This window comes from Pelomonas sp. Root405, from assembly GCF_001425165.1.
GTDB lineage: Bacteria > Pseudomonadota > Gammaproteobacteria > Burkholderiales > Burkholderiaceae_C > Pelomonas.
Genome location: NZ_LMDU01000012.1, coordinates 112,763 through 166,794, shown reverse-complemented (window position 1 = coordinate 166,794; position 54,032 = coordinate 112,763). Strand labels below are relative to the sequence as shown.

57 protein-coding genes are annotated in these 54,032 nt (G+C 68.5%); 23 read left to right on the top strand and 34 right to left on the bottom strand.

The features are described from left to right. Positions 1–54: 54 nt before the first annotated feature. The 10 genes from ASC81_RS13620 to ASC81_RS13575 all read right to left on the bottom strand — a co-directional run bounded on the left by ASC81_RS13620 (position 55) and on the right by ASC81_RS13575 (position 7,578). Positions 55–741: a helix-turn-helix transcriptional regulator gene (locus ASC81_RS13620; protein ID WP_056267976.1), complete on the bottom strand. Its 687-nt coding sequence runs from the start codon at positions 739–741 to the stop codon at positions 55–57. Then, on the bottom strand, positions 738–1,061 hold the full coding sequence (locus ASC81_RS13615; RefSeq protein WP_056267974.1) for an antibiotic biosynthesis monooxygenase: 324 nt from the start codon (positions 1,059–1,061) through the stop codon (positions 738–740). Before ASC81_RS13615 ends, ASC81_RS13620 begins: the two co-directional genes overlap by 4 nt. Then, positions 1,058–1,369, bottom strand: a complete 312-nt coding sequence (locus ASC81_RS13610; RefSeq protein WP_056267971.1) for an NIPSNAP family protein — start codon at positions 1,367–1,369, stop codon at positions 1,058–1,060. The genes ASC81_RS13615 and ASC81_RS13610 overlap by 4 nt, the downstream gene beginning before the upstream one ends. 81 nt (positions 1,370–1,450) lie before the next feature. Continuing rightward, positions 1,451–2,059: a GyrI-like domain-containing protein gene (locus tag ASC81_RS13605; RefSeq protein ID WP_056267968.1), complete on the bottom strand. Its 609-nt coding sequence runs from the start codon at positions 2,057–2,059 to the stop codon at positions 1,451–1,453. Between the two features lie 13 nt (positions 2,060–2,072). Next, positions 2,073–2,975 (bottom strand): GyrI-like domain-containing protein, encoded by a 903-nt coding sequence (locus ASC81_RS13600; RefSeq protein ID WP_056267966.1) that lies wholly within the window; start codon positions 2,973–2,975, stop codon positions 2,073–2,075. Continuing rightward, positions 2,972–3,841 (bottom strand): class A beta-lactamase, encoded by an 870-nt coding sequence (gene bla, locus ASC81_RS13595; RefSeq protein WP_056267963.1) that lies wholly within the window; start codon positions 3,839–3,841, stop codon positions 2,972–2,974. Before bla ends, ASC81_RS13600 begins: the two co-directional genes overlap by 4 nt. A 34-nt stretch (positions 3,842–3,875) precedes the next feature. After that, the gene (locus ASC81_RS13590; RefSeq protein WP_056267960.1) at positions 3,876–4,274 is read right to left on the bottom strand and encodes a VOC family protein; all 399 of its coding nucleotides are present in this window, start codon (positions 4,272–4,274) and stop codon (positions 3,876–3,878) included. 47 nt (positions 4,275–4,321) lie between these two features. Then, positions 4,322–5,755: a cytochrome P450 gene (locus ASC81_RS13585; protein ID WP_056267957.1), complete on the bottom strand. Its 1,434-nt coding sequence runs from the start codon at positions 5,753–5,755 to the stop codon at positions 4,322–4,324. Position 5,756: 1 nt separating this feature from the next. Further along, entirely contained in the window at positions 5,757–6,101 is a 345-nt protein-coding gene (locus ASC81_RS13580) for a hypothetical protein (protein WP_156392101.1), read from the bottom strand. Positions 6,102–6,177: 76 nt separating this feature from the next. Beyond that, on the bottom strand, positions 6,178–7,578 hold the full coding sequence (locus ASC81_RS13575; RefSeq protein ID WP_056267951.1) for an FAD-binding oxidoreductase: 1,401 nt from the start codon (positions 7,576–7,578) through the stop codon (positions 6,178–6,180). Between the two features lie 84 nt (positions 7,579–7,662). Here ASC81_RS13575 and ASC81_RS27065 point away from each other — a divergent pair, with 84 nt between their 5' ends. The 3 genes from ASC81_RS27065 to ASC81_RS13565 are packed head-to-tail and all read left to right on the top strand — an operon-like array spanning position 7,663 to position 8,926. Continuing rightward, on the top strand, positions 7,663–7,839 hold the full coding sequence (locus ASC81_RS27065; protein WP_156392099.1) for a hypothetical protein: 177 nt from the start codon (positions 7,663–7,665) through the stop codon (positions 7,837–7,839). Between the two features lie 49 nt (positions 7,840–7,888). Beyond that, positions 7,889–8,473 carry a cob(I)yrinic acid a,c-diamide adenosyltransferase gene (locus ASC81_RS13570; RefSeq protein ID WP_056267948.1) on the top strand — a complete coding sequence of 195 codons (585 nt, stop codon included), beginning with the start codon at positions 7,889–7,891 and terminating at the stop codon, positions 8,471–8,473. Between the two features lie 21 nt (positions 8,474–8,494). Then, a complete protein-coding gene (locus ASC81_RS13565) occupies positions 8,495–8,926 on the top strand; it encodes a GFA family protein (protein WP_056267946.1) in 432 nt (143 codons plus the stop codon). Positions 8,927–8,944: 18 nt separating this feature from the next. On the opposite strand, the gene ASC81_RS13560 is transcribed toward ASC81_RS13565, so the two are convergent. The 4 genes from ASC81_RS13560 to ASC81_RS13545 form a co-directional block, all read right to left on the bottom strand. Then, entirely contained in the window at positions 8,945–9,250 is a 306-nt protein-coding gene (locus tag ASC81_RS13560; RefSeq protein ID WP_056267943.1) for a hypothetical protein, read from the bottom strand. Further along, complete coding sequence (locus ASC81_RS13555) at positions 9,247–9,633, bottom strand: phage holin family protein (RefSeq protein WP_056267940.1); 387 nt, start codon at positions 9,631–9,633, stop codon at positions 9,247–9,249. The genes ASC81_RS13560 and ASC81_RS13555 overlap by 4 nt, the downstream gene beginning before the upstream one ends. A gap of 13 nt (positions 9,634–9,646) precedes the next feature. Then, on the bottom strand, positions 9,647–9,955 hold the full coding sequence (locus ASC81_RS13550) for a YqjD family protein (RefSeq protein WP_056269009.1): 309 nt from the start codon (positions 9,953–9,955) through the stop codon (positions 9,647–9,649). An 88-nt stretch (positions 9,956–10,043) separates the two neighbouring features. Then, positions 10,044–11,021: a YafY family protein gene (locus ASC81_RS13545; RefSeq protein ID WP_056267938.1), complete on the bottom strand. Its 978-nt coding sequence runs from the start codon at positions 11,019–11,021 to the stop codon at positions 10,044–10,046. 126 nt (positions 11,022–11,147) lie between these two features. Between ASC81_RS13545 and ASC81_RS13540 the strand changes: the two genes are divergently transcribed. Together ASC81_RS13540 and ASC81_RS13535 are read left to right on the top strand one after the other, a co-directional pair. After that, positions 11,148–12,191, top strand: a complete 1,044-nt coding sequence (locus ASC81_RS13540) for a hypothetical protein (RefSeq protein ID WP_056267935.1) — start codon at positions 11,148–11,150, stop codon at positions 12,189–12,191. A 109-nt stretch (positions 12,192–12,300) separates the two neighbouring features. Further along, positions 12,301–13,056 carry a PEP-CTERM sorting domain-containing protein gene (locus ASC81_RS13535; RefSeq protein WP_056267933.1) on the top strand — a complete coding sequence of 252 codons (756 nt, stop codon included), beginning with the start codon at positions 12,301–12,303 and terminating at the stop codon, positions 13,054–13,056. Between the two features lie 58 nt (positions 13,057–13,114). Here ASC81_RS13535 and ASC81_RS13530 read toward each other — a convergent pair whose 3' ends face one another. From ASC81_RS13530 to ASC81_RS13520, 3 genes are all read right to left on the bottom strand, one after another. Next, positions 13,115–13,633, bottom strand: coding sequence for a GNAT family N-acetyltransferase (locus ASC81_RS13530; protein WP_056267930.1), 519 nt, complete (start codon positions 13,631–13,633; stop codon positions 13,115–13,117). Positions 13,634–13,716: 83 nt separating this feature from the next. Further along, positions 13,717–14,469 carry a PolC-type DNA polymerase III gene (locus tag ASC81_RS13525; protein WP_082536507.1) on the bottom strand — a complete coding sequence of 251 codons (753 nt, stop codon included), beginning with the start codon at positions 14,467–14,469 and terminating at the stop codon, positions 13,717–13,719. Next, the gene (locus ASC81_RS13520; protein ID WP_056267927.1) at positions 14,469–14,798 is read right to left on the bottom strand and encodes a nucleotide pyrophosphohydrolase; all 330 of its coding nucleotides are present in this window, start codon (positions 14,796–14,798) and stop codon (positions 14,469–14,471) included. Before ASC81_RS13520 ends, ASC81_RS13525 begins: the two co-directional genes overlap by 1 nt. Positions 14,799–15,169: 371 nt before the next feature. On the opposite strand from ASC81_RS13520, the gene ASC81_RS13515 reads away from it, so the two are divergent. The 4 genes from ASC81_RS13515 (at position 15,170) to ASC81_RS13500 (ending at position 18,229) form a co-directional block, all read left to right on the top strand. Continuing rightward, positions 15,170–16,261 (top strand): SGNH/GDSL hydrolase family protein, encoded by a 1,092-nt coding sequence (locus ASC81_RS13515; protein ID WP_082536506.1) that lies wholly within the window; start codon positions 15,170–15,172, stop codon positions 16,259–16,261. A gap of 28 nt (positions 16,262–16,289) precedes the next feature. Beyond that, the gene (locus ASC81_RS13510; RefSeq protein WP_056267920.1) at positions 16,290–16,955 is read left to right on the top strand and encodes an OmpW family protein; all 666 of its coding nucleotides are present in this window, start codon (positions 16,290–16,292) and stop codon (positions 16,953–16,955) included. Between the two features lie 169 nt (positions 16,956–17,124). Further along, the gene (locus ASC81_RS13505; RefSeq protein WP_156392095.1) at positions 17,125–17,517 is read left to right on the top strand and encodes a hypothetical protein; all 393 of its coding nucleotides are present in this window, start codon (positions 17,125–17,127) and stop codon (positions 17,515–17,517) included. Positions 17,518–17,617: 100 nt separating this feature from the next. Further along, the gene (locus ASC81_RS13500; RefSeq protein ID WP_056267919.1) at positions 17,618–18,229 is read left to right on the top strand and encodes a PH domain-containing protein; all 612 of its coding nucleotides are present in this window, start codon (positions 17,618–17,620) and stop codon (positions 18,227–18,229) included. A 19-nt stretch (positions 18,230–18,248) separates the two neighbouring features. Here the strand turns inward: ASC81_RS13500 and ASC81_RS13495 are convergent, their stop codons facing one another. Genes ASC81_RS13495 through ASC81_RS13480 form a run of 4 tightly spaced genes read right to left on the bottom strand, consistent with a single transcriptional unit; the run spans position 18,249 to position 21,570 of the window. After that, entirely contained in the window at positions 18,249–18,536 is a 288-nt protein-coding gene (locus ASC81_RS13495; RefSeq protein WP_056267917.1) for a zf-TFIIB domain-containing protein, read from the bottom strand. 46 nt (positions 18,537–18,582) lie between these two features. Further along, entirely contained in the window at positions 18,583–19,239 is a 657-nt protein-coding gene (queE, locus tag ASC81_RS13490; RefSeq protein ID WP_056267914.1) for a 7-carboxy-7-deazaguanine synthase, read from the bottom strand. Further along, complete coding sequence (locus ASC81_RS13485) at positions 19,236–20,336, bottom strand: 6-carboxytetrahydropterin synthase (protein ID WP_056267912.1); 1,101 nt, start codon at positions 20,334–20,336, stop codon at positions 19,236–19,238. Before ASC81_RS13485 ends, queE begins: the two co-directional genes overlap by 4 nt. A gap of 46 nt (positions 20,337–20,382) precedes the next feature. Continuing rightward, positions 20,383–21,570 (bottom strand): hypothetical protein, encoded by a 1,188-nt coding sequence (locus tag ASC81_RS13480; RefSeq protein ID WP_056267909.1) that lies wholly within the window; start codon positions 21,568–21,570, stop codon positions 20,383–20,385. A 124-nt stretch (positions 21,571–21,694) separates the two neighbouring features. Between ASC81_RS13480 and ASC81_RS13475 the strand changes: the two genes are divergently transcribed. Beyond that, positions 21,695–23,056: an MFS transporter gene (locus ASC81_RS13475; RefSeq protein ID WP_056267906.1), complete on the top strand. Its 1,362-nt coding sequence runs from the start codon at positions 21,695–21,697 to the stop codon at positions 23,054–23,056. A 53-nt stretch (positions 23,057–23,109) separates the two neighbouring features. On the opposite strand, the gene ASC81_RS13470 is transcribed toward ASC81_RS13475, so the two are convergent. Beyond that, the gene (locus ASC81_RS13470) at positions 23,110–23,679 is read right to left on the bottom strand and encodes a GAF domain-containing protein (RefSeq protein WP_056267903.1); all 570 of its coding nucleotides are present in this window, start codon (positions 23,677–23,679) and stop codon (positions 23,110–23,112) included. A gap of 229 nt (positions 23,680–23,908) precedes the next feature. Here ASC81_RS13470 and ASC81_RS13465 point away from each other — a divergent pair, with 229 nt between their 5' ends. Further along, positions 23,909–24,931, top strand: a complete 1,023-nt coding sequence (locus ASC81_RS13465; protein WP_156392093.1) for a hypothetical protein — start codon at positions 23,909–23,911, stop codon at positions 24,929–24,931. Between the two features lie 6 nt (positions 24,932–24,937). Here ASC81_RS13465 and ASC81_RS13460 read toward each other — a convergent pair whose 3' ends face one another. The 3 genes from ASC81_RS13460 to ASC81_RS13450 form a co-directional block, all read right to left on the bottom strand. Then, entirely contained in the window at positions 24,938–25,657 is a 720-nt protein-coding gene (locus ASC81_RS13460; protein WP_056267898.1) for a PleD family two-component system response regulator, read from the bottom strand. A 123-nt stretch (positions 25,658–25,780) separates the two neighbouring features. After that, on the bottom strand, positions 25,781–26,950 hold the full coding sequence (locus tag ASC81_RS13455) for a PAS domain-containing sensor histidine kinase (RefSeq protein WP_082536505.1): 1,170 nt from the start codon (positions 26,948–26,950) through the stop codon (positions 25,781–25,783). Further along, a complete protein-coding gene (locus ASC81_RS13450; protein ID WP_056267891.1) occupies positions 26,940–28,229 on the bottom strand; it encodes a sigma-54 dependent transcriptional regulator in 1,290 nt (429 codons plus the stop codon). The genes ASC81_RS13455 and ASC81_RS13450 overlap by 11 nt, the downstream gene beginning before the upstream one ends. A gap of 153 nt (positions 28,230–28,382) precedes the next feature. On the opposite strand from ASC81_RS13450, the gene ASC81_RS13445 reads away from it, so the two are divergent. Genes ASC81_RS13445 through ASC81_RS13435 form a run of 3 tightly spaced genes read left to right on the top strand, consistent with a single transcriptional unit; the run spans position 28,383 to position 32,813 of the window. Next, the gene (locus ASC81_RS13445; RefSeq protein ID WP_056267889.1) at positions 28,383–30,845 is read left to right on the top strand and encodes an FtsX-like permease family protein; all 2,463 of its coding nucleotides are present in this window, start codon (positions 28,383–28,385) and stop codon (positions 30,843–30,845) included. A 15-nt stretch (positions 30,846–30,860) separates the two neighbouring features. Next, on the top strand, positions 30,861–32,126 hold the full coding sequence (locus ASC81_RS13440; protein WP_162245901.1) for an efflux RND transporter periplasmic adaptor subunit: 1,266 nt from the start codon (positions 30,861–30,863) through the stop codon (positions 32,124–32,126). Positions 32,127–32,129: 3 nt separating this feature from the next. Continuing rightward, positions 32,130–32,813, top strand: coding sequence for an ABC transporter ATP-binding protein (locus ASC81_RS13435; protein WP_056267885.1), 684 nt, complete (start codon positions 32,130–32,132; stop codon positions 32,811–32,813). Positions 32,814–32,955: 142 nt separating this feature from the next. Here ASC81_RS13435 and ASC81_RS13430 read toward each other — a convergent pair whose 3' ends face one another. Continuing rightward, complete coding sequence (locus ASC81_RS13430) at positions 32,956–34,131, bottom strand: acyltransferase (protein ID WP_056267883.1); 1,176 nt, start codon at positions 34,129–34,131, stop codon at positions 32,956–32,958. 319 nt (positions 34,132–34,450) lie between these two features. On the opposite strand from ASC81_RS13430, the gene ASC81_RS13425 reads away from it, so the two are divergent. Then, complete coding sequence (locus tag ASC81_RS13425) at positions 34,451–37,495, top strand: ligand-binding sensor domain-containing diguanylate cyclase (protein WP_162245900.1); 3,045 nt, start codon at positions 34,451–34,453, stop codon at positions 37,493–37,495. On the opposite strand, the gene ASC81_RS13420 is transcribed toward ASC81_RS13425, so the two are convergent. Then, the gene (locus ASC81_RS13420; protein WP_056267877.1) at positions 37,482–38,306 is read right to left on the bottom strand and encodes an alpha/beta hydrolase; all 825 of its coding nucleotides are present in this window, start codon (positions 38,304–38,306) and stop codon (positions 37,482–37,484) included. The genes ASC81_RS13425 and ASC81_RS13420 overlap by 14 nt on opposite strands. Positions 38,307–38,442: 136 nt before the next feature. On the opposite strand from ASC81_RS13420, the gene ASC81_RS13415 reads away from it, so the two are divergent. The 4 genes from ASC81_RS13415 (at position 38,443) to ASC81_RS13400 (ending at position 43,424) form a co-directional block, all read left to right on the top strand. After that, a complete protein-coding gene (locus tag ASC81_RS13415) occupies positions 38,443–41,265 on the top strand; it encodes a xanthine dehydrogenase family protein molybdopterin-binding subunit (protein ID WP_056267875.1) in 2,823 nt (940 codons plus the stop codon). A 67-nt stretch (positions 41,266–41,332) separates the two neighbouring features. Then, on the top strand, positions 41,333–41,857 hold the full coding sequence (locus ASC81_RS13410; protein ID WP_056267871.1) for a (2Fe-2S)-binding protein: 525 nt from the start codon (positions 41,333–41,335) through the stop codon (positions 41,855–41,857). Then, positions 41,854–42,825 (top strand): hypothetical protein, encoded by a 972-nt coding sequence (locus tag ASC81_RS13405; RefSeq protein ID WP_056267869.1) that lies wholly within the window; start codon positions 41,854–41,856, stop codon positions 42,823–42,825. The genes ASC81_RS13410 and ASC81_RS13405 overlap by 4 nt, the downstream gene beginning before the upstream one ends. A gap of 20 nt (positions 42,826–42,845) precedes the next feature. Next, a complete protein-coding gene (locus ASC81_RS13400; protein ID WP_056267866.1) occupies positions 42,846–43,424 on the top strand; it encodes a cold shock domain-containing protein in 579 nt (192 codons plus the stop codon). On the opposite strand, the gene ASC81_RS13395 is transcribed toward ASC81_RS13400, so the two are convergent. Both ASC81_RS13395 and ASC81_RS13390 read right to left on the bottom strand, forming a co-directional pair. After that, positions 43,421–44,098, bottom strand: a complete 678-nt coding sequence (locus ASC81_RS13395) for a methyltransferase (RefSeq protein WP_056267862.1) — start codon at positions 44,096–44,098, stop codon at positions 43,421–43,423. The two genes, ASC81_RS13400 and ASC81_RS13395, sit on opposite strands and share 4 nt — an antisense overlap. 178 nt (positions 44,099–44,276) lie before the next feature. Beyond that, positions 44,277–44,942: a glutathione S-transferase family protein gene (locus ASC81_RS13390; RefSeq protein WP_056267860.1), complete on the bottom strand. Its 666-nt coding sequence runs from the start codon at positions 44,940–44,942 to the stop codon at positions 44,277–44,279. An 81-nt stretch (positions 44,943–45,023) separates the two neighbouring features. Here ASC81_RS13390 and ASC81_RS13385 point away from each other — a divergent pair, with 81 nt between their 5' ends. Beyond that, the gene (locus tag ASC81_RS13385; protein ID WP_056267857.1) at positions 45,024–45,602 is read left to right on the top strand and encodes a hypothetical protein; all 579 of its coding nucleotides are present in this window, start codon (positions 45,024–45,026) and stop codon (positions 45,600–45,602) included. A 6-nt stretch (positions 45,603–45,608) separates the two neighbouring features. Here ASC81_RS13385 and ASC81_RS13380 read toward each other — a convergent pair whose 3' ends face one another. Beyond that, a complete protein-coding gene (locus ASC81_RS13380) occupies positions 45,609–47,033 on the bottom strand; it encodes a peptide MFS transporter (protein WP_200946844.1) in 1,425 nt (474 codons plus the stop codon). 130 nt (positions 47,034–47,163) lie between these two features. Here ASC81_RS13380 and ASC81_RS13375 point away from each other — a divergent pair, with 130 nt between their 5' ends. Further along, the gene (locus ASC81_RS13375) at positions 47,164–48,378 is read left to right on the top strand and encodes a hypothetical protein (RefSeq protein ID WP_056267851.1); all 1,215 of its coding nucleotides are present in this window, start codon (positions 47,164–47,166) and stop codon (positions 48,376–48,378) included. Positions 48,379–48,419: 41 nt separating this feature from the next. Further along, positions 48,420–49,457, top strand: coding sequence for an NAD-dependent epimerase/dehydratase family protein (locus ASC81_RS13370; protein ID WP_056269006.1), 1,038 nt, complete (start codon positions 48,420–48,422; stop codon positions 49,455–49,457). Between the two features lie 8 nt (positions 49,458–49,465). Here the strand turns inward: ASC81_RS13370 and ASC81_RS27060 are convergent, their stop codons facing one another. After that, the gene (locus tag ASC81_RS27060; RefSeq protein WP_156392088.1) at positions 49,466–49,933 is read right to left on the bottom strand and encodes a hypothetical protein; all 468 of its coding nucleotides are present in this window, start codon (positions 49,931–49,933) and stop codon (positions 49,466–49,468) included. A 7-nt stretch (positions 49,934–49,940) separates the two neighbouring features. After that, the gene (locus ASC81_RS13365) at positions 49,941–52,193 is read right to left on the bottom strand and encodes a helicase-related protein (RefSeq protein ID WP_235533658.1); all 2,253 of its coding nucleotides are present in this window, start codon (positions 52,191–52,193) and stop codon (positions 49,941–49,943) included. Between the two features lie 115 nt (positions 52,194–52,308). Here ASC81_RS13365 and ASC81_RS27055 point away from each other — a divergent pair, with 115 nt between their 5' ends. Beyond that, the gene (locus tag ASC81_RS27055; protein WP_056267848.1) at positions 52,309–52,719 is read left to right on the top strand and encodes an SRPBCC family protein; all 411 of its coding nucleotides are present in this window, start codon (positions 52,309–52,311) and stop codon (positions 52,717–52,719) included. Between the two features lie 19 nt (positions 52,720–52,738). Here the strand turns inward: ASC81_RS27055 and ASC81_RS13355 are convergent, their stop codons facing one another. After that, positions 52,739–53,554, bottom strand: a complete 816-nt coding sequence (locus ASC81_RS13355) for a trypsin-like peptidase domain-containing protein (RefSeq protein ID WP_056267847.1) — start codon at positions 53,552–53,554, stop codon at positions 52,739–52,741. Positions 53,555–53,569: 15 nt separating this feature from the next. After that, on the bottom strand, positions 53,570–53,815 hold the full coding sequence (locus ASC81_RS13350) for a hypothetical protein (RefSeq protein ID WP_056267844.1): 246 nt from the start codon (positions 53,813–53,815) through the stop codon (positions 53,570–53,572). Between the last annotated feature and the right edge of the window lie 217 nt (positions 53,816–54,032).

Sequence of the window (54,032 nt, the reverse complement as noted above, 5' to 3'; positions counted from 1 at the left end):
CGTGCATCGAGAGTGAGGGTGGCTGGCATTCTGCCGCCGCCGTCCAGGCAGAGTTCACGTCCGCAACAAGCCTGCCTCCAGCGCCAGCTTCCCCATCGGCGTGAGCGTCAGTTCACGAGATTGCGCGTCGCGCCGCAGCCAGCCCTTGTCCACCATCGCATTTAGCCATGTCACCGCCAACGCCCCGGCGAAATGGTCGCGGCGCTCCGACCAGTCGACGCAGTCGTAAAGCTCTCGGCCGGTCATGGCCTCGGCGGGCATCAGTTCGGCCAGCGCCTCGCGGCCCGGCTCGCTCACCTCGTAGCGGCCATCCGGCGCAGCCTGCACCCAGCCCTTGGCCAGCAGCGCCTCACGCCAGCGCACGCCCAGTTCACCGGCCAGATGCCCGTAGCAGCTGCGCGCGTGCCGCAGCCCATGCATCTCGGGCCTGTGCCAGCGGCGCGCATCAGCAGCCGGCTCGGTATCGCGTTGGTCAGCCACACGCAGCAGCGCTTCTAGCGCATGCGCCACGTCGCCATCGGCCAGGCCGAAGTAGCGATGCCGGCCCTGCTGACGAACCCGTGCCAGGCCTTCGTCGACGAGGAGCTTCAAGTGGGCGGACATTGTCGGCGCGGTCACTCCCGCATGCGTGGCCAGCTCGCCCGCCGTGTGCAGCCGGCCATCCAGCAGCCGCGACAGCACGCGCGCCCGCGTCGGGTCGGCGATCGCGGCGGCGACGCGGGCCAGGCGAGGTTCGTTCATCGGGGAACTTCGGCCCGATCATTGAGCCCATAGTCACGCACGACGTGGGCGACCCGCAGCCGGTAGTCGGCAAACAAGCCACCCCGCCCCGCCGCCTGCGCTTGGCGGTGCCGCTCCGTCTCGCGCCAGCCGCGCACGGCGTCTTCATCGCGCCAGAAGGACAGCGACAAGAGCTTGTCCGGGTTGTGAAGACTCTGGAAGCGCTCCACGGAGATGAACCCCTCCATCTGCTCCAGCAGCGGCTTGAGCGCGGCGGCGTGGTCGAGGTAGGCCTGTCGCCCATCGGCCGTGGGCTGCACTTCGAAGATGACGGCGATCATGGATGCACATCCTCGCAAAAACGGCGCTCCTCGCGGAGGATGAATCGCTCCCGCTGCGCGAACTCGAAGTTGGCCCGGGCCTCCGGGTCGGCCTTCAACCGGGCGCGATACGCCTCGTATTCGGCCAGCGAGTCAAATCCCACCAGCCCCCAGGCCTCGTAGTTCGTCCCTTCCCACGGCAGCCAGTAGCCCAGCAGCCGGCCGCCCAGGCGCGGAATGATCCGACCCCAGGCCTGCGCATACGCGCGGAAGGCCTCGCGCTGCGGCGGGTCGATGTCATAGCGGATGAAGCAGGTAATGGCTGGCATGGCGGCGTTCCTTCGTGGCATGAGCCGCACTGTGCGCCGCCATCTCACGATGATGCTTAGGCGCACAGCGAAGCGTCGCCATCACTTCATCGGCTGACGAATGATGGTCTTCCAGTTCGCCGGTGATGCCCGCCGGATGTCCGAGAGGTAGATCTCATGATGCTTTCCTCGCAAAGCGCCCTTGGCGGCGATGAACTCGTGCAGCCGCTGGATGTCCGGGCCTTCCTCTGAGAACGGACCGACATGCAACAGCTGGGCGCACTGGCCTTCCTCGAATGCAGCGATGCGCAACTTCGCAATCCAGGGCAGTTGCTTCTTGCGGTGCACGGCCTGGATGGCCTGCGCAAGCAGCTCGCCCGTCACGACGGGAGGCTGCATGACCATCATGGTCCATCGCCAGCCACGCCGGTCGTTGCTGATGAAGTCGGACAGGTCGTCCGCCCACCACAGGCCTTCCAACGGCATGACGGCGTAGTCGACGCCCTGCGGCCCGTTCCTGGCCATGAACTTCGCGGTGTACGAGACGGAGAACAGCGCCTCGACCGCCTGCGCGTACTCGCTCGACGTGTTGGGGTCGCCGCTGCCATCGACCATCAGATAGGTCATCTCAGGCACGTCGATCACGTCGATGCGCGTGGCCGACGCGTGATAGAGCTGCTTCAGCGCCTTCTTGAAGTCGATCTTTTGCACGACGGTGCTGGCGTCACAACGGTGCGACCGGGATGCAGAGCTCGCAGTCGAACACGCCCGTCTTCAAGTCGAAGCGCGAGCCCGGGCCGTAGTGCTCGATGCAGGGCCGGGCATCGAGTTGCAGGCCGCTGCTGGGCAACCAGCGGCCCATCAGTGCCGCCCAGGCCGCGCCGATCTCGGCGCCGGTGCCCTCGAAGTCCAGCGCCGCATAGCGGCCGCCCGGCAGCTCGGTGACGAGGGCACCGCCGTTGGGTACCCAGTCGGCAGGCACAGCCACGCCGGCGTCGTAGCGGCATTGCTCGGGCAGCGTGAGGCTGGGGTCGTCATGGCCGATGCCCAAGCGCGACACGGCGCCGAGGTTCTGCATGGCCAGCCAGGGGTCGAAGGTTTCGGCCCAGAAGCGGCTGAGGGCGGGGCCGTAGGCACCCTGGTAGCGCAGATAGCCCATGCGCACGGGCGGGCGGTCGATGAGGCGGACATTCACGCGGTCTCTCGCTTCGAAGTTGGCGGAGAAGCCATGCTCGCCGGCCTGCCAAGCGCCGCCCTGATCCAGATTGCTGTCGGCCTGATCGAGATTGCGCCATTGCGTCGGCGATTGGCCGAAGCGCGCCTTGAAGGCCCGCGCGAACGCTTCGGCCGAGCCATAGCCCACGCTCAGCGCGATGCCCAGCACCGTCGAGTCCGGCTGGCCACGCAAGCGCTGGGCGGCCTTTTCCAGGCGCCGGCGCGCCAAGTAGTCGCCCAGCGTCTGGCCTGTCCAGGCCAGGAACAGGCGGTGGAAGTGGTAGGGCGAGAAATGCGCGACTGCAGCCAGGGCCTGCAAGTCCAGCGGCGCCTCCAGGTGCTGGTCGATGTAGGCCTGCACGCGGTGCATGCGCGCCTCGTACTGGCGGCGGCTGGCATTCGCGCCGCTCACGCCCAGGCCTTCACCAGCTGGCGCATCGCCTCGGCATGCACGGCGGACAGATCGTCAGTCGGCTCCGTTGAATCCGACTGCAGCGCCACCACCACCCAGGGCGAGCGTCCATTCGGTGGGAACACCAGCGCCACATCGTTGACCGAGCCGCGATAGCCCGTGCCGGTCTTGTCGATGACGCGCCAGCCCGCGTCGGGCACACCGGCGCGCAGCCGCTTCAAGCCGGTACGGGACGCCTGCAGGTCGGCCCACAACCGCGCCTGACTTGCTCGTGACAGACCGCTGCCCAGAAGCAGGTGCTGCAGCGTCCTGGCAAACGCGCGAGGGGTGCTGGTGTCGCGCGGGTCGCCGGGCGCGTTCTCGTTGAGCGCCAGCTCCCAGCGGTCCAGGCGCGTCACCGCGTCGCCCTGCTGGCGCAGCCACGCCGTCAGCCCGGCGGGTGTGTCGCAGCAATGCCGCAGCAGCACGTTGGCGCAAGGGTTGTCGCTTTCCACGACGATGCCCTGCACCAGTTCGGCCAGCGTCGCGCTGCCCCGCGGCAGCAGGCGGTCAAAGGCCGGCGAATGCGGCACGCGCTCGTCCTCACGCAACGGCACCGCGTCGTTCCAACCCCAGCGCCCGGCCTGAACACCTTCGGCCACCAGCGCGGCCAGCAGAATCTTGAAGGTCGACGCCATCGCCATGCGCTCGTCGGCGCGGTGGCCCAGCGTGCGGCCGCTGCCGGTGTCGATGGCGAAGAAACCCAGGCGGCCCTGCACGCGACGCTCCAGCGCGGCGAAGCCCGCCGAGGTGGCCGATACGGGCGATGCGATGGCGGGCAGGGCGGGTACAGCGACCAGTTGGCCGAGCAGTGTGCGGCGTTTCATTCGCCGCATTCTCGTGCGCTCGTGCGAGCCCCGGTCAGGCTGCCTTCACGCGATGGATGGCGCAAATCTTGTTGCCATCCGGGTCGCGCACATAGGCCAGGTGCATCGCACCCAGCGCACCTTCGCGCAGGCCCGGTGGCTCTTCGATGGACTGGCCGCCATGGGCCACCGCCGCATCGTGCAGGGCCTTGACCTGCTCGGCCGACTCGCACTTGAAGCCAATGGTGCCGCCATTGGCGTGGCAGGCCGGCTCGCCGTTGATGGGCTGGCTGATGCCGAAGCTGTTACCCGCATGGCGCCAGAACACTCGCTGGTGGCCCGATCCCGCCTGGTTGCGAACGCCTTCGGGCGCGCCGAGCACCCCAAGCACGGCGTCGTAGAAGCGCTTGCTGCGCTCGATGTCGTTGGTGCCGACCATCACGTGGTTGAACATGCCTGTCTCCTGAGCAAAGAACGCGAAGCGCCGGATTGTGGCGAAGCTCAGGCGCGCAAGCGCAGACGCATCGACAGACCCACCGGCCCCATCGCCAGCTGCAGCAGTTCGCGCGGCGCCTGGCCGTCAGGGGTGTCGACTGCGGCGATGTCGAAATGGCGCAGCAGCGCAGCCATGCCCAGCTTGATCTCCATCAGCGCCAGGTAGCGCCCCGGGCAGATGCGGGGCCCGGCGCCGAAGGGCATCGACAGACGCTTGGCCGCGCCCGCCTGCTTGCCTTCCGCGAGCCAGCGCGCGGGGTCGAAGGCGGCGGCGTTGGGCAGGTGGCGCTCGCTCGTGGCGTCGCGCCGCATGACCCCCATGACGATCATGCCGGCGGGCACCTGCACATCGCCCAACTGCGTGTCATGCAGGGCCTGCATCGTGTTGATGGGCGCCACCGGGCGCAGCCGCATCGTCTCGTGCGCACAGGCTTCGACGAAATCAAGTTCGCCCAGCTGCGCCTGCGTCGGCAGTGCCGTGTCTGCGCAGACGCGGTCCACCTCGGACTGCGCGCGGGCCAGCGCCTCGGGGTGCTGCCACAGCAGCCAGACCATCCAGGCCAGCGTGTTGGCCGTCGTGTCCTCGCCGGCCAGCAGCATCGTCAGCACATTGCCGGCCACCTGTTCGTCGTCGATGCCGCTGTCGGGCGCGTCGGCGGCCACCAACATCGCCTCCAGCAGATTGCCGGGCTCCTCGCGCAGCGCGGGATTAGCGGCCATGCGAGCCCGCGCCTGGGTGATGAAGCCTTGCACCGCCACGTTCACCTCGGACACGCTGTGCGCCAGCGCCTTGTCTGCCGCCGACGGCCACCAGCGCCAAAGCGGCAACGGCGAAAAGATGCGCTTGAACAGCATCGGGAAGATACGGTTCAGGTGCTGCTGGATGACGTCCTCATCGGACTGCAGCGTGTTGACGTCTTCGCCAAAGGCCAGGCCGGCGACGGCATCGACCGTGAACCGCATCAGGTCAGCCTGCAGCTCGATGCGGCAGTCCTCGCGCGCGGCCACCTGCCAGCGGTCGACGAGGCGCCCGGCCACGCGCAACAGGAACGGGTAGTAGCGCTTCACGTGCACCGGGTCGAAGCCGGCCATGACCATGCGGCGCTGCCGCTTCCAGACCTCGCCATTGGCAGCGAACAGACCGGCGCTCAAACCCATCTCGCGGCCGATGTCTTCCAGCCGCTGCGTGCGCCGGAAGCCATCGGGCCGGTCGCGCATGGCGGCGCTGATGAGCGCATGGTCGCCCACCACGACCAGGCGCCGCTTGCCCAGGCGCAGCTTGAAGATCGGCCCGAACTCCTCGCACCAGGCCTCGACCTGCTGATGCACCCGTGTCGAGTCGATCTGCAGCAGGTTGCCGAACACGGGCACGCCGCGCGGGCCGGGCAGGTCATCAAACTGGCGCAGCGCGCCGGCGGGAGGCGCAGCGGTGGGCTCCACGTCAAGTCGTCAGCAGCGTCCAACGCCACGTCTTGACGCTCCCACTGGCGTCGCTGGATCTTTCTCCGGTGAGTCGAAACGGCTTCCCGAAGGGCACAACGATGGCATCGTCGTAAACGCGGGTTCCGTCGTCACGAACAAAGTCGATTTCTGCCGTCGGCTTGCTGCGCTCCTTCACGACGATGGCAATCTGAGCGGGGTTCGACACGTTTCCGGCGTTGTCCGTCACCACCAGCTGAAACACGTGTCTTCCCGCCGCCAGCGAGCGCGCCGCGGATGCCTGGACATCAAGGCTCGACTCTTCTGATTGAACCGATGTATCAACCCCTGGAACGAAAGCAGCCATGGCGTTCTCCGTTGACCATTGCGTGACGACAGCTCGCCTGCGCAACCAAGCTAGCCACGATAGCCGGTTGCTTCAATCAAAAGATCTTTCCTGGGTTCAAGATGCCCAGTGGGTCCAATCCCTGCTTGACGGCCCGCATCAATGCCACGGCCTCTTCGCCCGTCTCATCCAGCAGAAAGCCCTGCTTGTGCAGACCGATCCCATGTTCACCGGTGCAGGTGCCTTCCAGCGCAATAGCCCGCGCCACCATCTGCGCGCTCAGCCGCTCGGCAGTCGCCAGCTCTTGCGGGTCGACCGGGTCCAGCAGATAGGCCATGTGGAAGTTGCCGTCGCCGACGTGGCCGACGATGAAGTAGGGCAGGCCGGCCGCCTCGACCTCGACGACGCTGGCGTTGATGTTCTCGGCCAGGCGCGAGATGGGCACGCAGGTGTCGGTGGTCACTGCGCGGCAGCCGGGGCGCATCTGCAGGCCGGACAGATACGCGTGGTGGCGAGCGGTCCACAGCCGTGTGCGCGCCTCGGGCGTCGTCGCCCACTCGAACGCCTCGCCGCCATGGTCGGCCGCCACGTCCTGCACCGTCGCCGCCTGCTCGGCCACGCCGGCTTCGCTGCCATGAAACTCCATCAGCAGCATGGGTGCTTCCTTCAGCCCCAGCCTGTCATGCGCGTTGACCGCCTTGATCGCGTTTGCGTCCAGCAGTTCGCAGCGCGCGATCGGCACGCCGATCTGAATGACCTGCATCGCCGTGCGCACGGCCGCGTCGATGCTGGGGAAGAAGCAGACCGCGGCCGACACGGCCTCAGGCAGCGGATGGACCTTGACAGTCAGCTCGGTGATGACGCCCAGCGTGCCTTCGCTGCCAATGACCAGACGCGTCAGGTCGTAGCCCGCGCTGCTCTTCCTGGCGCGCGATCCCGTGCGGATGACTTCACCGCTGGCCGCCACGAAGCGCAACGCCAGCACGTTTTCGCGCATCGTGCCGTAGCGCACCGCGTTCGTGCCGCTGGCACGCGTGGCGGCCATGCCGCCGAGGCTCGCATCGGCGCCCGGGTCGATGGGGAAGAACAGACCCTCATGCTTGAGCGCTTCGTTCAGCGCCTTGCGCGTGACGCCGGGCTGCACGGTGACTGTCAGGTCCTCGGCGTCAATGCGCAGGATGCGGTTCATGCGCGACACATCCAGGCTGATGCCGCCCTTTACTGCCAGCAGATGGCCCTCCAGCGACGAGCCCGCACCATAAGGAATGACGGGCACACGATGGGCTGCGCAAAGCGCCACGACGCGCGCCACCTCGGCCTCGCTTTCGGCAAAGACGACGGCCTGCGGCGGCGGCACGTCGAACACCGATTCATCCCGGCCATGCTGCTCACGCACGGCCAGCGCCGTGGAGCAGCGCTCGGCAAATTCGGCCTTGAGCGCGTCCAGCAATACTGCCGGCAAGGGCGCAGCAGCGGGGAAGTGGTCGGGCGCGTTCATGGTCGGCTCCAGAGCAAAACAAGATTGTGTTGCAGTGGCCGCGCCATAGTGACAGCATGGGCGCACGGTTTTTGGGAGACCCGCATGGAGCCCACCCTGACCTGGCTGTTGCTGATCGTCGCCGCGATCCTGATCGTGCTCGCCGCGGTGCCCCTGGACATGATCGTCGCCCGATGGCGCGAACTGTTCATCGGCACACCCGGGCCCGATCAGCCGCCGCCGCTGAAGATGGCGGCGCATGACCCGACCAACGAGCTCTGAGGCGGCGCTTGAGCACAATGCCGGCTCCACAGCCTGGCATTGAGAACTCATGGGCAACCGCCTTTCACAGATCGCCACCCGCACCGGCGACGACGGCACCACCGGCCTGTCCGACGGCAACCGCGTGCCCAAGGACCACCTGCGCGTGCAGGCCATGGGCGACGTCGACGAGCTGAATTCCAACCTCGGCCTGCTGCTGGCCGAGCCGCTGCCCGACGATGTCCGCGACCTCATCGTCACCATCCAGCATGAGCTGTTCAACCTCGGCGGCGAGTTGTCGTGGCCCGGCGGAGAACTGCTGAAGGAGGCCGCCGTGCTGCGCCTGGACGAAGCACTGGCGCACCACAACGAGCATCTGCCGCGGCTCAAGGAGTTCATCCTGCCGGCCGGCACGCGCAGCGCCGCGATGGCCCACGTCTGCCGCACGATTGCCCGGCGTGCCGAACGCACGGTCATCACGCTCGCCGCCACCGAACAGATCCGCGCCGCGCCGCGCCAGTATCTGAACCGGCTGTCAGACCTGCTCTTCGTGCTGGCCCGCGTGCTCAACCGCGCCAACCTCGACGGGCTGGGGGGCGACGACGTCTACTGGCAGAGCGAGCGCATGAAGCGGCTCGACGCCGCCGCCGACTGACAAATCACTCAGGAAAAGCTCATGCAAATCACCGGCCAGTGCCACTGCGGCACGATTCATTTCACGGCGACGGCCGACCCTGCCAAGGTGGTGATCTGCCACTGCGCGGACTGCCAGGTCATCTCGGGCGGCCCGTTCCGCGCCGTCCTGCCCGTGCCCATCGAGCAGGTCCAACTGCATGGCTCGCCGAAGCAGTACGTGAAGGTGGCCGCCAGCGGCAATCGTCGTGCTCAGGCCTTCTGCGGCGACTGTGGCACCCAGCTCTTCGCCACCGAGGCAGACGAACCGAAGACGCTCAACTTCCGGCTGGGCTGCATCAACGAACGCGCCGAGCTCAAGCCGGCTGTGCAGGTCTGGCAGCAGTCGGCCATGCCGTGGCTTGCCGAGCTCGACGGCATTCCCGCGCACACGCGTGGCCGCGACAGCCCGCTGGCCGCGAGCGCGGCCGACTGAGACGCGCGAGCTCGCCGTTCAGCGCTTTCTGCCGCCCCAGAGCCGCCAGGCCAGCCAAGCCCAACGCATCCCACGCCAGAGCCGGCCGCGCCGGCCTTTTCCAGCCGTGGCGAAGAAGGTCGCCGCGCCGCCCGCTGCGGTCAGCACGATCGGGTGGGACAGCACCTTGCGCCAGGCCCGCACGCGCAGCACCCAGCCGTCGGCACGCCCGCCCAGGTCATCGACGGCCAGCGCCGCCTGGCCGCGCAGCAGTTGCGACGCGAGCAGCAGGTCGGCCTTGCGCCGGGAGCGCAGCGCCGGGTCGGTCGGGATGCGGGTGATCATGGCCCGGGCTGGCGCCGCAACGCGTCGGCGTCCTGCCGCAGTTCGCCAATGCTGCTTTGGAAAAGGCTGGCGGGCTGGTCGATCAGACGGCTGACCTTGAGCACCGCAAACACTGCCGCAGCCATCAGCGCGACGGTGCCGCCACCGAGCGCAAGCAGGCGGTGGCTGTCCCACAACGCCACGGTGACCAGCAGCACGAGCAGCAACAGGCCAAAGCCGGCCAGCAGGGCCGCGAACACGGCCCACAGCAGCAGGCCGGCAATGCGCTCCTTCTCCTCCTGCGCCTCGATGGCGAACAACTCGAGCCGGATGCGGCCCAGCGTCAGCAGCGAAGCACCGAGCCGCCGCAGCGGCGCGGAGACGGGTTCCTGGGCGTCGCTCAAATGACCCGCCGCATCAACGGCGGCCGATCAGCACACCCAGCGCCAGCCCGATGGCCGCGGCAGCGCCGATGGCCTGCCAGGGCTTGGCGTGCACGTAGTCGTCGGTCGCAATCGCTGCGTCCTTGGCGCGCTGCACGGCCTCGTGCTGGGCATCCAGCAGCTTTTCCTTGGCGCCGGACAAACGCTCCTCGATGCGGGCTCGCAAGGCCTTGACCTCGCCATCCGCCTTGTTGGTGGTGGCCGTCATCAGCGCATCGATGTCGGTCATCACCGCGCGGAAATCCGACGCCAGCTTTTCCTTGGCCTGGGTGGTGTCGCTCATCATTCACTCCTTGGTTGAATCAGACGCGGTTGAGCCTAACGCGATTGACCGCCGTCTGAAATGGCGCGAGTCAAATGACGCGCTTGTCCTACAAGGCCGCCACGGCCTGCCGCAGCCGCTGCGCATACGCCTCGCGCAGGGCCGGCGGTCCAAGGACCTCGACCTGGCCAGCGTGGCGCAGCAAGTCCATCAGCAGCTCGGTGTCATCGACATAAGGCAGGCGCAGGCGCCAGCGGCCGTCGGGCTGGAACTCGCTTTGTTGCGCCGGGTGCCACTCCTCGCGCGACACCCAGGCGGCCGCCTCGGCACTGAAGACGAGTTCGGCCTGGCGCGGCGTGCCGCCGGCAAAGATGCCATAGCCTTGGTCCAGCTCGGCCTCCAGCTCGGCCAGCGACACCGGCTTGGCTGCGGCATCCAGCAGCGTCGCGGCCTCGATGCCGTCCAGCGCAAAGCGCCGGTAGGCGTCGCTGGCATGGCACCAGGCGTCCAAATACCAGGCATGGCGGTGGTGCACGAGGCGTTGCGGCGAAACCTCGCGATCGCTGCCCGCGACATCGCGCTTCTTGCGGTAGCGGATGGCCAGCCGCTTGCGTTTGACGACGGCGCTGCCAACGGTCTCGAAGCTGTCGCTGGCCATGCGCCGGCGCGCCGTGCCGATGAGCTTCACGCGGCGCCTCAGCTCATCGGCCTCGGCCATGTCCACACCCAGCATGCCGGTGATCTTGTCGAACATGGGTTGCAGATGGCGGCCGACGACCCCATTCGCGCCCTGCTCATCCAGCCCCGCCAGCATCTGCTGCATGGTCAGCAAGGCATGCAGCTCGGCCTCGTTGAACCAGACGCCCGGCAGCTCATGCCGGCCGCCACGCGACTGCTGGCCGAAGCGGTAGCCGTTGTCGCTCGCGTCGTACTCGATGGGCGCATCCAGCCGCTCGCGCAAGTAGGCCAGGTCGCGCTTGAGCGTGGCGGGTGATACCTCCAACGCCTCGATCAGCTCGGCAAAGGACACGCAACCGCGGGAGCGGATCAGGTGCTCGATCTTGTAGAAGCGTTCGGTGCGGTCCATGGCAGTGTGCGGAGCTGAAAATATTCACAGTGTTTTTCGCGCTGGATCATCTCATGAGCCACCTGGCTCAGAGACTGCTTGCAAGGCCCGCAACCACGGCGTGCCTCTCACTCCCAGGAGCTCGACATGCAAGCCGTTCTCAATACCCAGATCGCCACCCGCCCCGCCCTGGTCCAGTTCGACCTGGGACTGATCGACGCCCCCGCCGCCATCAGCGCGCATGAGCGCACCGGCCTGGCCCTGGGCCGTGACTACGCACTGCATGGCCTGACCCCGCCCATCGCCCACCTCTACCCGCAATCGCCGCTGCAGCGCGGCTGGCTGGCTGCCCGCGGGCGCCCGGTGCGTACGCCCGCCAGCACGCAGGTCGAACAATGGCTGGCGCTGCGCACCCATGCCTGGGCACGAGGCCGCAGCTTCGAGGACATCCAGCTGACGCCGCATCACCTGGCCCAGCTCGACACCACGCACTGCCCCATCACCCGCGACCTGTTGGACGACAGCAGCCGCAGCGTCGACCGCGTGCGTGATGACGCCGGCTATGCGGCCGGCAACCTGGCGGTCATGAGCCAGCGCGCCAACCGGGCCAAGGGTCAGCGGGGTCACCAAGCCCTGGCCGACATGGCTGCCAGCTGCGCTGCCGGTCCCATCACGCGCATCGGCGGCCTGACCGAGGCCGACTGGGAGCGCCTGGCCGTGCTCAGCAGCTTCGTCACGCCGCTCAGCCACGAAGACGCGGCGCAGATTCCGCTGCGCGTGCTGCCGCCCAACCGGCTGCGTCTTTTCAACCCCGTCCAGGCCCTGCAAGCCCTCATCACCCGCCAGCTGGCCACGCCTGGGTGGAGCGCCCGCCTGAGCCGCCTCGAAGCCCTGTTGCCGACCGATGCCCTGCGCACCGACTTCAACCGCTTCCTGCTCGCGCTGGCGCCGCGCGTGCTGGCTGCCAACGAGCTGCAGGAGCCGCACCAGATCCGCTGGGCACTCGAAGACGCCTGGGCCCTGCCGCTGGTGCTCAAGCGCTGGACGCGCTTTGCGCTCCAGCTGACGCCCGAGCAGGCCGAGAGCCTGGTCGAACGCGCGGCGGCCAAGAAGCTCTGCCCCGTGCATATCCAGCGCCACGACGACGCAACCGACGGCTGGGCGCTGGCCACAGCGGGATACGCGGCCTGAGCACCCGCGATCACGGGGGGATGGCGCCGGCGATGACCCGGATTCATGGGGCAGTCATCGAGGCCGGCCAGAGTGCACCTCGCTCCGTCATTCCACTGGAACCAAGCCCATGACCAAAAACCTGCTCGCGCTGGCCATCGCTGCGCTCACCCTGCCCTCCCACGCCGCGCTCACCTCGGCCGGCGACCTGATGTTCACGTCCTTCAACGCCGACGAAGACGGCTTCGCGATGGTGGCCCTTGCCGATATCGACGCCAACACCAAGGTCTGGTTCACCGACAACGAGTGGACAGGCTCGGCCTTGAACACCGGCGAGAGCTATTCGTCCTGGCTGTCCGGCGCGGGCACCATCGCTGCCGGCACCGTGATCCGCTTCAGCAAGGTCGACAGCGCCACGCTCTTGGCGGCCTCCGTCGGCACCTTCAGCCGTGCGAGCGTGTCCGGCAGCAGCAACTGGGGCATCAGCACCTCGGAAGACACTGTCTATGCGTACCTGGGCACCAGCGCTGCGGCGCCCACGCTGTTTTTGAGCGCTGTCACCACGGGCAGCTTCGGCACCGCGTCTGCCGGCTTCCTGACCGGCACGGGCCTCAACGCCAGCAATGGCGCCATCACGCTGAGCGTTGGCTCAGACTATGCCGAATACAACGGCGTCCGCACGGGCCAGACCTCGTTCGACGGCTACAAGAGCCTGGTCAGCAATGCCGCCAACTGGAACGACCTCGGCACCAGCGCCGTCGGCGCCAACCTCGCGCCGAACACGACGGGCTTCGCCGTCAGCGCCGTGCCCGAGCCGCAGACCTACGCGCTGATGCTGAGCGGCCTGCTGGCCGTCGGCTTCATGGCGCGTCGCCGTCGCGGTTGATCACGTCGCCAAGAAACAAAGCGCCCCGAGGGGCGCTTTTTTGCTGGCCGCGGATCGTTCAGACCAACGAGCGATGCAGGCGGATTTCTTCGACGCGCGCACCACCGACTTCCGTCGTGCGCGCACTGCCCAGCTCGCGCTTGAAGCCGGCCAGCTCGAAGAAGCGCAGCGCGCGCTCGTTGCGCAGATAGCACCACAGCGTGGCCTTGGTGCAACCCTCTTCCTGCAGACCGTCGCGCGTGGCGTCCCACAGAGCCAGGCCGACGCCCTTGTCCCAGTGAACCGGGTCCGCGAACATGGCCCAGACCTCGCCGGTGGTGGCGGGCGTGCCCTTGTCGCGGGAGCGGTCGAAGCCGGCGAAGCCCATGATCTTGTTGTCCAAATGGGCAACGATGACCTGGGGCTCGCAGAGGTCGATCGCTTCACGCCAGAAGGCCTGGCGCTTCTGCACGGACATCGCGTCCAGCGCTGCCACAGGCAGCAGGGCCTTGTAGGCGTCCTGGCTGGATGCGACGTGAATCTCGGCGATGGCCTTGGCATCGCGCAGGGTGGCGGGGCGAACCTGGATCACGGACATGGAACTCTTGAGCAATGGCACGGGGGCGAAAGGGCGCGATTGTCCTGGCCCAAGGCCATGAGCTGGGGCCTTGACAGAATTTTTTATGGGCTTCCTGCACACGAACCCGCGATGCGGTGGATGTTGTCCGTGCCATCCCGTTCCAGCTCTGTAACCAACACGCATGGTGTCTGTTCCAACGCGCCGGCCATTCGGGCCGTCATGCCTCGCGTCTTGAGGTGATCGACGAGGCCGCGCCTGAGCCAGCGCAGCGGTGTGCGTTGCAAGTGCGAGAGCAAGCCGTGGTCAACCACCGCATCGCCCAGGTCGAGCGAAAAGCGCCGGCCGATCTCGGCCTGCACCTTGAGCAGCAACTCGGCCGTCACGCGCGCATCCGCCATCGCGCGGTGGGCACGGCCGTTGAAGCGCAAGTCGTGGAATTGCGTCATGGCGCCCAGGCCATGACTCCTGGCCTCGGGCCAGAGCCGGCGCGACAAAAGCACGGTGCAGGCGAACTGATGTGCCGGGTCGGGGACCAGGCCGGCGTGCTGCATCTCGGCCTGCCAGAACCCCCGGTCGAATGCCGCGTTATGCGCCACCAACGGGCAGCCTTGGGTGAAGCGTGCCAGCTCGCGCATGACGCTTGCCGAGTCAGGCGCATCGGTCAGCATCTGGTTGCTGATGCCGGTCAAGGCCTGGATATGTGGCGGCACCCAGGCGCCGCTGTTCATCAAGCTCGCCCAGGCGTCGACGATGACTCCTGCGCGCACCAGCACGGCGGCAATCTCGGTCGCCCTGCCGCCGCTGGTCGGGCCCAGGCCCGTCGTCTCGAAGTCGATGACGGCAATGGTTTCCATCAAGACTTCGGACTCAAGACGTTCTTTGGGGGGTGCTTGATGGCATTCATCGCCAGTTTCCGCTCGACGGCCGCATCCAGGTCCACGCCGCCATGGTCGGCAATCTGTATCAGGTAGAGCAACACGTCCGACAGTTCCTCGCCGAGGTGGCGGCGCTGGTCGTCGCTCAGGGCCAGTGATTGCTCAGGCGTGAGCCACTGGAAGATTTCCAGCAACTCCGCTGCCTCCACCGTCATGGCCATCGCGAGGTTCTTGGGGGTTTGATAGGGCTGCCAATCTCGGTCGGCGGCGAACTGGCGCAGGCGGCTCTGCAGGGTGGAAATGTCCATAGGGAAGTGTCTTATGTATTCCAAACAATCTTCAAGATCTCAAGGTAGTCGTTGTAGTAGAGCGCGGCGCTGGCTGTGGACAAGTTCAAAAACTTCAAGCGGCTCAAGCGCTTGCCTGAGGCACAAGCCTGTGCGCCAGACCCCTGCGCTTGCAGATGCGTTTTGGGTACAACTTGGCCGACGCGCCTCGGCCTGTGGATATCCGCCCGGTTGTCCCGAAACCATCCACAGACTTGCACGCGGCTTTCCACCATGTGTCTTTACGCGCAATGGGGGCAAAAACGAACGACCGTACTAAAAAGCAGCAGCTAGAGTGGCCCTCCCGAATTTGAACGCGTGGCCGCACGACGGCGACGCCCTGGAGACAAGCAATGAACCCCTTATTCACCCGGATCGCCGCCGCCTCGGCGGCGTTGTTGGCCAGCCTGCTGGTGGCGGGTTGCGGCGGTGGTGGTGCCACGGCGGACACGACGCCCAAGTACACCCCCAGCAGCGTGGTGTCCTTCGGCGACAGCTTGAGCGACCAGGGCACGTACAAGGTCGGCACCGTGGTGGCATTGGGCGGTGGTCAGTACACCGTCAATGGCGTCGGTCCGCATTGGCTGGAGCGCATCGCCACGCTCTACGGTCTGCCCAAGCCCTGCCCGGCCCAGCAAGGCCTCGATGGCCTCGCTGCCCAGGGTTTCAGCGTGCCGGTCAAGAACAACGCGGGCTGCCTTGCCTATGGCCAGGGCGGTGCGCGTGTGACCAACCCGGTGGGTCCGGGCAACAAGCTGCTGGGTGGCTCCAATGCCGTGCTGGGCCAGCTCACGGTGCCGGTCGTGACGCAGATGCAGAACCACCTCGCGGCGGCGGGCGGCAGCTACAAGGGCACTGAGCTCGTCTTCGTCTATGCCGGTGGCAACGACGTGTTCATCAACCTCGCCACGCTGCAGGGCACCATCGCCGCCGGCGGCGACCCGACAGCCGCCGCCACCAAGGCCGTGACCGAAATGGGCAAGGCTGGCGCCGAGCTGGCCGGCTACGTGAAGGCGCTGGTCGTGGGCAAGGGCGCCAAGAACGTCGTCGTCATCAACCTGCCCGACGTCAGCCTCACACCGTTTGGCAAGAGCCTGCCCGCAGCCACGCAGGGCCTGATCCTGCAGATGGTCAACACCTTCAACGACCAGCTCAAGACCGGCCTGGCTGGTACCGAACTGGGCTGGGTCGATGCCGCGCAGGGGGTGCGTGACCAGATCGCCGACCCGGCCAAGTTCAGCCTGGCCAATGTCAGCACGCCGGCCTGCGACCTCAGCGCGGCCAAGAACCCGCTCGGCTCCTCGCTGGTCTGCAGCACCAACAACGTCGTTGCCGGCGATGTCAGCCATTACCTGTTCGCCGACAGCGTCCACCCCACCCCCTACGGAAATCAACTGCTGTCGCAGGCGGTGTCCCTTGAACTGGCTCGCAAAGGCTGGCTCTGAGTCTGTGTGACCTTTTCAGGAGAACAACATGAATCTCAAATCCCTGCTCGCAGCCTCACTGCTTCTCGGTACCAGCCTCGTGCACGCGCAGTCGGCCGGCAGCATCGTGGTCTACGGTGGCGCCGCCCAGATCAACCCGCAGGTCGAAAGCGGTGATCTCAGCGCACCCAGCCTGGCCGGCACCAAGATCGACGTGAAGAAAGCCAGCTCCTTCGTCGGTGGCGTCACCTACTACTGGACCGACAACATCAGCATCGACCTGCCCATCGCCGTGCCGTTCAAGCATGACGTCATGGGCGCGGGCGCCATCGAGGGCGTGGGCAAGCTCGGCACCGTCAAGGCCCTGCCCATCACGCTGCTGGCCCAGTACCGATTCGGCGACGCCAACAGCAGCCTGCGTCCCTTCGTCGGCGCGGGTGTGACCTACGGTCGCCTCTTCAAGCCGCGCGCCACGCCGGTGTTGTCGGGACTCACCGGCGGCTCGCCCGCCACCCCCACCACACTGTCCATGAAGAGCCGCATCGGCACGACGATGGAAGTGGGCGCCGCGTACAACGTGACCAAGGACTGGTCTGCCAGCCTGTCGGTCACCAAGACCTTCATCAAGACGACCGGCAGCCTGTCGACGGGGCAGACCATCGAGACCACGCTGGACCCGGTGTCGATCAAGTTCGGGATCGGCTATCGGTTCTGACCTCCATTGGCGCGGGGACCGCACATGAAAAGGGGCGCCTCGGCGCCCTTTTCCATTGATGCTGAGAAGCAGCTGCACACGGTCGATATCTGACGGACGAGTCCTCCTCCGACACGGCATACCGTGGCCTTCAAACAGACTTGTGCATTCTTTCTGCAACCCTCAAGCCATGCGACTCCGCAACCTCGTTCCGCTGACGATCAGCACGCTTGCCCTCAGCGCCTGCAGCCCGTCTGACCCGCCGGTCGAGGCTGCTACCGCACCGCCAGCCAGCGCATCCCAACCCGTCCTGCCGATGGACTGGGGCGGCCGCTGGCTGGGGCCCGAAGGCACCTATCTCGAGGTAAGCGGTGGGCCAGGCACTTACAGCATCACCGTGCGCAACCTCGATGGCCCACGCAGCTTCGACGCCAAGGCTGGCAGCGGCACCCTCGTCTTCGTGCGCGACGGCACGGTCGAAACCATCCGCAGAGGCAACGGCACCGACACCGGCATGAAGTGGCTGGCCGACAAGCGCGATTGCCTCATCGTCAAAGCCGGCGAGGGCTACTGCAGAGGCTGAGCCGCGCGTCCTGCGCGCGGTGTTCATATTCCCCAGCCGGGACGGTGACCGTCGCGGGCGCCGCGGCAAACTCGCGCCTCCTCTTCAATGGAGTTGAGCGATGTTCAAGAGACTGGCCTCCGAGGCGTTGGGCCTCAGCGATATCGGCGTCATCGTGCCCGCCGCCGATTTCAACAAGGTCGATGCCGACGACTACCTGTTCAGCGAGGACGGCGAGAAGATCTTCTTCCTCATCAAGTCCAAGAAGGACGAGTACTGCTTCACCAACCTGGCGCTGGTGCATGTCGACGGCGAATCGGCCGTCTCGTCCAAGCGCGTTATCCGGCGCTATGACTATCTGAGCCACCGCATCAGCGGCGTCACGCTGGAAACCGCCGGCACCATCGACATGGACGTCGAGCTGAAGTTCCGCATCGGCGACAGCCAGGTGTTCAGCATCGACGTGCGCAAGAACTTCATCGAGCAGGTGAAGGACATCTACAAGGCGTTGCACAGCATCGGCAAGCTGCAGGAGCGCGACGACCAGGCGCGCCAGATCGCGATGCAATGCCTCGGCGTGACCGGCCAGATGTTCAAGCTCGGCCAGGAAGTCAACGAAGAGGCGGTCAGCCGCCACTACGTGTCGCTGCTCAACACGGTGAACAACGTCGTGCTCGACAAGCTCAGCCGCAAGGACTACAGCGGCGTGTTCGAGCGCTACATCCAGAACTAACCTGGCCGGCGGGGCGCCATCAATCGAAGATGTCGCTCAGCCAGGACTTCTTGCGGTACTGGCCGCCCTGCCGCTTGCCGAAATCCGAATCGTCGAAGTCGCGGCGGTAGTTGCCCGGGGCAGGCTGAGGCTGCTGTTGCGGCGCGGTGGCCGGGGCGGCAACCGGCTGGTTGCCCGACAGCTGGATCAGCTTGTCGAGTTCGCCCCTGTCGAGCCAGACGCCGCGGCAGCTGGGGCAGTAGTCGATTTCCACGCCTTGCCGGTCGGACATCAGCAGTGTGGATTCGGGGCAGACAGGGCATTTCATGAAGGCACTCCGGACAACTGAGTGGTGCGAGTCTATGCCGCTGAACTCAAGCGATCCCCACCACCTTGTGCATCTGTACCGACAGCCGCCATTGGGGGTGCGCCATGCAGTAGGCCACCGCCGCCCTGGTGTGCTCGCGTTGCAGCACCGAGTCCATCGGCTGCAGGAAGAAGTTCTGGAAGTCCAGGCCGGCGAAGCGTTCTGGCCGGGCCAGCGGCTGAGGGTAGACCAGCTTGAGTTCGTGCCCTGAGGTCAGCACCAGCGGCGCGTCTGCCTTGGGGCTGACGCAGATCCAGTCCAGCCCGGGCGGTGCCGGCTGAGTGCCATTGGTCTCGACCGCGACCTCGAAGCCGCGCGCATGCAGGGCGTCGATCAGCGGCGTGTCGAGCTGCAGCAGCGGTTCGCCGCCGGTGCAGACGACGTAGGGCACCCCGCGGTCATTGGAAGCGGCACCGTCGGCGCCGCGTGGCCAGGCACTGGCAATCGCACCCGCCAGCGCATCGGCCGTCGCGAACTTGCCGCCGCCCTCGCCGTCCGTGCCGACGAAATCCGTGTCGCAGAAGGTGCAGACCGCCGTGGCGCGGTCCTGCTCGCGGCCGGTCCAGAGGTTGCAGCCGGCAAAGCGGCAGAACACGGCCGCGCGGCCCGCCTGGGCGCCTTCACCCTGCAAGGTGTAGAACAGTTCTTTAACGCTGTACGTCATACGGGAATCAGTTCTTCAGAGTCGGCCCGGCTGACGATGGCCCCCGAGCCGCGCGTCTCATACAAGTCCACGCGGTCGATCTGCGGCAAAACGCTGCCGCCCTCGTGCAACACCCACGCCGCGATGCTCGCCGCATCGCCGTCCGGCAGCCCCGCGATCTCATACAGGGGGTGATGGTCCAGCCGCTTGAAGAGCGGGTTGAACAGCGCCTTCACGTCGCCGAAGTCCACCGTCCAGCCCATCACCTGGTCCAGCGGCGCTGCCAGGTGCAGGCGCAGCGTGAACGTGTGGCCGTGAATGCCTGCGAGCGGGTGCCCGTCAGGCGCCTGCCGCAGCCTGACGGCGCTGTCCAGCGTCATCTCCTTCCAGATGCGGTAGGCCTGCCCGTTGAAGTTGGCGCCGCTGGAGCCGGTCTCATAGACCGTCACCCAGCTCAGCTCCGGCAGCACAGGCTTGAGCCGGTCCCACAACCACGCCGAGATGCGCTCGCTGGTCGGGTTGTGCAGGCCGGCGATGTCGTTCAGACAGCGGTAGTTCAGCTCGAAGTGCAGCGGCGCCCAGACCTCGTCGAGGTGGTCGTAGTCCAGGGCCAAGTCACGCTCGCCCAGGTCCGCGTTGGCATGCAGGATGACCTCGAAGCCATGTCCATGCATGCGCCCGCATTGGTGGCCCGGCGGCACATTGGGCAGCTGGTGTGCCGCCTGGAAGCGGTAGCGGCGCCACACATGCGCGTGGCCCGCGCCGTCGAGGTCGACACCGCAGTGCTGCGTGCTCTGCACGCCGACCTGCACGATGCCGGGCACGTCCACCGCCAGCCGGCTGCGAACCCAGCGCGCCAGGTTCTCATCGGTGGGTTCGGGAAGGAAGTCGTTCAGCAGCGCGTGGTCCAGCGGCGCCACCGTGCCGATCATGCGGGCGCGTAGCGCCTCCACCTCGCCGCCGGGGAAGGCCGCCCAGCCGCCCGGCAGCGCCGTGCGCACGGTGGCGAAATAGCTGTGGCCATGCAGGCCATGGCTGCGGTGTGAGGCGGGCAGGGCGGGGATGCGGCAGGCCGACTCGAAGCCGGCCGAGGCGCAATGCAGAACGGAAACAGACATGCACGGATTGTCGCGCCGCAGGCCGACAGGAATGCCGTGCGCCTGCTCACATCTTGGCGATCATCTTGCTGACCGCCGCCGCCTTGATGTCCATCTGCTTGACCGTGCTGTCGATGTGCTTGTGCCCGGCCAGGATCTCCTTGAGCTTGTCGGCAATGGCTTTGTCCTTCACGTAGTCGCGCGTCTCCTGTGCCACCTGCCGCACGATGTTGCCGAGGTTGGTCAGGCCGGCATCGATCATCAGCCGCTCGTCGTCCACCGCGCGCGCCTTGGCGCTGAGCTTGCGCTTGTCTTCCTCGCTGAGCTTGGCGACGTCGAGCGCGATGAACTGGTTGAGCTGCTTGGTGACGTCGGCGATGCTTGCCGCCAGGTTGGTCGCGCCCTGGGGACCGTCCCAAAACATCACCAGCTTGTTCTCCATCGAATCGAGCACCTGCTGGCGGGTCTTGACGGCTTTGGTGACCAGCTTGTCCGCCTCCTGGATGGCGGTCGACAGCGCGGTGTAGTGGTCGCGCAGGCCGCCTTCGGCGCGGCCGGCGCGCACGATCGCCTCGCGCATCGCCCGCATCTCCTTGTCGTATTTGCGGGTCTTGAGCTTGGCTTCCAGGTTGACGATGGGGTCGGCGAGGCGCGTGATCTGCGGTGCCTCGCGGTTCACGAACTTCTCCAGGCCCTCGAAGTTCTTCTTCAGCTCCTCCAGCGCCTGGGCCAGGTCGTCGCGGCCGCCTGGCGAGCCCATCTGGTTGCGCGCCTTGGCGCGTTCCACCAGGTACTTGGCGGTTTCCCCCAACTCGGCAATCTCCTTGATGGCCGCCTCGATGCGCTCGCCCATCTTGGTCAGCAGCCCGATGACCTTGGGCTTGGCCGCCTGGATCTCCTTCCAGGTCTCGGCATCGGCAATCGGGTCGGCCTCGGCGGCCACCAGCTTCTTGCGGTAGACCTCGATGGCCGCCAGGTATTTGTCGCAAGCCAGCTTCGACTCCTTGGCCAGTGAGCCACAGCTCTGCTTGGCCCGGGTCATGGCAGCGGTCAGGCGCTCGCAGGTGTCCTTGGCCACCTCCAGCTCGACCACGTCCTCCATCGCGTCGGGATCCTTGGGGCAATAGCGCACCCAGTCCTCAAGCGCCTTGCCGACGCCCGAGTCCTTCATCGTGATGCCGCGGTGCGCGCCCCACCACTTCTTGGTGAAGGCCGGACTGCCCGGCTTGATCGCGTCGATGTCCTTCTTGTCCATGAGCCGCCTTTCAGTGTCGCGTGGCGCGCGCCAGAGCTTGGTGGACATCTCGCCGCTGCTGGTTCCCGAAAAATTTAGGGGGGCATGTTGACTTGAAGTGGGCTTGAGCTTTTAGGCTGGCGCCATGAACCTTTCCGATCCCGTCGAAGCGCCCGCTGAAGCCGCGCCCACCGACCTCTTCGCGCCCGGCCGCCGCGCCGCCTGCCTGGGCGCCATCGCGCTGATCTCCATGCTGGCCTTCGAGTCCATCGCCGTCGCCACCGCGATGCCGGCCGTGGCCGAGGCGCTGAACGGCCTGCCCTACTACGCGCTGGCCTTCGGTGCGACGCTGGCGACCTCGGTGCTCGGCATGACGGCCGCCGGCCAGCTCTGCGACAAACGCGGGCCCTACCGCGCGGCGCTGGCGGGCCTCGCGGCGTTCATGGCCGGGCTGCTGCTGGCGGGCTTCGCCACGGCCATGCCGGCCCTCGTGCTGGGCCGCGCACTGCAGGGCCTTGGAACCGGCATGCTGGGCGTCACGCTGTACGTCGGTGTCGGCCGGGTCGTGCCGCAGGCGCTGCACCCCAAGATGTTCGCGATGTTCGCGGGCGCCTGGGTGGTGCCCGGGCTGGTGGGCCCGGCGCTGGCGGCCTTCCTCGTGCAGGCGCTGGGCTGGCGTTCGGTCTTTCTCGCCGTGGCGCTGGCCGTTCCGGTGGCGGCGTTGATGATCCTGCCGGCGCTCAGGCGCGTCGGCGCGGGCAGCGGCGAGGAGCTGCGCTGGGGCGCCATGCGCTGGGCGTTGCTGGCGAGCGCCGGCGCACTGACCCTGCACGGCGCCAGCCAGCTGACCGGGGTGCGCGCGGCGCTGCTGTTTGCGGCGGGCTTCGTGGCCGCGGGCTTCGCTGCCCGCGTGCTTCTGCCGGTGGGCACGCTGAGGGCAGCGCACGGGCTGCCGACGGTCATCCTGCTGCGCGGCCTCATCGCCGCCACGTTCGCCAGCGCCGAGGCCTTCCTGCCGCTGCTGCTGACCCAGCACTTCGACTGGAGCCTGACCCAGGCCGGCATCGCGCTCAGCGCCGGCGCCGTAACCTGGAGCATTGGCAGCGCGCTGCAGGCGCGTGTGCAAAGCCCGGCGTCCCGGCGGCGCCTGCTGCCTGGCGGCTTCGGGCTGACGGCGGCGGGCCTGCTGGTCGTCATCGCGCCACTGTTGTTCGCATGGCCCGCGCTGGTCGTCTTCATCGGCTGGTCGGTCGTCGGCCTGGGCATCGGCCTGTCGTTCCCGATGCTGTCAGTGCTGCTGCTCAAGCTGTCGCCTCCCGCCAGCCAAGGCAGCAACACCTCCTCGCTGCAGCTCAGCGACGCGCTGACCAGCAGCGCCGCACTCGCGCTCGCCGGCTTGCTCTTCAATCCCGCCACGCGCCAAGTTTTGCCCGTGCTGCTGATGGCATTGGCGCTGGTGACGGCGGCTGCGCTGCTCGCCCCGCGGGCGCAGGCCGGCGAGTCCTGAGAACAGGCACCACTGCGCCGCCTCGTTGGAGAGCGGCAGGCGGTGCGGCGCCGCTACTTCGTGATCTCGGGGAACGGGGCCGGCTCGGTTGCCTGCCATTCCGGCTCGCTGGGCGCGGAATCGACCTTGCGCGCCACCAGCCGCGCACATTGGCGCAGGCAGGCCAGCGCACTTTGCTGCAGGTCGGGTCGCGACGATTCGCTGAAGCAGCAGACCGTGCCGTAGATGCGGCCGTCCGGCAACACGACCGGGGTGCTCAGGTGCGTGCCGACCAGGAACTTCAGATGCGGCAAGTCGCCGCTCGCGGTGTAGGGCGCGGTGTCGTTGACCAGCTCGGGCAGGCGGCCTTCGACGACGCGCTGGCAGTAGCTCTCCTCCAGCGGCGCCACGTCGCCCGTCTGCGGCCCCCGGGGCACCGAGCCGTCCACAAAGCGAAAGACGCGCTCGCGGCCAATGAACTCGGACACGAACACCACATCCATGCGCAGTTGCTTGCGCAGCAGCAGCAGCACGTCGGTGATGCGGCGGTCCAGCTCGTGGTCATAGCTGTCGGCGGTGGCCACCAGCAGCTCGGAAATCTGGACCTCCAGCGCCTGCTGATCCAGCGGGTCGACATAAGACATGCGGCAACTCTCCCTGATGGTGCGTCACCGCATCATCGACGCGAGGTGTGGCCGGCGTCGAGTAACCGACGGTGAGGCCGTGACTTCAGCGCACGGGCAGTAGGCGCCCGCGCAGAGCCATGCAGGAGCCACGGCCGCTGTCATGGATGCTGGCTCTTCGCGGGCGATGCGCCGCCGTCGCGTCCGCCCGACGATGCCGGCCAGTCCACCCCTTCTGCCGGAGCCCAGCATGTCTTCACGTTCCAACGCCCGCCTCGCGCCGACAGTGCTGCTCGCCCTGGCCGCCTTCTGGCTGCTGGCCGACACCCCACGGGCCCAGGGCCTGCAGCAGCGCCGCCTCGTGCTCGACGTCGAGCTGCAACGCCAGGGCCCCGTGCAGGCCGGTGCCGACCGCGGCGAACAGACGCTCAGTCAGCGCTGGCAGCTCAGCGCGCTGCTGCAGAGCGACGGCACGCCCATCCCTTACAACCCGCTGGACCCCGACGACCAGCGGCGCCAGCTGCAGGCCACGCAATCTGCCCAGCGCATGGCCAGCGAGGTGCCAGTGGCGCCGCCGCCCGGCGTAGCCGCCATGCAGGCCAGGGCCCAGGCATTGATGGCCCGCTGCGGCCAGGACAGCGCCTGCCTGATGCGCGAGGCGTCAGCGTTGACGGCCGCCACGATGCCAACGTCCACACAGGGCCGGCTACAGGCCTATGGCAATGCTGCCGCGGCCTGCGAACGCCAGCCCGCCGGCAAGCCGCGCAAGGCCTGCCGCGCCGATGCCCGCCGCGCGGCCGGTGGCGGTGTCGATGCGCCGCAGGACAGCGGCGCGGCGACGCCCTATCTCCTCTTCACCGGCCCCATGTCATGCGGCCTGCAGCTGACTGCGAAGCTCGACGAGCGCGTGCGCGGCAGCTTCAACGACGTGCAGGGCGTCGTGACCTACACGGAGAGCGCGCAGGGCAGCGAGACCCGCCGCGACGATCTGCCCTGCCCGACGTTGCAGGCCGTGCTCGATACGCGCAATGGTCGGGTCTGGACGGCGCTGGCCCTGGTACCGCAGGACGTGCTGGGCGTGCGCACCCGCGAGGAGGCCAACCGGCGCCCACAGCGCCACGAGGGCCGCATCGGCCTGCAATGGCGTGAAGCGCAGCCATGGTTGCTGCAGCGCCTCGTGCAGCTCAGTGCCGAAGGCCAGGACCAGGCGCGCCTGCCGGTGGGCACCGGCCAAGCGGAGATCAAGCTGAAGTGGAGCTTCCGGCCGTCCTGAAAGCCGTCAAACGTTCGGCGGCAGCCTCAAGTCGCTGACACGGCGGCCGCGCTTGCTGGCAGCGCTGCGCAGGTGCACCAGCGACTCCACGCGCTTGAGCAGCTCGCGGTCGTTCCAGGGCTTCTTGAAGATGCCGTAGACGCCCTCGATCTGGCCGACCCGGCCATGCAGTTCGTCGTGGCCGGTGATGGCGATGACGGGCAGGTCTTCGGTGGCCAGGCTGCCGTGCACGTCGGCGATGAGCTCGAAGCCATCCTTGTTGGGCATTTCGAGGTCCGTGATCAGCACGGCGATCTCGGGCTTCTCCTCCAGCTGCGCCATCGCCTCGTTGCCGTCGTTGACCTGCACGACGACGAAGCCGGCGCCTTCCAGCAGCCGCTTGAGCTTGGTGCGCACGACTGCCGAGTCGTCGGCGATCAGCACGGTGGGAGGGCCTTCCGGGATGACAGGCGCGGGCGCGGCGGGCGGCTGCATCGGCGTGGGTGCCGTGACGAAGGCGCTGGCCATCGAGGGGCCGGCACCGGCCGAGCCGGGCAGCGGCGGCAGCACGACCGGCGCGGTGGCGCGCGGCAGGCCGCGCGGTGGCAGGGGCGGCGGCGTGTACTCCCGCGTCGGCCGGTAGTCGTCACGCTTGAAGGCGGCGATGAGCACGATGATGGCCAGCGGTATCGCGATCAGCACCGGCATCAAGTAGGCGCCCAGCAACTCCTGCAACTCGTGAAACATCTCTCCATCCCCGGGGTATCTGACCGGTCAGCCTACCACCCGGCACAGCGGCCGGCCATCAAGGAAAAGCCGGCGTTTGTCACGGATACGCCCCGGATGAAGCACTTTTGAGCGCCACGGATGTCAAAAGGTCAGCACGAAGCAGGCGCCGCCGCCAGGTCTCCTGGCGTGGCGCACAGTGCCGCCCAATCCATGCACCAGCTGGCGAACGACGGCCAGGCCGACGCCGCTGCCGCCGTCGCGCGTGGTGAAGAAGGGCGTGAAGATGCGCTGCTCCAGCCCCGGCGTCACACCCGGGCCGTTGTCGCTGACCGTCAGCCGCAGCCGCGCACCTCGGCTCAGCGTGGCTTCGATGCGCAGCTGCGGTGGTGGCGATTGCGGCCGGCCGGTGCAGGCCTGCAACGCGTTCTGTGCCAGGTTGATCAGCACCTGTTCCAGCTGCGCAGCGTCAGTGCGCAGGGCGAGGTTGGCGGGTTCGACCGTGACACCGACCTCGCCATCGGCGGCTTCCCAGGCGGGGGCGACCAGGCGCTGCACGGCCTGCAGCAGTGGCAGCAGCGCCGTGTCCGCCAGCGTCGGTGCCGGCGGCTGGCTGACGCTGCGGTAGCGCTCGACAAAGGCCTGCAGATGCGCCGCCCGCCGTGCCAGCGTCGCCAGGGCGGCTTGCAGCTCGTCGGCCTCACCCGCTTCCAGCAGCGCCGGCGCGCTGGCGGCCAGCGAGGCGATGGGCGTCATCGAATTCATGATCTCGTGCGTCAGCACCTGCACGAGCTGGCGCCAGGCGACGAGCGTCTCGGTCTCCAGCTCCGACTCGATGGGCGCCAGCGCCGCCAGCCGCCAGGCCTGGCCCTGAACGGTCAGCGCGGACACGGCCAGCACGGCGCGCTCCTGGCCATGCTCGGTGGGCAGCGTGACGACACGCCGTCCGGGCTCGGCATCCAGCAGCGCGAGCAGCGCCGTGGGCTCTGCCGCCCGGCCGGGGGCGATGAGGCGGCGGGCGGCGGCGTTCAACGCCAGTGGCGGGTTGCCGGCCACCAGGCGCCAAAGCGCCAGCGGCGCGTGTTCCAGCGCGGCGTCGAGATCAGGCCGGGGTGTCGGCGGCGGGTCGGGAGGCGGCGGCTTGGGCTGGTGGGCCAGGCGAGTCAACGCGGCCCAGCCGAAAGCGGCGGCGAGCAGGCCGGCCAACGCGCAGCCGACGAGGACACGGGGCGAATCCAGCGCCGCGACGGCACCTGCCGAACTCGCGGCCAGCACCAGCGAGGCAGCCACGACACGAGCGCGATCAAAGCCCATGCTTGTCCAGCTTGCGGTACAGCGCCGCGCGGCTTACGCCCAGCAGCTTGGCGGCGTGGCTGATGTTGCCGTCGGCCTGAGCGAGGGCCGCCTGCACCGCCTCGCGCTCGCGCTGGGCCAGATCCAGTCCGGGCTCGGCGGGCGCGGGCGCGAACGAGTCGGGCAGGCCGAAGTCGGCGAACGTGAACACCGGCCCGCGCGTCAGCAGCGACGCGCGCTCGCAGGCTTGGCGCAGCTCACGCACATTGCCCGGCCAGCGGTAGGCGGTGAGCCTTGGCAGCGCATCCGGCTCAAGCTCGACAGGCCGCGTCTTTGCAAACTGCGCCAGGTAGTAGCGCAGCAGCAGCGCGATGTCGCCCGTGCCGCGCTCGCGCAACGGCGGTACGCGCAGCACCACGGTGTTGAGGCGATACAGCAGGTCGGGCCGGAAGCGCCGCGCGTCGAACAGCTCGGCCTCGGCCACGTTGGTCGCGGCCAGCACGCGTACGTCTACCGGCACGGGCCTGTCGCTGCCCAACGGCGTGACCTCTCGGCGCTCCAGCGCGGCCAACAGTTTGGCCTGCTGGGGCAGCGGCAGGTTGCCGATCTCGTCGAGAAACAGCGTGCCTCCCGCCGCAGCGACGAAACGGCCGGGCCGCGATTCGCGTGCGTCGGTGAAGCTGCCGCGCTTGTGGCCGAACAGCTCGCTTTCCACCAGCGCCTCGGGCAGCGCGCCCATGTCGACGGCCAGCAGCGGCCCGGCGGCGCGTGGCGAGGCACGGTGCAGCGCGCGGGCCACCAGCTCCTTGCCCACGCCGTTCTCGCCGAGGATCAGCACGCTGGCTTCGCTTGCGCCCACCTGCGCGATCTGCGCGCGCAGCGACTGCATCGCGGGGGAATCGCCCAGCAGCTCTCCGGCAGCGGGTGCCGGTGCGCGCCGCGCCAGCGCGGCTTGCACGCAGGCCACCAGCCGCTCGTTGGGCCAGGGCTTGGTGATGAAGTCCACCGCGCCGGCCTTCAGCGCCTGCACCGCCAGTTCCACCTCGGCATAGGCCGTCATGACGACGACGGCCGGCGCGTCACGGCGCGCGACGACTTCGCGCAGCAGCGCCAGCCCCGTTGCGCCATCGCTGGCGCCGGGCGTGAAGTTCATGTCCAGCAGCAGCACGTCCGGCCGTGTCTCGTCCAGCGCGGTCGTCAGCTCGGCGGGGGAGTGGCGCACGGCGACAGTCGACAGCCTGCGCAGCGCCAGCCGCGCGGCCAGCGCCACGTCGGGGTCGTCGTCGAGGATGAGGATCATGGGAGGGCGCGACTCTAAGGGGCGCGACGGGGCCGGGCAAGGCGGTGTCCGGAAGCGGACAGTGCCGGTGTCCGCAAGTGGACATTCATCGCGCGTTCCGGCCCGTCTCTCCTGGGAAAGCCGCCTGGCCCGCCTCTTGCAAAAAGAGCTGCCATGAACCTGCTTTCCCCCATCCCCTGGCGCGGGGCCTGGCGCCAGTTGCGTGCCGAGCCCGGCCCGGCCGCCCTCGTCATCGCCGGCCTCGCGCTGGGCCTGGCCCTCACGCTGCTGACGGTCGGCTTCCTGCGTGACGTGCTGCGGCCGCACGCAAACCTGCCCGAGGCAGACCGTGTCATCGCCTTCGAATGGAAAACCCGTTCACCCGGCGGCGGCCAGAGCGATTGGAGGAACGAGATCCCCAACACGCCGCTGAGCCGGGCGCTGCGCGACACCGGCGCGCCGGTCGGCGCGATGAGCCGCTTCATCTCCGTGCCGCTGCTGTGTCGCGCCATCGACGCCCAGGGCGCCACCCACCATGCGCGGCTGGCAACGGCGCTGGTCGATCCCGACTTCGAAGCCCTCTTCGGCGTGCGGCCTCTGGCAGGTGACCTGAAGGCCGCTCTGACAGCGCCTGAAGGGATTGCGCTGACTGAGGCTGGCGCCAACAAGCTGTTCGGCAGCACCCAGGTCGTCGGCCGACCAGTCGGCGCGCTGATAACCGTGGACGGCGACGACGGTCAGCCTCAGTCGGTCGAGCTGACGCTGACCGTCATGGCCGTGCTTCCCTCGCCCAGCCTGAATTCTTCCGTCATCTACGAGGCGCTGGCCGGCTTCAATGCGCCGCCCGCCAAGGCCTTTGTGGAGCGGGCAAGCATGTGGAGCTGGGGCAACGGCCACCTCTATGCCCGCCTGCAGCCCGGCGCCACAGCTGGCCAAGTCGGAGCATTGGCAGACCGCCTGCTGCAGCAGCAGCCGCTGCCGCCGGGGCTGCCGGCCGACTTTCTGAAGGGCGGCGGTAGCTTTGCAACCTTGCGCGCGCTGCCTGTGCTCGACCTTGGACTGCATGGCGCCGGCAGCAAACAGCGCCGCCTGCAACTCGGCAGCCTGGGGGCAGCGGCGGGGGGCGTGCTGGCGCTCGCCGTCATCAACTTCATCAACCTGTGGAGCGTGCGCACGCTCAAACGTCAACGGGAGATCGGACTGCGCAAATCCATGGGCGCCGGAGCGCCAGCGCTGGCGGCGCTGTTCTTCGTCGAGGCGCTGGCCGTGGCAGGACTGGCCGGGGCTCTCGGCCTGCTGCTGGCCTGGTGGGGCACGCCTGCGGTGTCGGTGTTGATGCAGCACAGCTTTGACGCGCCCGTGCTGGCGCCAAGCATGGTTGCGTTGACTGGACTGCTGTGCGTGGCCATCGCGGCGCTGAGCGCGCTGCCGCTGACGCAGATCGCGCTGCGGGTTCGGCCCGCCGAATCACTGGCCGGGCGAAGTCACAGCGAGGGCGCGGCCAGCCGCTGGCTGCGCCGGCTGATGACCACCGTGCAGTTCGGCGCCGCGGCGCTGTTCACGGCCGTGGCGCTGACGGTGGCCTGGCAAAGCCGGCATGTCGCCGACATGCCGCGCGGCTTCGACGTGCAGGATCGCATCGCTGTCGACCTGCCCTGGGAGACCCGGCCTGCGCAGACGACGGCGCTGCTGGCGCGCATCCACAGCTGGCCCGAGGTTGTCGCTGCAGCGGCCTCCGAGGATGTACCCGGTCGCGAGTTCGGCGAGTGGTACATCGACTACACCGGCCCGGGCGGCCAGGCAATCCCCGTGCGCTCCGGCGTGAGCTTCACACCGGGCTATCTAAAAGTTTTCGGCATGCGCGTGCTGGCTGGGCGGCTGTCAGCCGACCACCGGGCCGAGGTGGCGCAGAACGGCGCCGTGCTGGACCGCAGCGCCGTGCGCGCGCTGGGATTTGCCAGTCCCGAGGTGGCCATTGGACAAAGCGTATTCGATGAAGGTAAGCCGGTCCGGGTGGTGGCAGTCATTGACGACATTCGCATTGAAGGCCCCCGCAGCCGGACCATGCCGCACATCCTGACCCCGGTGGTCGAGCGCGGCTTCGGCGTCATCAGCGTGCACAGCCGCAACCCGGCCGAGACGCGCCGCAAGCTGACCGCTCTCGTCAATGACAGCCTGCCCGACGCCCAGGCACAGGTGCTGTCGGTGCGCGAGCAGCAGGCGCGCGCAATGGCCGAGGACGTGCGCATCGGCCGCCTCATCGCCATCACCAGCGCGCTGGCGCTGCTGCTGGCGGCTGTGGGCATCTACGCGCTGGCCGCCTACACGCTGCGCCGCCGCGAGCGCGAGATCGTGCTGCGCAAGCTGCACGGCGCCGGGGCGGGTGCGGTGGCGGGGCTGCTGGTGAAGGAGTTCGCGGGCGTGCTGGCCGCGGCCTGCGTCGTCGCGCTGCCGGTGGCGGCCTGGGTCACGCAGTTCTACCTGAGCGGCTTTGTCGAGCGCGCGCCGGTGGGACCGGGCTCGCTGTGGGTGCTGCTGGCGGCTGTGGCGCTGCTGGCGTTGGTGACGGCGGTGGCCGTGGCGCGGCATCTGCATGCGGCGCTCGCGCTGCGGCCGCTGCAGGCGCTGAGAGGTTGAGCGGCGATGGGTGACATGGCCAATCACGCGCATATCTCCGGCGCCGCGATGGACCGCCGCGTGGCCGTGCCCCGTCGCTATGGGCTGATCGCGCTGGCCATCGTGGCATTGCTGGCCTGCGTCCTGCTGCTCGCCTGGTACTGGCCGCGGGGCGTGCCGGTGTCGCGCGCCGATGTCGAGATCGCAGCAGCGAAGAACGGCCCTTTCCGCGACGTCGTCGTCGGCCGCGCGACCGCGCAGCCGCTGCAGTCCGTGCTGCTGGACGCGACCGAGGACGGCCGTGTCGAGCAGGTGCTGGTGAAGGACGGCGAGCGCGTTGAGGCCGGCCAGTTGCTCGTCGTGCTGAGCAGCACGCAGCGCGCGCAGGAGCTGATGGCCCGCTCCAGTGAAGCCGCGCAGCAGCTCGCCAACTTCTCGACGCTGCGCGCCGCGTGGATGCAGGCCCAGGCGGCGCAGCGCCGCACGCTGACCGAAAGCCAGTTCGAGCTGGAGCGCGTGCGCCGCCTGCACCTGCGCAACAAGGAGCTGGCGGCCACCGGCTTCCTGTCGCCGTCGGCGCTGGAGGATTCGGCCGACAAGCTGTCGATGGCCGAGCGGCTGTTCGCCCAGCAGCAGGCCGATGGCCGCGAGGAACTGGCCGTGCGCGAGCAATCCGTGCGGGCCATGCAGCGTGCGGTGGCCGACCTCAACAAGCGGCTGGACGCGATGCGCACCGCCAGCGAAGGGCTGGCCGTGCGCGCGCCGGTGGCGGGCCGCGTGACGGGCCTGGCGCTGCAGGTCGGCGAGAGCGTGCGCATCGGCACGCGGATCGCGCGGCTCGACAGCCTGGGCCGCTTCAAGCTGGACCTGCGGCTCGACGAATTTCACCTGGGCCGAGTGCGCGATGGTCTTGCCGCCACGCTGACGCACGGCGGGCGGGACTACCCGTTGCGCGTCGCGCGCATCGACCCGCAGGTCAAGGACGGCCGCTTCAGCGCCGAGCTCACCTTCGACGCCGAGCCGCCCGCGCTGCAGGTGGGCCAGGGCTTGGACGTGCACCTCACGCTGGGCAACACCCAGCAGGCGCTGCTGTTGCCGGACGCCGGCTTCTACGCCGACACCGGTGGCGCCTGGGCCTTCGTGCTCGACGCAAACGGCCGCCATGCGCCGCGCCGCGAACTCAAGCTCGGCCGCCGCGCCGATGGCGTCATCGAAGTGCTGGGCGGCCTGCAGCCCGGCGAGCAGGTGGTCGTCTCCCCTTACCGCGCCTTTGCTGCAGCCCCTTCACTCCAGATCGACTGAACCATGTTCCAACTCAAGCACCTCTCCAAGACCTTCCACACTGGTGACATCGAGACCACCGCGCTGGACCGCATCGACCTCGACATCGAGGCCGGTGAATACCTCGCCATCACCGGCCCCTCGGGCTGCGGCAAGTCCACGCTGCTGGGCATCCTCGGCCTGCTGGATGCACCCAGCAGCGGCGAGTACTGGTTTGATGGCCACAACGTGGCGGGTTGGACGGAGAAGCAGCTCAACACGCTGCGCCGTGGCCGCATCGGCTTCGTGTTCCAGAGCTTCAATCTCATCGACGACCTCAGCGTGGCGGAGAACATCGCGCTGGCGCTGGAATACGGCGAGCTGCCCTCGCGCGAGCGGCGTGCGCGTGTTGCCGAAGTGATGGAGCGCCTGGGCCTGAGTCACCGCGCCGGTCATCGGCCCAGCCAGCTCAGCGGCGGCCAGCAGCAGCGCGTCGCCATCGCCCGCGCCATCGCAGCCCGCCCGGCGCTGCTGTTGGCCGACGAGCCCACCGGCAACCTCGACAGCGCCCACGGCGCGGAAGTCATGCGCCTGCTGCGCGAGCTGAACGCCGACGGCACGACGCTGGTGATGGTGACCCACTCGCTGGAGCATGCGGCGCAGGCGTCGCGCACGCTGCGGCTGCTGGACGGGCGGGTGGTGGTGGATGCGGTGAGTGCGCTGGCTTGATCATGCGGCATTAATGAATCGAGCAGTCGCCAAGCCGATTTGGAAGGCATCCACGCCGGCGAGCGGCAACGTTGGCGAGCGGGACTAACACGCTGAGGGTCGGACCGACACCTATTGTTCGCACGAGTGCCGCGGTGCCGGGCTACTCGGCGGATGTGCGAACAAATGCCCGAATCGAACGTCTCGAGGATGCTAGCGCTTGGTTGGGGTCTGGGTCGGCGACGCTTAGACCCTGTGCGACTTCGGCGCAATCAGCACGCCGTTGTTTCAGCCGCAAGCATGGCCGCTCAATCAAAAACCAGCTGGCAGCGGCCAACCCAGCGGCCATCACGTAAACGGCTGGCAGCATTAGCCACACATTTGCCTGAGGCCAGTAAGCACTGGCCAAGTTCTGAATCGGCCAGCCGTACAAATAGATGCCGTAGGACAAATCGGGCCCGTTGTTGAGTCTAGCCAACAGCGGCAAATGCCAATGAGCAAGCGCAAATAGCAAATAGCCGCCGAACCAGATCAGCGCCGGCTCGGCAGCATGCGGCCAAAACATGCACGCCGACAATATCGTCAGCGCCAACAAGACGCTGCGTCGGGTGGGCGCGATATGGTCTCTGTAGAGATAAAAGCAGCCACCAGCGAAAAAACATGACATCAGGCGCCAGAGCGGGTGCTCCCAGTAGGTGTACGGCAAATGTGGTTCCAGCCCATGCACAAGGCGCTCAGCCACCCAGACGCTAAAGACGACCACCGTCGTCATCGTCCAGACAAACTTAAAACGAGCACCAGCGACGACGCCCGTGGCCAGCACCGCGACGTAACAAAAGAACTCCCATCGGATCGTCCACATTGCACCGTTGAGTTCAGGATGGGGTCTGCCAGAAAACACGGGTGGTGTAGCCGGTGGGAATAAGGTGACCAAGCTTTTGACGAAACGCAGTACCGAGAACTCGCTCCAATAGGCGGATGTGCTTGCAAGCGCCAGCGGGCCCACGATCAGGGCGCACACCATGCTCGCCACTGCAAAAGCGGGAAAGATCCGCAGCACCCGATTTCTCAAGTAGGCGAGCACTTGAGGTTGGCGTTGCCAACTCTGCGTAATGAGGTAGCCGCTCAATAGAAAAAAGCAGTCCACGGCGAGTTCGCCAAAGCTGAGCGTGCCAAAGACGCGCGTCAACAGTTCGCGATGCCGGTCACCATCATGCAATTCCGGCGCATGCGACACGATGACCAGCGACGCCAAAGCAAGCCGCAAGACATTGAAGTTATTGGTCCGGTGTTCGGACATATCTACGAGCGCTCCCTGCCCCGTCAGTTGTTCGTGCATTGTTCATGCCGTTGAAATCGAATCCAGCGGTCAGTTGCATCAATTTGTGCGTTAGGGATTTGCAGCGGAGCGGCGGTCGAGACCATCGAGAAGTTCAATGTCAAAGCCCAACGGATAAGGCTGCTTCTGCCTTGTCCGCATCGGTCGTGAAGCGGCGCACGTGAACGTTGGCTTGCCGCGCGCTTACCTAAGCGGTTCGACGGCTTAGGCCCCGTTCGGCTCCCGAACGGGCTGCGCTGTCAATGGCGCGCTTAGGATGCCGGCTATGCACCCCCTAGTTCGTGGCCTAGCTGGCCTTGTGTTCTGCTGCGGGCTCGGCTTGGCCCGCGCAGACGCTGGCGTCGGCCCGCTGGAGGTGCAATTCCGCAGCGTGACGGTGCCGCAGAACTCGGTGCCGGCGATCTCGCAGGACCGGGCCGGGTTCATGTGGATCGCGACGAACAAGGGCTTGACGCGCTACGACGGCTACCGGCTGCGGCCCATCGAGTTGGCCGGCGACACGACGGCCAAGCGCAGCCTGGGCTGGGTGCGCGCAATGGCGCCCGCGGCGGACGGCCGCATGTGGATTGGCACGGAGTTCCAGGGCCTGGTGGCCTACGACCCCGACCAGGACCGCGTCGAGGCGCACGGCAGCGCCCAGGGAGGTACGGGCCCGCAGCCGCCCATCCGCGCACTGGCCACCGGCCGCGACGGCGCCGTCTGGGTGGGCACCGTGGGCCGCGGCCTGTACCGCTACGACCCCGCCGCCAATCGCTATGAAACCCATGAGCTGACCTGGCGCGGCCAGCCCGAGGCGCGCGTGCTGGCGCTGCGCGTCGGTTCCGATGGCGTCGTCTGGGCCGGCCACTGGCGCGGGCTGGCGCGCTTTGTCAACGGGGCGTGGGAGAACCTGGCGCTGCCGGACCTGCCTGAACTTCAGAACGGCATGCCCGTGCAGGCGCTGGCGGAGGACCGCGCCGGCCGCATCTGGCTGGGCACGCAGGGCGGGCACCTGGGCGTCGTCGAGCAGGGCCAGGTGCGCTGGGTGCAGGCGCTGGGCATGCCGATCAATGCACTGGCCGAAGACGCCGACGGGCGGATGTGGGTGGGCGGCAAGGTCGGCTTGTTCTGGATCAATCCGGCCAGCGGCGCAGTCGAGGCGCGGTTGCGCCAGGACCCGCGCCGCGCGATGGGCCTGGCCGGCAACGACATCAGTGGCCTGCTGCGTGACAAGAGCGGCGCCATGTGGGTCAGCGGCTATGGCCTGGGCGTGCAGCGCCATCTCAACCACCCGGCCCTGGCCGTGCGCGGCCCCGATGCCGACCTGGCCAGCCCGCTGGCCGAGGCCGATGTGCGCGCCGTGCTGGCGCTGAAGAACGGCGAGGTGCTGGCCCCGACGCAGACCGGCCACATCGCCCGCCTGGACGGCCGACCGGGCCGCGAGCTGGCGACGCTGGGCCCGTGGCCGCGCGAGCGCCGCAGCGTCGTCGAGATCATGGCCGAGGCGGCCGACGGCAGCATTTGGATGGCGGCAGCCGGGCGGCTTGAACATCGCGCCGCCGACGGCCGCCTGCTGCGCGACTGGCCGCTGGACGGCGGCCGCGCCCAACAGCTGCTGCTGCGCCCGGACGGCAGCGTCTGGTTGGGCATGCAGGAGGGCCTGTACCGCCTGCCCGGCGTCACGGCGGCGGCGCTGGAGCGCGTGCATCCGCTGGGCGGCGCGCTGCACGGCGGCGTCTATGTGGTGCGCCAGGCGCCCGACGGCAAGCTCTGGGTGGGCGGCCAGCAGGGCCTGTTCCGCGAACGCGCGGCTGGTGACGGCGGCCTGCAGGTCGTGCCTCAGGCGCCCGCGCAGGCGCTGGCCAGCCCCATCGTCATGGGCCTGCTGTGGGGGCGCGACGGGCGCCTGTGGGTGGACACGCCGGTCAGTGGCCTGCACCGGCTGAGCGGCTGGGACGCCGAGGGTCAGGCGCGCTTCGAACGCATCAGCGAGCGCCACGGCGCGGAGGGTGTGTTCGGCGGCAACCTGCACGAGGACGATCAGGGCCGCATCTGGAGCCAGCTCTATGTCTACGACCCGGCGGCCGATCGGCTCGACAGCTTCGGCAGCGCCGAGGGCGCCAACTTCGGCAGCTTCTGGTTCTTTGCCAGCACCGAGCTGCCCGGCGGCGGCCTGCTGTTCGGCGGCAGCCGCGGACTGCTGCGCGTGCTGCCGCATGCCTGGCGTGCGCTGCCTTCCAACCCGCCGCTGGTGCTCTCGGGCCTGCGCGTCAACGGCCAGCCTTACGAGCAACCGCGCAGGCCACGCGACGGCCTGCGGCTGCCGCCGGCCAAGCGCAGCTTGTCGGTGGAGTTCGCCGCGCTGGACTATGCCGACCCGGCGCGGCTGCGCTACGAATACCGGCTGGAAGGCCTGAACAGCGACTGGACGCGCGTGGACGCCAGCGGCCGCAACCCCAGCTTCGGCCCGCTCAAACCTGGCCAGTACATGCTGCAAGTGCGCGCCACTGCCCACCATTCGCTGTGGGGCACCGAGCAGCTGCAGCTGCCCATCACGCTGGAGCCGGCCTGGTGGGAGACCACGTCGGCGCATGTGGGCGGCGTTCTGGCCGGCCTGATGGTCATCTGGGGCTGGATGCGCTGGCGCACCCGCTCGTTGCGCCGCCGCGAGGTGGCCCTGCAGGCCCTCGTCGACGAGCGCACGGCCGAGCTGCGCGAGCTCAGCCTGACCGACACCCTGACCGGCTTGCGCAACCGCCGCTACCTGGACCTGCGCCTGGACGACGACCTGCGCCTGTGCCTGCGCCGCTTCGAGACACCCGGCTATGAAGGCGTGGGCGATGGCCCTGGCCCCGACGCCGACCTGCTGCTGCTGCTGCTGGACCTGGACCACTTCAAACGCATCAATGACGTGCACGGCCATGCGGCCGGCGACGCCGTGCTGGTGCAACTGGCCGAGCGGCTGCGCCAGGTCTTCCGCGAGACCGATTCGCTGGTGCGCTGGGGTGGCGAGGAGGTGCTGGCCCTGGCCCGCGAGACCGAGCGGCGCGACGCCGCCGAGCTGGCCGCGCGCGTCTGCGCCGCCGTGCGCGACAAGCCTTTCGAGATCGGCCCGGGCGAGACCGTGCAGGTCACGGTGTCCATCGGGTTCTGCGCCTTCCCGCTGGACCCGCGTCACCCGCGGCTGTGGGACTGGCGCGCCAGCCTGGCGTTGGCGGACTCGGCGCTGTACGCGGCCAAGGCGCAGGGGCGCGACGGCTATGTGGGCGCCACCCGCGCCAATGGCCTGTCGCCCCGCGAAGCGCCCGAGGGCCTGGAAGCCTGGCGCAGCGAGAAGCGCCTGCAGACGGCCAGCAGCGCCGCCGCCACCGTCAACCCAGCTTGAACAGGCGCTGAAGCGCTGCCGGCAGCTCGGCCCGCCAGGCCGCCTCGTTATGGTTGGCCTCGGCGGCAATGTTCAGGCTGACTTGCTCGGGCGGCAGCAGGCGCACCAGCCGTCTGTGCATATGACGCGTCTGCCCGGCCATGCTGCCGCCCTCCCGCCCACCGCAATAGAGATGGATGCGCGTGTCGGCGGGCAGCGAGGCCTGCGCCGTCACGTCGAAGAGCTGGGGCGCCGCCCAATACGACGGGCTGAACAGCCCGTAACGGCCAAACACATTGCCATGGCTGAGCAGGGCCGCATGGCTGATGAGGCCGCCCAGCGAGCTGCCGATCAGCGCCGTGTCCTGGCGCTCCGGCCGAGTGCGCCAGCCGGCGTCGATGAAGGGCTTGGCGGTCCGGGCGATGAAGTCGAGATAGGACGGCCCCTCGGCCTTGCCCAGGCGGTCGTGGTCGTAGGGCGCCATCTCGGTGTTGCGCTTGTCGCCGCCGTTGTCGATGCCGACGACGATGGCTTCGAAGCCGGTCTGCGCGGCCAGCTGCGCCATGGTTTCGTCCACACCCCATTCGCCGGCATAGCTGGTGGCGGCGTCGAACAGGTTCTGGCCGTCGTGCATGTAGATGACGGGGTAGCGCTTGGCTGGCTCGCTGGCGTAGCTGGCTGGCAGGCAAAGGCGCAGCGTGCGGCTGCGATCAAGCCCCGGCATGGCCAGCGGCGTGGGCAGAATCTGCACGCTTGGCAGCGCCGTGGACTCGGCGGCCCGCAGCGGTAGTGCGGACAGCAGAGGCAGGGCGAGGAGGAGGCGGCGTTGCATGAATGCAGGCTAACCGACGCCACGAAATCTGCCGCTCGTCATGGATCGAATTGCGGCGTGAATCGGGTCTGATCCCCTGACCGTTCGCGCCCGGCCGGTGACACACTCGCCCCCCATCGCATGGGAGGAGACTGGCGTGTCGAAGAACACAAACGGGCCATTCAGGCTGACTCGCCGGCGCGTCATCGGCAGCGGCAGCGCGGCGGTGACGCTGCTGGTGCATGACCTCGCACTGGCCTTCAAGCCGCCCGGCGTGAAGACTCCCGGGGTGCGCCCGCAGCCGCTGGACACGCCCGTGCAACCGCGCGTGCCGCCGGGGGCGCCCGACTGGTCCGGCGCCCCCGGCAAGGCACGCTTTCGCATCGACGGCCTGGCCAAGGTGACGGGCCAGAAGATCTATGCGCGCGACTTCCGCGCCATCGACATGCCGGGCTGGCCGCAGGCCGAGCGCATGGCCATGATCCTGCGCGCGACGCAGCCCGGTCTTGCCTTTGCCGGCCTGGAGCTCGGCCGGCTGGCCGACGCCCAGGCGCTGCCTCTGCTGACCATCACGCAGGCTCCGCTGGCCGGATTTCCCTGGCCGCAGAGCGACCTCGCGTCGCTGAACCTGCAGCTGCCTTTTTCTACCCAGGGCGCCGATGGCGTCTATCAGCTGCTGGTGCCGGTCGGCACGGCGCCGCAGTTCTATGGCCAGCCGGTGGCCATCCTTGTGTTTGCGGACAGCAACATATACCGCCGCGCCAAGCGCGCGCTGCAGTTCCAGCCCGGTGTCGTGCTGACCGGCGCCGCGCCTCCCCCGCCTGCCACGCCGCCTGCCACGGCCTACAACCCGGTCAACTACTTGACGCGTTATGAGGCGCCGGGCGTGGCGCCTTTCTCGCAGGTGCAGGTCGGCTACGCCTCCGACCCCTTTGCACCCGACAGCAGCAGCCAGCCCTACAACACCACGGCCAAGGCGCTGCGCGTGCGCATCGACGCCGTGCTGCAGGCGCCCAGCCCGGCTGTGCTGCAGTTGGGGGGCACCTACAGCACCCAGGTGCTGGACCCGATGTTCATGGAGCCCGAGGCCGGCCTTGCCTGGTTGGACCGCAACAAGCCCGGCACCCTGCACCTGGTGCTGGGTACGCAGGCCACCAATGGCGATGCGGGGGACAGTCTGGCGATGTTCAGCAAGAGCCCCAAGGTCGCGGTCAAGACTGTGGTGCTGAACTCCTGCTACCCCGGTGGCGGCTTTGGCGGGCGCGACGTGTCGACCTTCCCGGCGCTGCTGGCCGTCACCGCGGCGCTGGCCGACGGCCCGGTCCGCATTGCCCAGGACCGCTACGAGCAGTTCCAGGGCGGGTTGAAGCAGCTGGCGTCCAACATCACGCAGCGCATCGCGGTGGATGCGAAGACGGGTGAGTTCCTCGCCTTCGGCAGCCAGCAGGTGCTGCCCGCCGGTGGGCAGAACAACTACAGCCAGTTCGTCGCCATGCTGGCCGCCTACTGCGGCCTGAGCGGCTACGACATCAAGCAGGCCTACGTGGACGCCATCGCTCAGCCCAGCACTGGCGTCGTCGCCGGCTCCATGCGCGGCTTCGGCGGGCCGCAGGCCAGCTTTGCCGTCGAGACGCTCGTGGACGAGGTGGCCGTGGCGCTCAAGCGAGACGCTATCGAGCTGCGCGAGATCAATGCGTTGCGCCAGTTCGACCGCACCATCACCGGCGCGCCGTTGACGCAGGCGATGTCGCTGCGCGACATCTGCCGCCGCGCGCGCGCGCACCCGCTGTGGCGCGAGCGCGAAGCAGTGAAGCTGCGCAAGGCCCGCGAAGGCGTGCGCTACGGCGTCGGCTTCGCGCTGGCCAACCAGGCTTATGGCACCGGCAAGGATGGCGTCATGGCCGAAGTGGCCCTTGCACGGGACGGGCGCCTGATGGTGCGCACCAATTGCGTCGACATGGGCAATGGCTCGGCCACGACGCTCGCCATCAGCACGGCCTCCTGGCTGGGCTGCAATGCGGATGACATCGTCATGGGCGATGTCGGCAGCTTCCACGCACTGCAACTGGACAACACGCCCGGCGGCAACTGGAGCGACCCGCACTGGACGGCCAGCTTCAGCATGTCGAGCAGCGCCTGCCTGACGGCCTTCCACCAGGTTCATGTGACGGAGCAAGCCAGCCGCGTGCTGTTCGAGGCCGGCCTGTTGCCGGCCGCCGCGGCGATCTGGGGCGTGCCGCTGGCGCAGCTGCAGGGCAAGACGCGCTGGGAGGCGGGGCGCCTCGTGGGGCCAGGCCTTGCGCCGTTGACGTTGGCCTTGCTGGCCGCCAAGGCGCACGCGAGTCAACTCACCACCGCCACCATGGTGCATGGCCTGTTCGAAGGCGCCTGGGTGTCGGCCACCTATGCGGTGCCAGCCGGGCCGCCGTTGCTGCTGCCCATCGACGGCCTGTCGCTGCGCACTGGCGGCCGGGCCGACTGGACGCCTGTGCTGCGCCAGCACGTCGTGCCGCCCAGCCCTGAGGCGGCGCTGTATGGCCGCAGCCTGTATGCGCCGTCGGGGGCGCTCGTGGCCATCGAGATCGGCCCGCGCAGCTTCGAGCCGCGTGTCGTCGCAGTGGAGCTGATGGTCGACGCCGGCAAGGTACTGCAGCGCGATCTGCTGGTCGGCCAGGCCCAGGGTGGCGTGGCGATGGGCATCGGCTATGCATTGCTGGAGGACCTGCCGTTGGAGGCGGGGGGCGCCGGGGATGGCCGGTGGAACCTGGATCGGTATCAGGTGGCGTTGTCGGCCGATGTGCCGTTGGGGCGGCTGAACATCACGACCTTGCCGAGTGATGAGTCGACGGCCAAGGGGATCGCCGAGGCGGTGTTGTGCCCGATTGCGCCAGCGATTGGGAATGCGATTGCGCATGCGACGGGGAAGCGGTTTCGGTCGTTGCCGATCACGGGTGCGGATATTGGGAGGGCCTTGGCATGAGTGTTTTTTTGGGTAATTCCGGCGCGGGCCTGACCGGAAACCAGCTCTCTCACGCGAGGCACGCGACATGACCCATCTCGTCCCCATCCAATTCCACGTCAACGGCCGCCCCATCAAGACCGAGGTGCCGACCGACCTCCCCCTCATCGACTTCCTCCGCGAGGAACTCGGCCTCTCCGGCACCCGCCTGTGCTGCGGCATCGGCGTCTGCAAGGCCTGCACCGTCGCCGCGCGCCGCGTGCCATCGAGCCAGGCGCAGCCGATGCTGGCCTGCTCCACGCCGGTGGTGCTGCTGCAAGGCCAGGCCATCACCACCGTCGAAGGCACCGGCAGCTTGGAAAAGCCCAGCGCCATCCAGCAGGCCTTCCTCGACCACTTCGCTTTCCAGTGCGGCTACTGCACGCCCGGCTTCGTCATGGCCACCGAGATGCTGCTCGGCCGCCTGCGCGCCCAACCCATCAGGCGCGACCAGCTCGACGGGGCGATTGAAGACGCCGTCGGCCAGCACATCTGCCGCTGCACGGGATACGCCCGCTACCACCAAGCCATCCGCGCCGTCGTGTTCGCTGAGAAAGGCCTGGTGAAGCCATGAGGGCCTTGCTGTTGCTTCTTCTCGCCGGCACCGTCCAGGCCGAGACGCTGTTCGAGTACGGCCGCCAATGCGCTGCGCAGATCAGCGAGATCCCCGCCTTCAACTGCATGGCCGGCGAAGAAATCCCGATCACCATCGACGGCAAGCCGGTGCCGCCCCAGCCTGCGCCCGCGCGCTGCGACAAACCCTCGCTGCTGCCTCAGCACGACAAGGGCAGCCAAGGCCAATGCGTGCCTGGCAGCCGCGCCCTGGTGCTGCGGGACGACACGACCGCGCAGATCAGCGCCATCTGCCGCAAGCAGGTCGCACGGGTTGCGGGCAGCCATTTGTTCGACGAGATCAACGTCATCTCCCACAGCTTGAAGGACGGCAAGACCTGCTGGTTCACCGCCAAGGCCAAGGCGCCGCTGACCGAAGGCGCGGGCATCGACGGCCGGCGGGTGCCGTCGCCCAGCACCTTGAAGCGCCCTGCGGTGCCGGCCGACAAAGTGTGGCTGACGCCCTACCAGGTCGCCTTCGAGCAGCCCGCCTGCATCAGCTGCCACGACAGCGGCCCCTTCATGTACAGCCCCTACATCGCGCAGACGACGATGCTGCCGGGCGACCCCTTCGGCTTCTATCAGCCCAAGGCCATCGGCGCGGACTTCAAGCGCGCCTGGGCCAAGCTCAACGCCTTTGGCATCACGACGCGGGGCAATACCTGCACCGCCTGCCACCGCATGGGCAACATGAATTCCTGCAAGGTCGCCATGGACCAGTCCACGGGGCGGGGCCACCAGGAGGGCGGCGACGAGTGGTCCAAGAAGTTCCCGCAATCGCACTGGATGAGCCCGGGCAACCTGCACAGCCAGGCGCAGTGGAACGAGCAGTTCGCCGACAGCCTGAAAAAGCTCGCGGCGTGTTGCGAGAACCCGCAGGGCGCGGGGTGCAAGGTGGTGGAGTACGGGCCGAAGGCGCCGAAGCGCTGACGTTGGGCAAGGAGTGATCGATGAGATCGACCGGCATCCTGCGATCCTGGAACGACGACCGCGGCTTTGGATTCATTGCGCCAACGCAGGGCGGCGGGGAGTTGTTCGTTCATATCAGCGCGCTTTCTGGTGACGGGTCGCGGCCCGTGGTGGGCGAGACCGTGAGCTTCGAGCTGGGCCGCGGCAAGGACGGCAAGCCGCAGGCGGTGAAGGTCGTTCGCAGCGCTGTCGGCCCCGCGCAGCCGGCAGCGCGTATGAGACGTCCGCCGGACACACCGTCGCATTCGGGCAAATTGCCGGGACAAGTGTTGGCCCTCTGTCTTCTGGGAGCCTTGGCGATGTGGGGCTACGACTACTACAAGGCCGAATCACACCGGCGTGCCCTCGAAGCCATGCCCCGGATGTCGGCGCCTGTGCAGCCGCCGGCAACGGCCGCGACTTCCGGCTTCCGCTGCGACGGCCGGGCCCACTGCTCGCAGATGACATCCTGCGCCGAGGCGACGTGGTTCATCAACCACTGCCCCGGTACGCAGATGGACAGCGACCATGACGGCGTGCCATGTGAGCAACAGTGGTGCGCAGCGGTGGGGACGCGCTAGCGCACAAACCGCATCAGCCTTCCTCGGTACTCCGGTCGCCCCGCCTCCGCACTCAACAGCGTCTCGCTGAACTCAAACCCCAGCCCCGCCATCCGCCGGCCGAACGCCGCCCGGTTGCCGCGGTTCGGGTCGACGATCAGCAGCTCGCACCTCGACAGCGCATGCCGCTCGATGAACGCCGCCAGCGCGCCGCCGTCGTCGCGTTCGTAAAGCACATCGCTGCCGATGATCAGGTCGAAGCGGCCCTGCAGGCGCGGCGCGCCGCCGTCGGCGATCACCGCGCTCTCGCTCCAGTCGCCATGGCAATAGCGCATCGGTGCGAGCTCGTTCAAGCGCAGGTTCTCCAAAAGAAACACGCCCGCCAGCGGGTGGCTGTCGCTGGCCGTCACCTCGGCGCCGCGGCGGTGGCACACCAGGCTGGCCAGCGCCAGGCCGCAGCCGATCTCCAGGATGCGCTCGCCGTCGGGCAGCGCCCGCACGGCCATCGCGGCGGCCAGGTGCAGACCCGAGGGCCAGACCTGGCCGAACAGCGGCCATTGCGCCGAAGAGATGCCCAGCGCCTCGGCGGCGCCGGCGCGGTCGGCGAACTGCTGGTGGTCAAGCAGGGAGCGGATCTGCAGGTCCGCCGCGCCCGCGATGGCGAGCGTCTGGACCTTGACTTGGTAGCCGGGCATGGCGCCCTGTCTGCCGGTGAGGGCGTGACCAACGTGGATCGGCGCAATGCGACACGGGGAGGTCAGCGCCACCGCAACGTGGTTGCGGTGACCGGGTGACAGGCCGGCGGGGCAGGACGGAAGCGACCGAGTGTAGGGACAGGGGCTGTGCCAGGCGCGCCGCCGGCCGCGGCGCCGCTCAGCTCATCAGGTCGTAAGGCCCACCGCGCTCCAGCGCCTTCTTGTAGCCGGGCCGCGCATGGATGCGGGCCAGGAAGTTCATCAGCTTGGGGTACTGCGCCAACGGGCCGCGCGCGGCGGCGGCCTCGACGGGAAAGCTCATCTGTACATCCGCCGCCGAGAACTCGGCGCCGGCGAACCAGGGCCGTGCGGTCAGCTCGCCCTCCAGGAACTTCAGCTGCGCGTCAATGTTGGGCTGCACGAAGCTGCCCAGCACCTTGTCGGCGATGCCCTTGGCAATCGGCTTGACGAAGAAGGGCATCGGCGCGCGCTTGACCTTGTTGAAGACCAGCTTCATCACCAGGGGCGGCATGGCCGAACCCTCGGCGAAGTGCATGAAGTAGCGGTAGTGCAGCAAGTCCTGCTCGCCGGTCGGCTTGAGGCGGCCATCGCCATAGCGGTCCACCAGGTACTCCAGGATGGCGCCGCTTTCGGCGACCGTGAGGGCGCCGTCGGTGATGACCGGACTCTTGCCGAGGGGGTGCACCTTGCGCAACTCCGGCGGCGCCAGCGAGGTCTTGGCGTCGCGCTGGTAGTGCTTGATCTCGTAGGGCAGGCCCAGCTCTTCGAGCAGCCAGAGCACGCGCTGCGAGCGGGAGTTGTTGAGGTGGTGGACGGTGATCATGCGGCCGAGTGTAGGCAGATGGTGCTTGCCGATGCCGCACCGCGCCCGCTACGCTCGGGCGCCAAACCGGGGAGGTGTCGCATGGGATCGTGGCCGTCGCTTGAAATTGCCAAGCTCGTCGTCGGCGTGCTCACGCCGCTGTCCGTCGCGCTGCTGGGCTGGCTGTTCAGCCGCCAGCTCAAGCGCCTGGACCTGAGCAACTGGACCAACCAGAAGCTCATTGAGAAGCGCCTCGTGATCTATGACGAGATTGCGCCGCGGCTGAACAAGTTGCTGTGCTTCTTCACGTGGATCGGTTACTGGAAGACGGTGTCGCCGGCCGAGGCCATCCAGGCCAAGCGCGAGCTGGACCGCACGCTCAACATCTACCGCCACGTCTTCGAGCCCGAGGTCTACGAGGCCTACCAGGACTTCATCCACGCGCTGTTCGAGACCTACACCGGCGCTGGCCAGGACGCGCGGCTGCGCGCGCTGATCTTCGGGCCGGACGGCGACCGCCGCAGCGACTGCGGCTACACCTGGGACGAGGCCTGGACCGTCAGCTTCAGCGAACCCGGCCGGGCGGCCGGCAAGCCGGAGGTGCGCGCCGGGTACAAGGCGCTGATGGCGGCGCTGACCCGGTCGCTCGGCGTGGCGGCACCGAGCCCCGCCTCAGCCTGAGTCGTGTCAGGCCTGGGCCGGCGCCTGAACCGGCGTGTCGTCCGGCGCCAGCAACCGCCCGAACACGAGCTTCACCACCAGCAGCCCCACGCCGGCACAGGCCACCAGCACGGCGTGCAGGGCCCAGAAGTTGGAGCCGTTCATCACCTCCAGCAGCCCCGCCAGCCAGCCGACGAAGAGGTTGCCGAGAAAGAGGTGCAGGTAATAGATGCCGATCATCACGCCCTGCAGCCCGCGCGGCGCCACGCGCGAGTAAAGCGCCAGACCCACCGGCATGATGTTGGCAAAGCCGATGTTGTTGACCAGCGCATAGGCGAACGACCAGAGGATGCTGATCCGCGCGCCGCCGTCCTCAATGGACAGCGCCGGGATCATCAGCAGCGCCGGCGCGCCGGCCGCGACGAAGCAGCCCAGCGCCATCTTGGTGACCTCGTCCGGCTCGCGCCGACGCGCGGCCCACCAGCGCCAGAAGGCCAGCGAGGCCAGCATGGTGCCGGTGCTCAACGTCGCGTCCACGGCCTGCAGCCAGGTCACCGGCACGGTGAACCCGGCCACCACCATGTCCATGTGCTGCTGGGACCACAGCGGGAAGCCGTTGTTGTACTGCTGGTTGCCGACGATGGACAGCATCAGCACCGGCAGGATGGCCACCAGCAGCGCCACCTGCAGCAGGCCGCGCCGCCCGATGGGCGGCTGCGGGGCGGCAGCAGCCTTGGCGGCGCCGCGCGGCGCCTCGGGCGGGAGCCAGCGCCGGCCGGCCAGGTAGACGAACAGGCCGATGACCATGCCCACGCCGGCCGAGCCGAAGCCCCAGTGCCAGCCCACCTTCTCGCCCAGCGTGCCGCAGACAATGGGCGCGGCGATGACGGCGACCTGCACCGCCAGCATGAAGATCTGGAAGGCGCTCGCGCGGCGCTTGTCGCCCGGTGCGTACAGGTCGCCCACCTGCGCCGCGATGTTGCCCTTGAAGCAGCCCACGCCGAGCAGCAGGCAGCCCAGTGCCGGCAGCAGCGCGGCCTCGAAGGCCATCAGGAAGTGGCCGGTGGCCATCAGCACCGCGCCGATGACGACCGTGCGCGTGCGGCCCAGCCAGCGGTCGGCGATCAGCCCGCCGAAGATGGGCAGCAGGTAGACCAGACCGACGTAGAGGCCGAACACGGCCGACGCCAGCTGCTGCGGCGAGCGTGGCCCGGTGACGTTCTCGATGGCCGCGCGCAATGCATCCATGCCGGCCACCTGGCCGATGTTGGCCGGCATGAACAGGTAGTTGCTGAGGTAGAGCACCAGCAGCGCCTGCATGCCGTAGTAGCTGAAGCGCTCCCACAGCTCGCAGAAAGCCAGCCAGCCCAGGCCGCGCGGGTGGCCCAGGAAAGCGCGGTCGTCGCGGTCGAGCGGGTTGCCAGGCACGGCGGCAGAGACAGAAGCGGACACGGCAGGCCAGTTCGAGTCGGAAAGCGGCGACTGTTTCGGATTGACCGGCGCATGGCAAGCCCGATTAGCCCTGAACAAATGCAACGTGCATTGACACGTGCGTGATACAGGCCTTGCGCATGCTGCCGGCATGAGAACCCTGCTGCGCGCCGCCCTGCTCGTCGTCACCTCGCTGATCACCGCCTGCCGCGCGGGCGAGGCCCGCATCCCCGACGGCGGCGCGAGGATCGGCGGCCTCGTCATCGAGGCGCTGCAGCGCAGCGGTCGCAACTTCGACGCCAATCAGGGCTTCACGACGACGGACTACGTCGAGTTCCGCGTGCTGCACGGCGGCCGCGCCATTGCGGTGGAAGGCGACTTCGGCAAGCGCTCGCCCGACGTGCGCGACGCCTGGGTGCTGGTCGGCGCGTCACGGCCGGCGGTGCTGATGGGCAGCTCGGGCTGGACGCTTGTCGCCGAGCATGAAGGCCGGCTGGAGGTGACGCCGCTCACGCCTCACGGCAGCGGAACCACGGTCCAATGGATGGATTGGCCCGAGGGCCTCGGCCCCGCTCACCACAGCCGTCTGCGCACAGACGCCAAAGACCCGCGCCGCCTTGAGGGCGGCCGCCGTCTGCTGATCGGTGACCAGGTGGTGCTGGATGTAGACACCCTTCAATGGCGCCGTCTGGACCTGCGTGTGCCGCCGGGCTACAAGGACAGCGGCGTTGCCCCCACGCTATGGCCGGCCGCTGGTGGCGCGCTGGTGAGGCTGTATGCGGGCGAGGCGAACTCGCCGCACGACGCGCTGCTCGTGGTCAGCGATCCGGCCACCGGCGGCAGCCGCACGCTCGCCTTCGACCTGGGCACCACCGGCCGGCCTGGCTTCGCCAGCCCCGACGCCGCCTGGCTGGACGAGCATTTCGAGCTCGTCACCGGCCCGGACGGCGAGCGGGCGTTGAGCCAGCGTGCGGGCAGGACGCCACCGGCGCCGTGGCAGTTCCGCTACCAGTTCGGCGCGGCGGCGCCCGTCGGCCCGGAAGGCCCCGTGCAACGACTGACCCTGGCGCCGGTGCTGCCGTCCATGCTGCAGGCGGCGCTTGCGTTGTCGCATGCCGAACTGAAGACCAAGGACATGCCGCTCCGGACCGGCGATCCGGCAGGGCCCGGCTTTGCGCGCGTGAGCATGTGGCTCGCGCCGATGGTGTTCCGGTTCGACGCGGCGACGCAGGCACTGGTCATCGTGTCGGAGGACGGCAGCAGCCCCCTGGACGCGCTCGCCGCGGTGCGCGAGGTCGGCAGCCTGCTGGCGGACCGGCTGAACGACGGCAGCTTGCGCGCGCATCTGGCGGACCACCGGCGTTGAATGCCGGCGGACTTGGGAGTCGCAACTCCACAATGCCGCCCATGACGTCCACCCCGCGCATCCTTGTCACCGGCGGCAGCGGCTACATCGCCGGCGTCCTGATCCGCCAGCTGCTGGCTGCCGGCTGGCAGGTCCACACCACCGTGCGCGACCTGGCGCGCGAGCCCGCATTGCGCCAGATGCTCGGTAACGACACCGGTGCTGTGCAGGATCAGTTGCGCTGCTTCGCCGCCGACCTGATGCACGACGCCGGCTGGGCGCAGGCCGCGGCGGGCTGCAGCCACGTGGCCCACCTCGCCTCGCCACTGCCGGCCGGCGTACCGCGCAACGCCAACGAGCTCATCGTGCCCGCCCGCGACGGCGCGCTGCGGGCGCTGAAGGCCGCGCGCGATGGCGGGGTGCAGCGCGTCGTCATGACTTCGTCCGTCGCGGCCATCGCCTACGGCCACGGGCCAGGCGAGCACCGCTTCACCGAAAGCGACTGGACGCGACTCGAAGCGCCGGGCATCCCGCCGTATGTGCAGTCCAAGACGGTGGCCGAACGAGCTGCGCGCGACTGGGTTGCGCAGGAGGGCGGCGGGCTGGAGTTCTGCACGGTCAACCCATCCGTGGTGTTGGGGCCGGTTGCCAGCGCCGACTACTCGGCCAGCGTCCTGATCGTGCGCAGCCTGCTCGAAGGCCGCATCCCGGCCTTGCCCAACATCGGCTTCGGCATCGTCGACGTGCGCGACGTGGTCGAGCTGCACTGGCGCGCATTGACGGCGCCGCAGCGCATGGCCAACGAGCGCTTCATCGCCTGCGGCGGCTTCCTGTGGCTGCGCGAGATCGCTGCAATCCTGCGTGCGGAGCTGGGTGACGACGCGCGGCGTGTGCCGACGCTGCAGATGCCCGACTGGGCCGTGCGCCTGCTGGCCAAAGTCAGCCCGACGGTACGGGCCGCCGCGAGCGAGCTGGGGACGGTGCGCCACCAGGATTCGACGCACGCGCGGGAGGTACTGGGCTGGGTGCCAAGGCCACCAAGGGAGACCATCGTCGCGACGGCGCGGGATTTGATTGCGCTGGGTGTGTTGTCGCGCTGAACGCAAACTTACCCGCAGCCGGCCTTTCGATGTGCCGTACGCAGTTCAAACAATCGCTGCTGGGCAGCACTCCGCTGCTGGGCTGACTCGGCAGCACGCTCGGTCGCCTCGTTTGCCAGGACTTGCTGGTCCCAGATGCGGCACTGACGTTGAACTTCGGGGCTCAGCCGCTGCCGGCGGCCAGCCAAATCAAGCTGCTGAGCATTCATGCCGGTCAACGGCTTCGCGGCTTCAGCAAACTGCTCTCGCTGCAACTCTCGTTGTACATCCCGGCCCTTGAGCTCCTGACCTGATGATTTGTTGAGTCCACGCGTCGGTGCTACTTCTAATTTCTTGGCGCCGAGGCAGGGTGAATCTGAGTAATAGACCTGCTTCGCGTCCTCGCACTTGTAAACCGTACGGCTTGGAGCCGGGAGACCTTGGGCAATAGCGGTCGCACCCGACGCAATCAAACACAGAGTCAGGACCTTCTTCATGGCCGCGCTACCTTCCCCGCCTTTGCCACAACGGCTTCTTCCCCTTGAGCTGCCTTTCGATCCCGTCGTTCAGCCGACCACGCAAGTCGATGACCGCCTCGACATGCCCGAACACCTCGGGAAAGCGCAGGTCCAGCCACAACCACAGCGTGCATTGGCGCAGCGCCTGCTCCATGCGGTCCAGGCGGCTGTGCTCGTCGACGTCGTCGAGGAACCAGGGCGTGCCGGCCTTGCCGGTGCGGGCGTGGCTGGTCGCCCAGGCCTGGAACTGCTCGACCACCTGGGGCAGACGGTCGTCCACCGGCGCCTGCGCGTAGCGGAAGCGCTCCTGCAGCGGCAGCGAGCCGGCGCAGCGGTCCAGCATCTCGGCCAGGCCCAGCATCTGCTCCAGCTCGGCCACCTCGAAGTGGGCGTCGTCCAGGCGCAGCTGCTGCATGAAGACATTCAGCACCTGCTGCAAGCTGTTCACGCCCAGGCGCTGAGAGATCGTCTGCACATGGCGCCAGTTGGGCGCCACCGGGCACTTGAAGTCGCGCGGCGCGCGTGGCTCCTTGGGCAGCAGCTCGCGCAGCGTCTTCATCGCGTCGGCCTCGGCCTCCTTCAGCACGCTGACGAAGCCCTCGTCGTGCAGTCCGTAGCGGCCCGCCCGGCCGGCGATCTGGTGCACCTCGCTGACCGTCAGCTCGCGGTCTGCCACGCCGTCGTACTTGGTCAATGTCGAGAACAGCACGCGGCGGATCGGCAGGTTCAGGCCCATGCCGATGGCGTCGGTGGCGACCAGCACGTCGGCGGCGCCCACCGCAAAGCGCTCGGCCTCGCGACGGCGCACCTCGGGCGGCAGGGCGCCGTAGATGACGCTGACCGAGCGGCCGCTCTGGCCGATCTGGTCGCGCAGCATCAGCACGTCGCGGCGGCTGAACGCGACGACCGCGTCGCCCGCATGCAGGTGCGACATCGGCACCGGCGCCGGCATCAGCTGCACCTGCTGCTTGCGCTCGAAGATGCGCTTCTCGGGCTTCTCGCCGCACAGCAGCAGCAGGCGCTCGATGGCCGGCGCGGCATAGGCCGACGCAATGATGATGAGCTCGCGCGCCGGCACGCCGACGATGGCCTGGGTCCAGGCCCAGCCGCGCGAGTCGTCGAAGATCATCTGCGCCTCGTCGATGACAGCCACGTCGATCTCGTCGCGCGTGTTGACCATCTCGATGGTGCTGCTGACGACGCGCGAGTTGGCGGCCGGCACGTTCTCCTCCCCGGTCAGCAGCGAGCAGGGCACGCCTCGGCCGACCAGCCGGTCGCGGCCCTCCAGCGCCAGCAGCCGCAGCGGCGCCAGGTAGGCGCCGTCCAGCGCCTGCGCCAGCCGCTCGAAGGCCGAATACGTCTTGCCGCTGTTGGGCGGGCCGAGGTAGAGCGTGACCTTGCGGCCCAGCTTGCGCGCGGCGTCGAAGCTGTCGGGGTAGCCCTGGAAGGCCAGCTCGCGACCCAGGCTGGCCAACGTGCTCTGCTCCTCGACCTGCTGCTCCCAGCGGTCCTGGGCTCGGGTCAGCGCGGCCTTCAGGTCTTCGTAGGGCATGGGCACGCTGCATTCGGCCTGCAGGCGCGGCAGCAACGAGGCCAGCTGGCTGGCGTCGCCCATCGCCTCGCTGCGCGCGACGAGGTGGTTGAGGTGCAACGTCAGTTCGGCCGTGTACGAGTACTCGGGTGCTTGGCCCAGCGCCTGCCTCAGCGCGGCCGCATCAGCATCGCGGAAGAAGGCCCAGACGGGCTCCTCGGGCACCGGCACGCGGTGCGACAGGTCGATGCGCCAGCCCTCGTGCGCCAGCAGCAGCGGGTGCACGCACAGCCGCGTGAACACCAGGCCTTCGCGGCGCAGGCCCATGCTTTCGAGCTGGTGCAGGCGCTGCAGCATCTGCGTGCGCAGCGTGTTGGTCTGCGGCGTGGCTTCCAGCTGGGCCAGCGCGACCGGGATGTGGGCGGGCAGGATCCAGCGGCTGGGCCGGCCACCGCCGGCGGCGCGAGAGATCTGGATGCAGCCCATGCGGTCCAGCGCTTCGTCACTCCCGGCGTGGCTGCCATCGTCCAAGTCGGCGGGCACCAGCACCTGCGGCAGCGCATGCGCTGCCTGGCGGATGCGGGCCCAGTCTTCGGGCGCCAGGCCCGCAGGGAAGCGGGCGGCATGGCTGGGTTGCGGGAGGGGAAAGGCCGGAGCGGGCGGCTTTGCCGGCTTGATGGCCGGAGATGAGGGGACTTCTGGATTCACGGCGGAAGTGGAACACAGGCGGACCGACTACTGCCTCAGCCGAAGGACAGGTCGGTGCACCGTTTGCCGGTGCTCAATCGCTGTGACAAGCTCGGCTATTGCTTTGAAGGCTCCCATGGCACGCGAAATCAAGGTCGTCAGTGAAACAGTCAATGCGCCAGCGCGCCAGGTCTACGAGTTCGCCCGCCAACGCGAGAACCTGCACCGTTGGGCTTCGGGCTTGGCGTCGGCCGACATCGAGGAGGAAGGCGACCACTGGGTGGTAACCGATTCACCGATGGGCCGCATCCGGATCAGCATGGCGCCGTCCAACGACTTCGGCGTGCTAGACCATGACGTGAACACGCCGGATGGCATGACAACGCACAACGCCTTTCGCGTCACGCCGGTGGATGACGGCTGCGCACTGACGTTCGTCGTGCTGCGGGCCGCTGGCGCGAGCGATGAGGCGTTTGAGCACGATGCCGCGCATGTGCTCAAGGACCTGCGGGCATTGAAGGCGTTGGTGGAGGCTCAGGCGGGTTGACCGCTCTTACAGGCTCGGCTCACGCCGCGCTGGCCGCGGACGCTGCCGGATCGGGGTGCAACGCCGGCGTGGCTGCCGGCGCGGGATCGGTCAGCGTGGTAATGATGTCCGGATACCAGGCCGCATTGAGGCCGAGCGACTCGTCGGACTTCAGGTCGCGGTCGCCCATGTCGAAGCGCGCTGAGTGCACGCCCAGCAGCAGCCAGGACAGCGCGCCCCGGCCGGGCGCGGCCACCACCACCGGCGCGCCGCTGATGCCGCGGTGCGCCCGCACGTCGGTCAGGAACCAGCCCATGCCCTGGAAGCGCCAGCCGTAGGGCGACGCCACGGCGCCGTGCCGCACGACCGGGAAGTGGTGCAGGCCGTCATGAAACCCGAGCGGAAAGCCGGGGATCAGCAGCGGCTGGCCAATGGGCACGTTGTCCTGCGGACCGGGGAAATTGTCCAGCGTGAAGGCGGCCAGCTCGACCGTGTCCGGCAGCGCGGCCGGGTCGATCTCGATCACCGCCACGTCGATGGCCCCGGCATCGTCCTCGCCCTGGCGCCAGTCAGCCAGGCCGTCGCGGTAAAGCAGCACCGACAGCCCCGTGGAGTTGGCGAGGTTGGCCGCGTCGGCATGCAGCTCGATCTCGATGCGGTCCGGGTGGTGGTGGCTGGCCTCGTCGATGAAGACGTGGCGGCTACTGACGAGGTAGAGCCGCTCGTCGCGCCTGAAGAAAAAGCCGCTGGCGGTGGTCAGTCCGCGTTTGCCGTCGAAGGTGGCGATGCGCACGGTGGCCAGCAGCAGCGGGTCCACCGTGGCCTGAACCGGGCCTGCGGGTGGGCGCTCAACCATGTCGTCGTCGGCTCGTCATGCGGTGGCCTGGGCGCCGTTGCGGGCCAGCAGCGAAGTCATGTGCTTGCAAAGGTTCTCACCTGTCGTCGTCAGGCGCAGCGAGCCGCCATGCCATTCCATCCAGTCCAGGGCGATGTAGCCCTCGACGGCACTCTCGTTGATCTCGGAGGCGCGGCGGCGCTTGAGCAGGTCGACGGTGGCAAGCAGCCCCTCGCGCAGGGTTTCACGGCTGGCGATCTCGGCGAGCGTGGGCAGGGTCATCGGGTTCTCTCCTGGGAGGCTGGAGGCAGGGTGCGCGCAGGGCGCTACCCAAGGCGGTTCTCGAGTTCCGATGACGGCAGCGTGTGCCATCTGAGGGTCAGTAACGGAACGTCGACAGTGAGGCTCGCCGCTTGAAGGAGGATGACGACCGTTGCCGCCGGCGGGAGCCGGCCAGCCTGGGAGCGCGAAGGTGATGCGCGGCGTCCAGCCACCGATG

What these genes read in the sequence shown, in the direction of transcription:
- ASC81_RS13535 (WP_056267933.1), top strand. Translation starts at nt 12,301, where the DNA reads ATGACCAAAAACCTGCTCGCGCTGGCCATCGCTGCGCTCACCCTGCCC.
- ASC81_RS13580 (WP_156392101.1), bottom strand. Translation starts at nt 6,101, where the DNA reads ATGGCTGCTTTCGTTCCAGGGGTTGATACATCGGTTCAATCAGAAGAG.
- ASC81_RS27060 (WP_156392088.1), bottom strand. Translation starts at nt 49,933, where the DNA reads ATGAAGAAGGTCCTGACTCTGTGTTTGATTGCGTCGGGTGCGACCGCT.
- ASC81_RS13455 (WP_082536505.1), bottom strand. Translation starts at nt 26,950, where the DNA reads ATGGGCTTTGATCGCGCTCGTGTCGTGGCTGCCTCGCTGGTGCTGGCC.
- ASC81_RS13570 (WP_056267948.1), top strand. Translation starts at nt 7,889, where the DNA reads ATGGGCAACCGCCTTTCACAGATCGCCACCCGCACCGGCGACGACGGC.
- ASC81_RS13510 (WP_056267920.1), top strand. Translation starts at nt 16,290, where the DNA reads ATGAATCTCAAATCCCTGCTCGCAGCCTCACTGCTTCTCGGTACCAGC.
- ASC81_RS13615 (WP_056267974.1), bottom strand. Translation starts at nt 1,061, where the DNA reads ATGATCGCCGTCATCTTCGAAGTGCAGCCCACGGCCGATGGGCGACAG.
- ASC81_RS13390 (WP_056267860.1), bottom strand. Translation starts at nt 44,942, where the DNA reads ATGATCACCGTCCACCACCTCAACAACTCCCGCTCGCAGCGCGTGCTC.
- ASC81_RS13420 (WP_056267877.1), bottom strand. Translation starts at nt 38,306, where the DNA reads ATGCAACGCCGCCTCCTCCTCGCCCTGCCTCTGCTGTCCGCACTACCG.
- ASC81_RS13375 (WP_056267851.1), top strand. Translation starts at nt 47,164, where the DNA reads ATGAGAACCCTGCTGCGCGCCGCCCTGCTCGTCGTCACCTCGCTGATC.
- ASC81_RS13350 (WP_056267844.1), bottom strand. Translation starts at nt 53,815, where the DNA reads ATGACCCTGCCCACGCTCGCCGAGATCGCCAGCCGTGAAACCCTGCGC.
- ASC81_RS13620 (WP_056267976.1), bottom strand. Translation starts at nt 741, where the DNA reads ATGAACGAACCTCGCCTGGCCCGCGTCGCCGCCGCGATCGCCGACCCG.
- ASC81_RS13505 (WP_156392095.1), top strand. Translation starts at nt 17,125, where the DNA reads ATGCGACTCCGCAACCTCGTTCCGCTGACGATCAGCACGCTTGCCCTC.
- ASC81_RS13515 (WP_082536506.1), top strand. Translation starts at nt 15,170, where the DNA reads ATGAACCCCTTATTCACCCGGATCGCCGCCGCCTCGGCGGCGTTGTTG.
- ASC81_RS13450 (WP_056267891.1), bottom strand. Translation starts at nt 28,229, where the DNA reads ATGATCCTCATCCTCGACGACGACCCCGACGTGGCGCTGGCCGCGCGG.
- ASC81_RS13460 (WP_056267898.1), bottom strand. Translation starts at nt 25,657, where the DNA reads ATGTTTCACGAGTTGCAGGAGTTGCTGGGCGCCTACTTGATGCCGGTG.
- ASC81_RS13405 (WP_056267869.1), top strand. Translation starts at nt 41,854, where the DNA reads ATGAGGGCCTTGCTGTTGCTTCTTCTCGCCGGCACCGTCCAGGCCGAG.
- ASC81_RS13540 (WP_056267935.1), top strand. Translation starts at nt 11,148, where the DNA reads ATGCAAGCCGTTCTCAATACCCAGATCGCCACCCGCCCCGCCCTGGTC.
- ASC81_RS13465 (WP_156392093.1), top strand. Translation starts at nt 23,909, where the DNA reads ATGTCTTCACGTTCCAACGCCCGCCTCGCGCCGACAGTGCTGCTCGCC.
- ASC81_RS13560 (WP_056267943.1), bottom strand. Translation starts at nt 9,250, where the DNA reads ATGATCACCCGCATCCCGACCGACCCGGCGCTGCGCTCCCGGCGCAAG.
- bla (WP_056267963.1), bottom strand. Translation starts at nt 3,841, where the DNA reads ATGAAACGCCGCACACTGCTCGGCCAACTGGTCGCTGTACCCGCCCTG.
- ASC81_RS13495 (WP_056267917.1), bottom strand. Translation starts at nt 18,536, where the DNA reads ATGAAATGCCCTGTCTGCCCCGAATCCACACTGCTGATGTCCGACCGG.
- ASC81_RS13550 (WP_056269009.1), bottom strand. Translation starts at nt 9,955, where the DNA reads ATGAGCGACACCACCCAGGCCAAGGAAAAGCTGGCGTCGGATTTCCGC.
- ASC81_RS13440 (WP_162245901.1), top strand. Translation starts at nt 30,861, where the DNA reads ATGGCCAATCACGCGCATATCTCCGGCGCCGCGATGGACCGCCGCGTG.
- ASC81_RS13430 (WP_056267883.1), bottom strand. Translation starts at nt 34,131, where the DNA reads ATGCACGAACAACTGACGGGGCAGGGAGCGCTCGTAGATATGTCCGAA.
- ASC81_RS13545 (WP_056267938.1), bottom strand. Translation starts at nt 11,021, where the DNA reads ATGGACCGCACCGAACGCTTCTACAAGATCGAGCACCTGATCCGCTCC.
- ASC81_RS13400 (WP_056267866.1), top strand. Translation starts at nt 42,846, where the DNA reads ATGAGATCGACCGGCATCCTGCGATCCTGGAACGACGACCGCGGCTTT.
- ASC81_RS13565 (WP_056267946.1), top strand. Translation starts at nt 8,495, where the DNA reads ATGCAAATCACCGGCCAGTGCCACTGCGGCACGATTCATTTCACGGCG.
- ASC81_RS13485 (WP_056267912.1), bottom strand. Translation starts at nt 20,336, where the DNA reads ATGTCTGTTTCCGTTCTGCATTGCGCCTCGGCCGGCTTCGAGTCGGCC.
- ASC81_RS13385 (WP_056267857.1), top strand. Translation starts at nt 45,024, where the DNA reads ATGGGATCGTGGCCGTCGCTTGAAATTGCCAAGCTCGTCGTCGGCGTG.
- ASC81_RS13475 (WP_056267906.1), top strand. Translation starts at nt 21,695, where the DNA reads ATGAACCTTTCCGATCCCGTCGAAGCGCCCGCTGAAGCCGCGCCCACC.
- ASC81_RS13500 (WP_056267919.1), top strand. Translation starts at nt 17,618, where the DNA reads ATGTTCAAGAGACTGGCCTCCGAGGCGTTGGGCCTCAGCGATATCGGC.
- ASC81_RS13395 (WP_056267862.1), bottom strand. Translation starts at nt 44,098, where the DNA reads ATGCCCGGCTACCAAGTCAAGGTCCAGACGCTCGCCATCGCGGGCGCG.
- ASC81_RS13590 (WP_056267960.1), bottom strand. Translation starts at nt 4,274, where the DNA reads ATGTTCAACCACGTGATGGTCGGCACCAACGACATCGAGCGCAGCAAG.
- ASC81_RS13410 (WP_056267871.1), top strand. Translation starts at nt 41,333, where the DNA reads ATGACCCATCTCGTCCCCATCCAATTCCACGTCAACGGCCGCCCCATC.
- ASC81_RS13520 (WP_056267927.1), bottom strand. Translation starts at nt 14,798, where the DNA reads ATGGACATTTCCACCCTGCAGAGCCGCCTGCGCCAGTTCGCCGCCGAC.
- ASC81_RS13575 (WP_056267951.1), bottom strand. Translation starts at nt 7,578, where the DNA reads ATGAACGCGCCCGACCACTTCCCCGCTGCTGCGCCCTTGCCGGCAGTA.
- ASC81_RS13470 (WP_056267903.1), bottom strand. Translation starts at nt 23,679, where the DNA reads ATGTCTTATGTCGACCCGCTGGATCAGCAGGCGCTGGAGGTCCAGATT.
- ASC81_RS13355 (WP_056267847.1), bottom strand. Translation starts at nt 53,554, where the DNA reads ATGGTTGAGCGCCCACCCGCAGGCCCGGTTCAGGCCACGGTGGACCCG.
- ASC81_RS13370 (WP_056269006.1), top strand. Translation starts at nt 48,420, where the DNA reads ATGACGTCCACCCCGCGCATCCTTGTCACCGGCGGCAGCGGCTACATC.
- ASC81_RS13525 (WP_082536507.1), bottom strand. Translation starts at nt 14,469, where the DNA reads ATGGAAACCATTGCCGTCATCGACTTCGAGACGACGGGCCTGGGCCCG.
- ASC81_RS27065 (WP_156392099.1), top strand. Translation starts at nt 7,663, where the DNA reads ATGGAGCCCACCCTGACCTGGCTGTTGCTGATCGTCGCCGCGATCCTG.
- ASC81_RS13445 (WP_056267889.1), top strand. Translation starts at nt 28,383, where the DNA reads ATGAACCTGCTTTCCCCCATCCCCTGGCGCGGGGCCTGGCGCCAGTTG.
- ASC81_RS27055 (WP_056267848.1), top strand. Translation starts at nt 52,309, where the DNA reads ATGGCACGCGAAATCAAGGTCGTCAGTGAAACAGTCAATGCGCCAGCG.
- queE (WP_056267914.1), bottom strand. Translation starts at nt 19,239, where the DNA reads ATGACGTACAGCGTTAAAGAACTGTTCTACACCTTGCAGGGTGAAGGC.
- ASC81_RS13435 (WP_056267885.1), top strand. Translation starts at nt 32,130, where the DNA reads ATGTTCCAACTCAAGCACCTCTCCAAGACCTTCCACACTGGTGACATC.
- ASC81_RS13480 (WP_056267909.1), bottom strand. Translation starts at nt 21,570, where the DNA reads ATGGACAAGAAGGACATCGACGCGATCAAGCCGGGCAGTCCGGCCTTC.
- ASC81_RS13530 (WP_056267930.1), bottom strand. Translation starts at nt 13,633, where the DNA reads ATGTCCGTGATCCAGGTTCGCCCCGCCACCCTGCGCGATGCCAAGGCC.
- ASC81_RS13610 (WP_056267971.1), bottom strand. Translation starts at nt 1,369, where the DNA reads ATGCCAGCCATTACCTGCTTCATCCGCTATGACATCGACCCGCCGCAG.